Annotated in this window: 47 protein-coding genes, 1 pseudogene and 2 riboswitches (2 of these 50 only partly in view); of the genes and pseudogenes, 12 read left to right on the top strand and 36 right to left on the bottom strand. The window is 39.6% G+C overall.

Annotation, left to right across the window (positions count from 1 at the left end; genetic code table 11):
• From C8270_RS06125 to C8270_RS06090, 7 genes are all read right to left on the bottom strand, one after another.
• Positions 1 to 823 carry the 5' portion of an FMN-binding glutamate synthase family protein gene (locus C8270_RS06125; protein WP_106495984.1) on the bottom strand. 752 nt of this gene lie to the left of the window's left edge, so the window shows 823 of its 1,575 coding nt (coding positions 1-823); it begins with the start codon at positions 821 to 823; the stop codon falls past the left edge of the window.
• Positions 824 to 1,423: 600 nt separating this feature from the next.
• Entirely contained in the window at positions 1,424 to 1,996 is a 573-nt protein-coding gene (locus C8270_RS06115; RefSeq protein WP_106495982.1) for a cytochrome c oxidase subunit 3, read from the bottom strand.
• On the bottom strand, positions 1,989 to 3,878 hold the full coding sequence (locus C8270_RS06110) for a cytochrome c oxidase subunit I (RefSeq protein WP_442785823.1): 1,890 nt from the start codon (positions 3,876 to 3,878) through the stop codon (positions 1,989 to 1,991). Before C8270_RS06110 ends, C8270_RS06115 begins: the two co-directional genes overlap by 8 nt.
• 56 nt (positions 3,879 to 3,934) lie before the next feature.
• Positions 3,935 to 4,621 carry a cytochrome c oxidase subunit II gene (gene coxB / locus C8270_RS06105; protein WP_106495980.1) on the bottom strand — a complete coding sequence of 229 codons (687 nt, stop codon included), beginning with the start codon at positions 4,619 to 4,621 and terminating at the stop codon, positions 3,935 to 3,937.
• A gap of 151 nt (positions 4,622 to 4,772) precedes the next feature.
• On the bottom strand, positions 4,773 to 5,345 hold the full coding sequence (locus C8270_RS06100; protein WP_106495979.1) for a hypothetical protein: 573 nt from the start codon (positions 5,343 to 5,345) through the stop codon (positions 4,773 to 4,775).
• A 237-nt stretch (positions 5,346 to 5,582) separates the two neighbouring features.
• Positions 5,583 to 5,882 carry a phasin family protein gene (locus C8270_RS06095; protein WP_106495978.1) on the bottom strand — a complete coding sequence of 100 codons (300 nt, stop codon included), beginning with the start codon at positions 5,880 to 5,882 and terminating at the stop codon, positions 5,583 to 5,585.
• A gap of 12 nt (positions 5,883 to 5,894) precedes the next feature.
• Positions 5,895 to 7,538 (bottom strand): ABC1 kinase family protein, encoded by a 1,644-nt coding sequence (locus C8270_RS06090; protein WP_234028495.1) that lies wholly within the window; start codon positions 7,536 to 7,538, stop codon positions 5,895 to 5,897.
• A gap of 303 nt (positions 7,539 to 7,841) precedes the next feature.
• Between C8270_RS06090 and C8270_RS06085 the strand changes: the two genes are divergently transcribed.
• On the top strand, positions 7,842 to 9,191 hold the full coding sequence (locus C8270_RS06085) for a YjiH family protein (RefSeq protein ID WP_106495977.1): 1,350 nt from the start codon (positions 7,842 to 7,844) through the stop codon (positions 9,189 to 9,191).
• 781 nt (positions 9,192 to 9,972) lie between these two features.
• Here C8270_RS06085 and C8270_RS06075 read toward each other — a convergent pair.
• The 3 genes from C8270_RS06075 to ku form a co-directional block, all read right to left on the bottom strand.
• Positions 9,973 to 10,791, bottom strand: coding sequence for a sugar nucleotide-binding protein (locus C8270_RS06075; protein ID WP_106495975.1), 819 nt, complete (start codon positions 10,789 to 10,791; stop codon positions 9,973 to 9,975).
• 42 nt (positions 10,792 to 10,833) lie between these two features.
• Positions 10,834 to 11,841 carry an acyltransferase family protein gene (locus C8270_RS06070; protein ID WP_106495974.1) on the bottom strand — a complete coding sequence of 336 codons (1,008 nt, stop codon included), beginning with the start codon at positions 11,839 to 11,841 and terminating at the stop codon, positions 10,834 to 10,836.
• A gap of 219 nt (positions 11,842 to 12,060) precedes the next feature.
• Positions 12,061 to 12,909, bottom strand: a complete 849-nt coding sequence (gene ku / locus C8270_RS06065) for a non-homologous end joining protein Ku (RefSeq protein WP_106495973.1) — start codon at positions 12,907 to 12,909, stop codon at positions 12,061 to 12,063.
• Positions 12,910 to 13,019: 110 nt separating this feature from the next.
• On the opposite strand from ku, the gene C8270_RS06060 reads away from it, so the two are divergent.
• Positions 13,020 to 14,837 (top strand): DNA ligase D, encoded by a 1,818-nt coding sequence (locus C8270_RS06060; protein ID WP_106495972.1) that lies wholly within the window; start codon positions 13,020 to 13,022, stop codon positions 14,835 to 14,837.
• Here the strand turns inward: C8270_RS06060 and C8270_RS19780 are convergent.
• Positions 14,805 to 15,224 carry a hypothetical protein gene (locus tag C8270_RS19780; RefSeq protein ID WP_158701612.1) on the bottom strand — a complete coding sequence of 140 codons (420 nt, stop codon included), beginning with the start codon at positions 15,222 to 15,224 and terminating at the stop codon, positions 14,805 to 14,807. The genes C8270_RS06060 and C8270_RS19780 overlap by 33 nt on opposite strands.
• 34 nt (positions 15,225 to 15,258) lie before the next feature.
• Positions 15,259 to 16,653, bottom strand: coding sequence for an L-cystine transporter (locus C8270_RS06055; RefSeq protein WP_106495971.1), 1,395 nt, complete (start codon positions 16,651 to 16,653; stop codon positions 15,259 to 15,261).
• A 345-nt stretch (positions 16,654 to 16,998) separates the two neighbouring features.
• Here C8270_RS06055 and C8270_RS06050 point away from each other — a divergent pair, with 345 nt between their 5' ends.
• Positions 16,999 to 17,265 (top strand): hypothetical protein, encoded by a 267-nt coding sequence (locus tag C8270_RS06050; protein WP_106495970.1) that lies wholly within the window; start codon positions 16,999 to 17,001, stop codon positions 17,263 to 17,265.
• Between the two features lie 176 nt (positions 17,266 to 17,441).
• On the opposite strand, the gene C8270_RS06045 is transcribed toward C8270_RS06050, so the two are convergent.
• From C8270_RS06045 to C8270_RS06030, 4 genes and pseudogenes are all read right to left on the bottom strand, one after another.
• A complete protein-coding gene (locus C8270_RS06045; protein WP_234028494.1) occupies positions 17,442 to 18,716 on the bottom strand; it encodes a transposase in 1,275 nt (424 codons plus the stop codon).
• Positions 18,717 to 18,915: 199 nt separating this feature from the next.
• Positions 18,916 to 19,223, bottom strand: a pseudogene (gene tnpA / locus C8270_RS06040) (IS200/IS605 family transposase); the annotation flags it as partial.
• Between the two features lie 410 nt (positions 19,224 to 19,633).
• Positions 19,634 to 20,074, bottom strand: coding sequence for an OsmC family protein (locus C8270_RS06035; protein WP_106495968.1), 441 nt, complete (start codon positions 20,072 to 20,074; stop codon positions 19,634 to 19,636).
• A 131-nt stretch (positions 20,075 to 20,205) separates the two neighbouring features.
• Complete coding sequence (locus C8270_RS06030; RefSeq protein WP_106495967.1) at positions 20,206 to 20,565, bottom strand: DUF488 domain-containing protein; 360 nt, start codon at positions 20,563 to 20,565, stop codon at positions 20,206 to 20,208.
• A 147-nt stretch (positions 20,566 to 20,712) separates the two neighbouring features.
• Here C8270_RS06030 and C8270_RS19775 point away from each other — a divergent pair, with 147 nt between their 5' ends.
• On the top strand, positions 20,713 to 21,339 hold the full coding sequence (locus C8270_RS19775) for a hypothetical protein (protein ID WP_158701611.1): 627 nt from the start codon (positions 20,713 to 20,715) through the stop codon (positions 21,337 to 21,339).
• Here C8270_RS19775 and C8270_RS06025 read toward each other — a convergent pair.
• Positions 21,323 to 23,053: a phospho-sugar mutase gene (locus C8270_RS06025; protein ID WP_106495966.1), complete on the bottom strand. Its 1,731-nt coding sequence runs from the start codon at positions 23,051 to 23,053 to the stop codon at positions 21,323 to 21,325. The genes C8270_RS19775 and C8270_RS06025 overlap by 17 nt on opposite strands.
• Positions 23,054 to 23,515: 462 nt before the next feature.
• On the opposite strand from C8270_RS06025, the gene C8270_RS06020 reads away from it, so the two are divergent.
• The 3 genes from C8270_RS06020 to C8270_RS06010 all read left to right on the top strand — a co-directional run bounded on the left by C8270_RS06020 (position 23,516) and on the right by C8270_RS06010 (position 27,770).
• Positions 23,516 to 24,619, top strand: coding sequence for an AI-2E family transporter (locus C8270_RS06020; RefSeq protein WP_234028493.1), 1,104 nt, complete (start codon positions 23,516 to 23,518; stop codon positions 24,617 to 24,619).
• 272 nt (positions 24,620 to 24,891) lie between these two features.
• Positions 24,892 to 26,955, top strand: a complete 2,064-nt coding sequence (locus tag C8270_RS06015) for a methyl-accepting chemotaxis protein (RefSeq protein WP_106495965.1) — start codon at positions 24,892 to 24,894, stop codon at positions 26,953 to 26,955.
• Positions 26,956 to 27,098: 143 nt separating this feature from the next.
• Complete coding sequence (locus C8270_RS06010; RefSeq protein WP_106495964.1) at positions 27,099 to 27,770, top strand: response regulator transcription factor; 672 nt, start codon at positions 27,099 to 27,101, stop codon at positions 27,768 to 27,770.
• A gap of 150 nt (positions 27,771 to 27,920) precedes the next feature.
• Here C8270_RS06010 and C8270_RS06005 read toward each other — a convergent pair whose 3' ends face one another.
• From C8270_RS06005 to motA, 8 genes are all read right to left on the bottom strand, one after another.
• Positions 27,921 to 28,646, bottom strand: coding sequence for an EAL domain-containing protein (locus C8270_RS06005; protein ID WP_106495963.1), 726 nt, complete (start codon positions 28,644 to 28,646; stop codon positions 27,921 to 27,923).
• Positions 28,647 to 28,804: 158 nt separating this feature from the next.
• Complete coding sequence (locus C8270_RS06000) at positions 28,805 to 30,514, bottom strand: methyl-accepting chemotaxis protein (protein WP_106495962.1); 1,710 nt, start codon at positions 30,512 to 30,514, stop codon at positions 28,805 to 28,807.
• 37 nt (positions 30,515 to 30,551) lie between these two features.
• Positions 30,552 to 30,911 (bottom strand): response regulator, encoded by a 360-nt coding sequence (locus C8270_RS05995; protein ID WP_106495961.1) that lies wholly within the window; start codon positions 30,909 to 30,911, stop codon positions 30,552 to 30,554.
• Between the two features lie 20 nt (positions 30,912 to 30,931).
• Complete coding sequence (locus C8270_RS05990; RefSeq protein ID WP_106495960.1) at positions 30,932 to 31,396, bottom strand: chemotaxis protein CheW; 465 nt, start codon at positions 31,394 to 31,396, stop codon at positions 30,932 to 30,934.
• An 18-nt stretch (positions 31,397 to 31,414) separates the two neighbouring features.
• Positions 31,415 to 33,397: a chemotaxis protein CheA gene (locus C8270_RS05985; RefSeq protein ID WP_106495959.1), complete on the bottom strand. Its 1,983-nt coding sequence runs from the start codon at positions 33,395 to 33,397 to the stop codon at positions 31,415 to 31,417.
• A 23-nt stretch (positions 33,398 to 33,420) separates the two neighbouring features.
• Entirely contained in the window at positions 33,421 to 33,882 is a 462-nt protein-coding gene (locus tag C8270_RS05980; protein ID WP_106495958.1) for a chemotaxis protein CheX, read from the bottom strand.
• A 95-nt stretch (positions 33,883 to 33,977) separates the two neighbouring features.
• Positions 33,978 to 34,080, bottom strand: a riboswitch (cyclic di-GMP riboswitch).
• Positions 34,081 to 34,361: 281 nt separating this feature from the next.
• Complete coding sequence (gene motB / locus C8270_RS05975) at positions 34,362 to 35,147, bottom strand: flagellar motor protein MotB (protein ID WP_325034729.1); 786 nt, start codon at positions 35,145 to 35,147, stop codon at positions 34,362 to 34,364.
• On the bottom strand, positions 35,125 to 35,928 hold the full coding sequence (motA, locus tag C8270_RS05970) for a flagellar motor stator protein MotA (RefSeq protein ID WP_106495956.1): 804 nt from the start codon (positions 35,926 to 35,928) through the stop codon (positions 35,125 to 35,127). Before motA ends, motB begins: the two co-directional genes overlap by 23 nt.
• Before the next feature lie 348 nt (positions 35,929 to 36,276).
• On the opposite strand from motA, the gene C8270_RS05965 reads away from it, so the two are divergent.
• Entirely contained in the window at positions 36,277 to 36,456 is a 180-nt protein-coding gene (locus C8270_RS05965; protein ID WP_106495955.1) for an SE1832 family protein, read from the top strand.
• 40 nt (positions 36,457 to 36,496) lie between these two features.
• Here the strand turns inward: C8270_RS05965 and C8270_RS05960 are convergent, their stop codons facing one another.
• Positions 36,497 to 38,350: a cation:proton antiporter gene (locus tag C8270_RS05960; RefSeq protein ID WP_106495954.1), complete on the bottom strand. Its 1,854-nt coding sequence runs from the start codon at positions 38,348 to 38,350 to the stop codon at positions 36,497 to 36,499.
• 301 nt (positions 38,351 to 38,651) lie between these two features.
• Here C8270_RS05960 and brnQ point away from each other — a divergent pair, with 301 nt between their 5' ends.
• The 3 genes from brnQ to recQ all read left to right on the top strand — a co-directional run bounded on the left by brnQ (position 38,652) and on the right by recQ (position 42,760).
• Positions 38,652 to 39,944: a branched-chain amino acid transport system II carrier protein gene (gene brnQ / locus C8270_RS05955; RefSeq protein WP_106495953.1), complete on the top strand. Its 1,293-nt coding sequence runs from the start codon at positions 38,652 to 38,654 to the stop codon at positions 39,942 to 39,944.
• 165 nt (positions 39,945 to 40,109) lie between these two features.
• Complete coding sequence (locus tag C8270_RS19770) at positions 40,110 to 40,568, top strand: hypothetical protein (RefSeq protein WP_158701610.1); 459 nt, start codon at positions 40,110 to 40,112, stop codon at positions 40,566 to 40,568.
• Between the two features lie 47 nt (positions 40,569 to 40,615).
• Positions 40,616 to 42,760: a DNA helicase RecQ gene (recQ, locus tag C8270_RS05950; protein ID WP_106495952.1), complete on the top strand. Its 2,145-nt coding sequence runs from the start codon at positions 40,616 to 40,618 to the stop codon at positions 42,758 to 42,760.
• 82 nt (positions 42,761 to 42,842) lie between these two features.
• Here the strand turns inward: recQ and C8270_RS05945 are convergent, their stop codons facing one another.
• Entirely contained in the window at positions 42,843 to 44,081 is a 1,239-nt protein-coding gene (locus C8270_RS05945) for an aminopeptidase (RefSeq protein WP_106495951.1), read from the bottom strand.
• Positions 44,082 to 44,312: 231 nt separating this feature from the next.
• Here C8270_RS05945 and C8270_RS05940 point away from each other — a divergent pair, with 231 nt between their 5' ends.
• Complete coding sequence (locus tag C8270_RS05940; protein WP_106495950.1) at positions 44,313 to 44,642, top strand: winged helix-turn-helix transcriptional regulator; 330 nt, start codon at positions 44,313 to 44,315, stop codon at positions 44,640 to 44,642.
• Positions 44,643 to 44,679: 37 nt separating this feature from the next.
• Here C8270_RS05940 and hutI read toward each other — a convergent pair whose 3' ends face one another.
• From hutI to cls, 9 genes are all read right to left on the bottom strand, one after another.
• Positions 44,680 to 45,906, bottom strand: coding sequence for an imidazolonepropionase (gene hutI / locus C8270_RS05935; RefSeq protein ID WP_234028627.1), 1,227 nt, complete (start codon positions 45,904 to 45,906; stop codon positions 44,680 to 44,682).
• A 127-nt stretch (positions 45,907 to 46,033) separates the two neighbouring features.
• Positions 46,034 to 47,566: a histidine ammonia-lyase gene (gene hutH, locus C8270_RS05930; protein WP_199794649.1), complete on the bottom strand. Its 1,533-nt coding sequence runs from the start codon at positions 47,564 to 47,566 to the stop codon at positions 46,034 to 46,036.
• A 205-nt stretch (positions 47,567 to 47,771) separates the two neighbouring features.
• Entirely contained in the window at positions 47,772 to 49,199 is a 1,428-nt protein-coding gene (gene nhaC / locus C8270_RS05925; protein WP_106495947.1) for a Na+/H+ antiporter NhaC, read from the bottom strand.
• Between the two features lie 1,128 nt (positions 49,200 to 50,327).
• Positions 50,328 to 50,789 carry a flavodoxin domain-containing protein gene (locus C8270_RS05920; protein ID WP_106495946.1) on the bottom strand — a complete coding sequence of 154 codons (462 nt, stop codon included), beginning with the start codon at positions 50,787 to 50,789 and terminating at the stop codon, positions 50,328 to 50,330.
• 11 nt (positions 50,790 to 50,800) lie between these two features.
• On the bottom strand, positions 50,801 to 51,847 hold the full coding sequence (locus tag C8270_RS05915; RefSeq protein WP_106495945.1) for a ribonucleotide-diphosphate reductase subunit beta: 1,047 nt from the start codon (positions 51,845 to 51,847) through the stop codon (positions 50,801 to 50,803).
• A 23-nt stretch (positions 51,848 to 51,870) separates the two neighbouring features.
• On the bottom strand, positions 51,871 to 54,159 hold the full coding sequence (locus C8270_RS05910; protein WP_106495944.1) for a ribonucleoside-diphosphate reductase subunit alpha: 2,289 nt from the start codon (positions 54,157 to 54,159) through the stop codon (positions 51,871 to 51,873).
• Positions 54,160 to 54,304: 145 nt separating this feature from the next.
• Positions 54,305 to 54,513: riboswitch (cobalamin riboswitch) on the bottom strand.
• A gap of 934 nt (positions 54,514 to 55,447) precedes the next feature.
• Positions 55,448 to 56,872 carry an alanine/glycine:cation symporter family protein gene (locus C8270_RS05905; protein WP_106495943.1) on the bottom strand — a complete coding sequence of 475 codons (1,425 nt, stop codon included), beginning with the start codon at positions 56,870 to 56,872 and terminating at the stop codon, positions 55,448 to 55,450.
• 168 nt (positions 56,873 to 57,040) lie between these two features.
• Positions 57,041 to 57,565 carry an acyl-CoA thioesterase gene (locus tag C8270_RS05900; RefSeq protein WP_106495942.1) on the bottom strand — a complete coding sequence of 175 codons (525 nt, stop codon included), beginning with the start codon at positions 57,563 to 57,565 and terminating at the stop codon, positions 57,041 to 57,043.
• Positions 57,566 to 57,592: 27 nt separating this feature from the next.
• Positions 57,593 to 57,671: the 3' portion of a cardiolipin synthase gene (gene cls / locus C8270_RS05895; RefSeq protein ID WP_234028492.1), read on the bottom strand. It continues 1,364 nt past the right edge of the window; only the last 79 of its 1,443 coding nucleotides appear in the window; its start codon lies beyond the right edge, outside the window; its stop codon occupies positions 57,593 to 57,595.

Below are 57,671 nucleotides of genomic sequence, written 5' to 3'. Positions count from 1 at the left end.
CACGTGTTTTGGCACCTTGCGCTAATTTTAATTCAAATGCTTTAACCTGCTCGATTTCACTTCTATTTTTAAAAGCCTCCCAAGAAAACTCTCCATCTTTGGTACGCACACCAAACAAACCAGGACTTATTTGCATCATAATATCCACATCACCTTTTTGATGGTATGGTGAGATACTCCCTTCTCCAGTGTTCATCCATGTACCACCGGCCATACCTAATCCTTTGGAAAGCGCAGTTATCGCATGATCTCCTAATGAACCAAAGCTCATTGCCGATTGACCGATTATTCCTTTTAGCTTAAACGGTTTTTTAACAGTATCTTTTCCTAGAATAATAGCTTCATCATCCGTTAGATAGAATGGATTAAGAATACCTTCCTCATGGTGTTCCTTACGACTGAGAAGCTTCTCATTGTCGATCGAATAAAGCCTTGTTTTAATCTTTGGCTGCTGGTCAATTTTCATTTCCTCACGCTGACTCGGAAACATTTTATTCACAATGTACAGACCTTCTTCGGCAAAATCACGTTCCGATCCATACCCAATCATCCGGCTATTATATTTGGCTGACTTATAGACATACTCAAATTCACGCCGATTAAACGGTTTTCCTTCGTTATTGTTATTGAAAAGATATTGACGAAATTCCGGCCCTGCCTTTTCCGCAATATACCGAACTTTACCTAACACTGGGTAATTCCGTAAAATGGAATGCTCCTTCTGCTTCTGGTCTGATACATAAATACGTAAAAAAATTAGTAATGGTACTACAATTAAAATTCCAATAATGACGATTAATGTAATTAACAACCCCGTCGCCATACAATCATCCCCCTTTTTGTAATGTTTGTTGTTTTTTAATTTTGTAGTTGATAGAAAATGCGACATAACAAAGAAGTTGCTCTCCCACTGTAATATTGATCGGGTTGATGTTTTCTCCCTGGTGCCGATATTCTCGCATTCGGGACGATGTTTTCTCCCTGGCGCCGATGTTTCTTCGCTCGGGACGATGTTTTCTCCCTGGCGCCGATGTTTCTTCGCTCGGGACGATGTTTTCTCCCTGGCGCCGATGTTCTCGCATTCGGGACGATGTTTTCTCCCTGGTGCCGATGTTCTCGCATTCGGGGCGATGTTTTCTCCCTGAAGCCGATATTCTCGCATTCGGGACGATGTTTTCTCCCTGGCGCCGATGTTCTCGCATTCGGGGCGATGTTTTCTCCCTGGTGCCGATATTCTCGCATTCGGGACGATGTTTTCTCGTGCTCGCTCGGGTTCAACCACTCAACCCACGTTAGAGGGAGAGGAAGCGTCACAAACAATAATTTTCATGACGTCGCCGTTTCTATCTATTGTATAAAACAACAATCTTTCGGAAGCACCCCGAAGTTATTAATCTAGTTCACTATTCCCAATATTTCCATTCTACCTTAAATAAGGCAAATAAACGAATATAATAATAAATACCCAGACAACGTCAACAAAATGCCAATAGTAGGAGAAAATTTTTTGTTTCTCGATAAATAGTGATTGCGGGATCTTTTTCTTAAATTGAATGAATAAGGTCCCCATCCAGCCAATTCCGAACCCAACATGTGCTGCATGAAGCCCCACAAGTACATAGAAAGAACTCATAAACACGTTGGCGCTCATCCCGTAACCTTCCTGCAAATACGTTGAGAATTCATGAACCTCTATCCCTAAGAAAATCAATGCAAATAAACAAGTAATCCCAAGCCAGCCTAATAATTTTTTATACTGACGATTTGCCATTCCTTTTTCAGCAACCATCAATGTTCCACTACTCGATAACAGGAAAAAGGAAGATAAGATCACGCTTTTCACCTCAGATAGCTCTGTCGGCTTTGGTCCAATCGATGCCGGGGTGAAAATGATATACGTAACAAATAATGTTGCGAACATGATTGCCTCCACACCAAGGTAAATAAAAAAGCCAATTTGTTTATCCTTAAATAAGGCTGCTTCATATTCATTCATCGACCTTCTCCCCCTCTCCATAATATGCCTGCCGCTCATCCGTTAATGACCGAATTACAAATAAACTTAGAACAGCAATACCACCAGCTACAGCAAGAACATACCACGAATACGTCAAGCCAAGACATATAATAAATACGGAAAATGACATTGTTATCGGTATGATTGTAGATACAGATATTGGAGCAGGGCGTGTGTCTGTCGTCGTACGTAATGACCTATTTTCCACTTTGGCATACCAATATGGATCTAGTTGGTCAACAATCGGCATTGGTTCAAAAGTATCCTCCGTAGATGGGGATGGGACGGTCCACTCTAATGTCCGGCCATTCCATGGATCATTGCCAGCTTTTTTTCCTTTTGTATGTGTCTTATACACATTCCATATCACAAACAACATACTCATTCCCATTAAAAAGGCGCCAATCGTACTTGTAAAATTCAATCCGGAGACACCATCATTTGCTCCATACGTATAAACACGGCGTGGCATACCTTCTAACCCGGAAATATGCATCGGGAAAAATGTTAAATGAAACCCAATGATAAACAACCAAAAATGCCATTTACCCAACTTTTCATCTAGCTGATAACCAGTAATCTTTGGATACCAATAATAAAGGCCACCAAAAATCCCTAAAATGGTTGAGGCAATAATGACATAATGAAAATGCGCGACAACGAAATAGGAATCATGGAACTGGAAATCTGCTGCTGAGACACTAAGCATCACCCCAGTAACACCACCCATTACAAATGATGGAATAAATCCTAAAGCAAATAACATTGGCGTTGTTACTCTGATCACACCACCCCGTATCGTAAACAACCAGTTAAAAATTTTAATACCAGTTGGAATTGCAATCAGCATCGATGTAATCGCGAAAAATGTATTTGCCATTGGACCTAAACCAACTGTGAACATATGGTGTGCCCAAACCATAAAACCTAAAAACCCAATCAAGGATAGCGAAATAACCATTGCTGGATAGCCAAAAATACGCTTCCTGGAAAACGTCGTGATAATGTCAGAGAAAATGCCAAACGCTGGTAGTGCAATAATATATACTTCCGGATGACCAAAAACCCAAAACAAATGCTGCCAGTAAACCGGATTCCCTTCATCTCCGGAAAATATGCTCGCACCAAATAGACGATCAAACATTAACAAGTACAATGCGATTGCTAACACAGTAAAAGCTACCACCATTAAAAACGAAGTAATTAATGCTGCCCAAGGAAAAAGTGGCATCCGCGTTAATTTCATCCCAGGTGCACGATGTCTGATAATGGTAATGATCATATTAAGTGCCGTAAAAATAGTGCCCAGCCCAGAAATCTGCACACCAAAAACATAATAGTCTGTCCCTGCATCAGGAGTATACTCGGAAGTTGATAGTGGTGCATAACCAGTCCACCCTACATCTGGTGTCGTATTAAAAAAGAACCCAATGTTGAAGAATATAGCACCAAACAAAAATAGCCAAAATCCAACTGCATTTAAAAAAGGAAATGCTAAATCTTTAGCACCAATTTGCAATGGAACAACAACATTCATTAACCCTAACAACAAAGGCATCGCAGCAAAAAAGATCATCATCGTGCCATGGGTTGTGAATAACTCACTGTACTTTTCATGTTGAAATACCCAAAAGTCATTGTTCGGAAAAGCTAATTGCGTGCGAATGAGCAAAGCATCGATTCCTGCTCGAAGGAAAAAGACGACACCAAACAGAATATATAATGTTCCAATTTTACGGTGATTTGTAGTTCTAATATACTCCCAAATGATGCCTAGCTTTTTGTTCTTTACCACCAAAAATACAAGAGCCAATCCAGCTATCACAGTAAAAATCCAGGCAGCCAGCACATCTGTTGGCATATAAATTGCTTTCCCAAAAAGCGAAAAATTCAACGCCCTCACCCTTTCGACACGAATCATTCACGCGCAAGATATTGTTGATAAACATCCATCGCTACTACTTCTGCATCAAACCGCATATCTCCATGTCCGATACCACAGTATTCCGCACATTTGCCCTCATACGAACCTTTTTGTGGATTGTTAATTTGATACGTCAATTCTTTGCCAGGCAGTACATCCACTTTGCCACCTAAGGCAGGTACCCAAAACGAATGAATCACATCCTTGGACTTTAAGTGGAAGACAACCGGCTTTCCTGCTGGTAGCACTAATTTATTCCTATCCTCTTTGCCATTCTCATGTTTAAACGTCCATAAATACTGCTGTGCTGTTACGTAAACATCAATATGTTCTTGCTGTTCGCTTGATTTTGGCCCTGGCGATTGATCATATGTAATCGCAATTGTCGGTACAGCTAGAATGATAAGCAATAGAATTGGTAAAACAGTCCATGTGATTTCCAATTTCAGATTTCCATGCACATCCTGTGGTAAGAAATCCTTTTTAGCTTCTGTGTAGCGGTATTTCATAAAGAATCGAATAAACAACACAAAAACGACAACCACAACAATCATCATTAATCCAAAACTAAACCAAATTAAAAATGATTGCTCACTGGCCGTATCACTTTTGGGATTCAATGTCGTTATGTTACATCCTGCCAGCAATAGAAAAATAGGCAGTAAAAGTAAACGTTTCATTAGTACCAGCAACCTTTTTAACGTATGGTGACATATGCTACTCGAATGAATAACTAATGTTGCGATTCCCAGCAAAGTCGTTTTCTAAACATGGGAGAGATCAAACCTCATACTGAAAACGAAAGGCGGTTTCTAAAAGGTTGTTGTTTTTTCATAATAGATATAAGATGTGATTCCAGACGATGTTCCCTGCTTTGGCGCCGATATTTCTGCTTTCCCGCCGATGTTCCTGCTTTCCCGCCGATGTTCCTGCTTTCCCGCCGATGTTTCTGCTTTTGCGCCGATGTTCCTGCTTTGGCGACGTTGTTCCTGCTTTCCCGCCGATGTTTCCTGCTTTGGCGCCGATGTTCCTGCTTTCCCGCCGATGTTCCTGCTTTGGCGCCGATATTTCTGCTTTCCCGCCGATGTTTCCTGCTTTGGCGCCGATGTTTCTGCTTTGGCGCCGATGTTCCTGCTTTGGCGCCGATGTTTCTGCTTTGGCGCCGATATTTCTGCTTTCCCGCCGATGTTTCTCCTCTCGCGCCGATGTTCCCTGCTTTGGCGCCGATGTTCCCTGCTTTGGCGCCGATGTTTCTGCTTTGGCGCCGATGTTCCCTGCTTTGGCGCCGATGTTTCTGCTTTGGCGCCGATGTTCCTGCTTTGGCGCCGATGTTTCTCCTCTCGCGCCGATGTTTCTCCTCTCGCGCCGATATTTCTGCTTTCCCGCCGATGTTTCTCCTCTCACGCCGATTTTTCTGCTTTCCCGCCGATGTTTCCTGTTTTCCCGCCGATGTTCCCTGCTCTCCCGCCGATGCTCCTCGCGCTCCGGACGATATTTTCGTTCTCGCGCCGATGTTCCTCGCGCTCGGGACGATGCTTTCGCTCCGATGCCGATGTTCCAGATAGAACGTTACAAAAAGACCAAAACTAAAAAAGCGAAAAGCGCCTCATTGGCACTTTTCGCTTTTGCTTCTTACGCTTCTTACTCTAAATTCACTTTTTCCTCTAGTTCCTTGATCCGTGCACGTAAGGCATCGATATCCTCTTTGGTAGCGATACCTAGATCCTTCACCATCTGCTGTGTTTGTTCGTATTGCTTATCGCTCCATTCGTCTTTTTTCATTTCACCCTTATCAACGAAATTTCGCAATACGGTCCGCGCTTGTTCCTGTGTTAATTCATTTTTATCCACTAGTTCCTTCAGCTTGCTCTCCAACTTTTCCTTACCGCTTACTGCTGCACCTAATCCTAATAAAAATCCCTTTCTCAATAAGTCACCCATTTTGAAACCTCCCTATTTAGTTGATTGGATCAAACGATAATGCTTAATGAAGAAAATATTCAACACAACAAAAAAGATAATCGTAACAGCAATACTTCCTATGTTAACAGTTGGCATACCAAGACGGCTTGCAACAATTCCTGTTATCACACCACCTATTATCATCATAAAACTAATTATTTCGAGAAGTAAATAAAAATGATGCATTAACTGTGTATGTTGCTTCTCCTTTTGCCACTTCCTGTCTTTTTCTCCACTTTCCAGCCAATTTAACAGTGCATTAGGGAAGGAGAGAATCGGCTTTGCTGCATCTTTGGCAATTTGTTTATAAATGGAATCAATAAAACCTTTGCCGCCAAACCATTGCTTAATTTTTGGTTTGGCCCATTTACCAATGTCAATTTCTGGGTAAATACCAAACAAAACACCAAGTACAATGGAAATTGCTCTGCCCAAGTAGGCATAATCAGCTGATAATTGGATCGGCTGTTCCTTAACAAAGACTTGTATTTCATCCTTTAATTGTTCCATTGTATGAGCATCCATTTGTTTTAATGAACCATTCTGATACATGTCTATTGTCTGTTTTAGCATCTTAATTAGCTTGTCACGGTCAGCATTTGGTAAAATAAAATGCATTTCGTCCAGCGTTTTTAATATTTTGTCATAATCATCGAGAATTATCCCTTGAACCAACCGCTTAAAATGTTGGGTGTCCTGCCGCCGGATTTCGCCAATCATACCAAAATCGATAATTGCAATAGTTCCATCCTCTTGCAGAAGCACATTTCCAGCATGTGGATCGGCATGGAAATAACCTGGATTGAAAAACTGATCAAAATAAAAATCAAATAAAATATTAGCTGTTTGTTTTGTACTTATATGATGCTCGGCCATGTAAGCTGTATCTGTTATCTTTGCACCCTTTATCCATTCCATTACAAGAACTTTATTGGTGCATAAATCCTCATAATACGTTGGGATATGGATGGACGGATAATCTGTATATCTTTCCTTAAAATACGTACCAAAGTTTAATTCTTGTTCAAAGTCAAGCTCCCGTTCCATCACAAAAATCAATTCCCGGTACAGTGCATGTAAATTTGCCTTTTTTCCAAACGATGTTAAGATACGGATCAACCAAAAGACAATTTTTAGTGCTTTAAAGTCAATTTGAAAAATTTCTTTTACCCGGTAACGTCGTACTTTGATAGCGACAAGTGTTCCATCATTCAATTTCGCCTGATAGACTTGTCCAATTGACGCAGATGCTATCGGCTTCTCTAGCAATTCTGATAAATGATCATCAACACTGCCGCCCCATTCTTTTTCCATTACCCCTTTTGCATAGGAAAATGGTGCTGGTGGGACACGATCAACAAGGCCAGTTAACTCGCGGATAAACACTTCCGGCATGAAATCAGCCCGTGTACTTAAAAACTGCCCCACCTTAATTAATACGCCACCCAATCTAATAGCTTTCTCGCGATATTCACTAGCCATTTTGCTTAACAGATCGTTCCACTTTTGCCGTGTCTGTTCATCCCATACCCGGTGTCTCAGATGAAATATGTATAACTGAAAAATAAATTTCAATGCCATCCAAACGATGACCGTACAACGATAGAAGACATTATATTTTAATGAGCTTTGCACGAATTAACACCTCAACTCACTTTTCCCGTAATGCTAGCAAATCTAAACATTTTCAAGGTTACTATTAGTTTATTCGAGTACTATCTTTTGTATTTATAATTTATATTTATACATTTTTATTCATAAAAATTAATTTAACCCTAGCTTAACTTTCTATTAGCCTGTAGAATAAATAGTATATGCTAAAAGTTAACATATCATTTATGTATGACTAATCACTCTTTTTAGAAAATTGAATTGCTTATATAACCAATTCTCTTTATAATAAAAAGAAAATGCTGTTTTCGACTTAGGGGGAAGAACATGAAATCAAAAAAATACGCACTAAGTGACCACCTCAAATTTATTATCCCATCATTACTCGGTGTCTTTTTATTTATGACACCAGTCCCAACAGATGATGGATTTACCATTCCCATTGCGGTTTTAGCCAATTGGGTCCAGGATGTACTAGCTAATCAGTTATCAGCTATCATGATGATTATTATCGTAATCACTGCCATTATGACAGTGATCGCAAAAATAGCGGGGCAAGCTGCCTTCCAAAAGACACCATTTTTTCAGCAATTATTCTATGTTAGTGCCTTTTGGACAGTAACAAGGGTATTGGCAGCGATATTTGCTGTGATGGTATATTTCCAGCTTGGTCCGGAAGCTGTTTATGGAGAAAGCACTGGTCAAATGCTGCTCGGTGATTTATTGCATGTATTATTTGCTGTGTTTTTATTTGCTGGTTTATTTTTACCGTTATTAATGAATTTTGGATTGCTCGATTTATTCGGAACATTGATGACAAAAATCATGCGCCCATTATTTAAGTTGCCAGGCCGTTCATCCATTGATTCGCTTGCTTCTTGGATTGGTGACGGAACAATTGGCGTATTATTAACAAGCAAACAGTATGAAGACGGTTATTATACAAAACGGGAAGCGGCAGTTATCGGAACAACATTTTCCGTCGTTTCAATCACCTTTACATTAGTTGTCATTGATCAAGTTGGGCTTATCAACATGTTTGTGCCGTTTTATGCAACTGTACTTATTGCCGGATTTATCGCTGCGTTGATCATGCCGCGCATACCACCATTATCCCGCAAACCAAATACATATATTAATGAGGCGGAGGGTGATATTGAGGAGCAGATCCCTGAAGGACATAATAGCCTTACTTTCGGTTATCAAAAAGCACTTGACCAAGCCAAAAAAGAATCAAGTGTCTGGAAATTTTTCAAAGAAGGCGGTCAAAATATCCTGGACATGTGGATGGGTGTTGCGCCAGTTGTAATGGCATTTGGCCTGGTTGCACTGGTCATTGCCGAATACACTCCATTTTTCCAATGGCTTGGGGTACCGTTTATTCCACTGTTGGAAGTTATGCAAGTACCATTTGCAGAGGCTGCATCGGAAACAATATTGGTTGGATTTGCCGATATGTTCCTGCCAGCAATAATTGGCTCATCCATCGATGCTGAGATTACCAGATTTATCATTGCCGCATTGTCTGTAACACAGCTCATTTACATGTCTGAAGTCGGTGGATTGTTACTAGGTTCCAAAGTACCAGTATCATTCAAAGATCTATTTATTATCTTTTTACTACGAACCCTTATCACACTACCGATTATTACATTGATTGCACATATTATTTTTTAAATTCGTTTTCTAAAAGATTGGGACTGCGATTACTCGCCCCATCGAAAACATTTGTTGCTTTTGACACAATGGCTATAAAATGCGAAGTAACTAAGAAATTGCTCCCTCGCCGTTCCGGAAATACACTACGCTTTCTGGGGGCGGCTGCTGAGCCTCCTCAGGCCAACACGACGTTGGTCACAAAGGCGTTGCCACAGGACGTGGCGACCTTAGCCTTTGTTCCCCTTCCGCACTGCGGGGTCTCATCTAGGCCTTTCCTCCCCCAGGAGTCTCCGCGTATTTCCTCCACTGGTTTTGCATTTACTACTATTAACTGTAGGTGCATGTGTTCTACCAAGCCACATTCTACCACTTCACTAGTCCGGGTGAGTGGAGGGTGGTGACTCCTCGAAAAAGAAAAGCACTTTTTCTTCGTGCGATGTATCGCTGACGTAGCCTTCCTTGTCCTGCGGGAACAATGGTTTTCGGTGGGGCGAGTTAGCGCAGCCCCAGCACGTGTCCGAAGACCCCGCAGAGTGGTTTGAAAAGGAGGGTCGACTAAAACCGTCCTTTGCGGACAACGTCGACATACCCCTCGCCGGGGCAAGGAGGCTGAGGCCGTGCCCGCGGAAAGCATCCACCCGGAGCGATCCCGGACGGTGGGAAATGCGCGTACTTATAGAAAAGAGCCCTGCAGTTATGTCGCAATTTCTAGCAACTACGCATTAAATAGCAACAAACACTACGAAATGAAAAAGCAGCCGTCACAGTTTTAATTTGCTGTGATGGCTGCTTTTTTTGATTATATGTTGATAACCTGTTTAATTCTGTCTGTTACTAACGAGGTATCTTTTGGAATTTCAGTATCGACTCTTTCTGCTTCACTAGCTTTTTTCACTAGCAAATCATCATAACCTAGTTGTTTCGCCGTTGCTTTCATAAACTTATAGAAACTCTGACTCACATCTTGCCCAACGTGATAAACTCCTGTCACGTCATTATAAATCATTTCTTCGATTACTTTTGTTAAATCATCAATGTGAACAAACGTCCGAACCAAGTCATCGCGGAATTCAATTGGTTTTCCCGAGCGTAAATGATAGGATAATTGATCTGTTCGTTCATCAAGTCTACCAATTCCGTTCTCCCCATAAATCGGACCAGCCCGTAAAATAACATAGTTTGTTAGTTCATTATTAATCAGGCGCTCTGCTTTTACTTTCCCATTTGTATAATTACTAAACGAATGATCCTCAGGTAAATTAGACAATGAATCCGACTCATCATATGGACCATTCCCATCCGAGAAAACAACGTCAGATGAGAGGTAGATCAATTTTGTTTTGGGTGTCAGGTGTGTGATCAAGTGCATCAACCCTTGATCTGTTAATTTGTGTTCATTTGGTCCACTCATAACTGCCCAAACAACGACATCCGGATTTTCCTTCTTATAGAACTCTGAAAAAGATTCCGGCTGATTGACATCTAACTTAACAAGACCATCTGATAATGCCGGCTCTTGTAAATAAGTTCCAACCACTTCATCTGCTTCTACATGTTTTAATTGCTTATATACCGAAGCACCAAGATAACCATTAGCTCCGAATACACAAATCTTCATTTCATTCACCTTCCCCTTGCTGCTTAAATTTGAAATCATGTGTTAGGTCTGGTTGTGTTCTGCTTTTCTCCCAAAGACACCTCTTATAATAGATGTCTTCCCTTCAATGAATGGCTGCCAAACCCCTTGTATCGCTTTACTTGATAATACAAGGACAATCGTTGCGGAAATCACAGCTAATCCAATCAGGTCAAGCGCATTATTTATTTCAAACAACTGTGTTTCTCGGAAAATTTGGATGAAAAAGCCATGCAACAAATAAACATAGAGTGTTCGTGTCCCCAAAACAGTTAATCTATTTTTGCTTTTTGGTATCCAGGCTAGTATACTCACTGCCATTAGTGCAGAGGTTACGTACACAAGTAATCGTGCAAGACCACCATACTCCGGCATTCCAAGCATTCCATATGATTTGGATGCCAACAGCCAGCCAGTATTCATATCTGGTACAAAATAAATTGCAGTCGCAACAGACAGCATGATAACTAAGGATGCGATTTTAACGCCCTTCTTTTTCAGCAGTAAAACATGGTCCGTTTTCAACCAATAACCAAGTAAGAAAAACGGAAAAAAGACAAACGTACGTGACAAACTAAACGTATGACCGATATCCCCAAAGTAACCAACAATTAATCCTAATTGAATAGCAATTATCACACTTAAAACAGCTGGTATCTTTTTGAACCAATATAACAGCATGTGCCAGCTAAACAGACTAAATAAAAACCACAATGACCACTGTGGATAAAATATTCCTGTTTGCCAATCATCTTTTCCAATATAGAAATAAAACACTGTATACAAGATTTGGAAAATAATATACGGTAGTAAAAGTTTTTTGGCTAGTTTCATAATATAATCTTTATTTCCTGATCCTTTTGCAAAAAATCCTGATAAGAAAATAAACGCGGGCATATGAAAAGTATAAATCCACATATACAACGTGTTGATGCTGTGCAAATCGCTAGTAAATGGTTGAATCATATGACCAAATACTACTAGAAAAATCAATGCAAGTTTCGCGTTATCAAAATAAGCATTTCTTTCCATACAACTCAATCCCCTTTTTTGAAATCGTGCTAATCTGTATTCAAGTTTACCCCTTTTCAAACAGAAATACGTAGGCAAACTAGCGATTTCATGAGGTTGTAAATGAATTGTAAATCGGTTGCAAGACAGATATAATCGCGTAATACTTTTCATGAATTTGCCACATTTTACAAGCTGTTTAAGTCAAAAAATACAGCACTTGCAGAAACCCGCAAGTGCCTACTTGGCAATCTTCTTCTTCTTTTGTGTACTTACCTTTGTTTTCTTCTTTGGCTGTTTTGGTTTTGGTTTGTCGGTTTTGGCCCGATCCAATGATGCCTGTAAAGCATCCATAAGATTGGTAACATTATCTGGCGCTGGTTTTTCATCACCTGTAACAACTTGTTCTTTATTTTTCTTCTCCTCGATTAAATCGAGCAATGCAGTGCGATAATCGTCGTTATACTTTTCTGGATCAAATTCCGTTGTTAACTGATCAACGAGCATTTTCGCGGTGTCCAATTCTTTTTGTGTTTGTTCGACTTCTTCCGGAACATTTGGGACATCTTGAACCTGCCGAACCTCATCCGGATAATGGATTGTCTCCACAACAAGTGTATTTTCATAAACACGAATGACAGCCAATTGCTCCTTCGACCGGATAATCATCTTAGCAATCCCTATTTTCCCTGAGTCCTTTAAGGCAGCCCGCAATAAGCCATATGCTTTTGCGCCTCCTTCATTTGGAGACAAATAATAGCTTTTCTCAAAATAAATGGGGTCGATTTCCTCTAATTTGACAAAGTCAGCAATTTCAACCGCTTTATCCTCTTGCTCCTTCTTTAACGCCTCTAACTCTTCGTCATCTAACACGACAAATTTATTCTTGGCGTATTCATATGCTTTAACAATTTCGTCATTTTTCACTTCCCGATCACATACGGGACAAACACGTTCATATTTAATTGGAGATTGGCATTCTTTATGCAACTGTCTGAGCTTAACATCTTTGTTCTCTGTTGCCGCATGCATTTTTACTGGAATGTTCACCAAGCCAAAACTTATTGTTCCTTTCCACATCGTATGCAAAGCAAGAACCCCCCTTTTTTCATATTGTGCCGATTCCAATTATTTTTATCCTTCATGGATTATTTTTTGTGGAACAAGCCACCCTAAAAAGAATAAGGAGGAATGCTGAGATGATTCTAATGAAGCCTATTGCTAGTACTAACATTCCGCGTGAAGATGATTGGTTATTTGAAGTAAAATATGATGGCTTCCGCTGTGTGTTACATTGGGAAACAAATCGGATTACTTTAACAAGCAAAAATGATAAAGATCTGACAGCGAATTTTCCTGAGATTGTGGACTATTGTCTAGCACATCAAGCATCTCTTAGCGAATTTCTCCCACTCAAACTCGATGGCGAATTGGTAATACTAAATAATCCTTATCAAGCCAACTTCTCTTGGATACAAAAACGCGGCAGACTGAAGGATAAAACATCCATTAACAATGCTGCCGATAAAAGAGCTGCAACATTTCTTGCCTTTGATATGCTTCAAAAGGCAGGCTCTGATCTGATACAAGAAAGTTTTCAGAAGCGGAAAAACAAGTTATCGAATTTATTTGCAGATGGGAATTTGAATGCGGATATTTCGCTAGGGAACCGTCTAAGTTATGTCCCCTTTTATGAAAACCCAAATGAATTATGGAATATTATTTTCGCACATAAAGGGGAAGGCATCATTGCAAAGCGGAAAAATAGTGTTTACGGAAATGGCAAGCAGCATAATGATTGGTTTAAAATAAAAAATTGGCGTTCGATCCAGTGTGTCCTAACCTTTTTTGATACGAAGAACGATTATTTTACAGCAAATGTTTATGACGGACCAGACATCGTTGAAATTGGTAAATGTAAACACGGAATGGATTCGGAGGCATTGGGAACATTGAAACAATTATTTTCAACACGAGGAGAACAGCTGGAAGGAGGCTTTGCATTACCTCCAGCTATTTGTGCCAGCATACATACATTGGATTTGCTGAAAAGTGAACTTCGCGAACCGGAATTTGCTAATCTGTTAGTAAATACGTCCGCTTCCGAATGTACAATCGATAAACTGCGACTAGATATGGCCATGCTCCCCGAGGAATTAGATCTAACTAATACAGATAAGGTCTTTTGGCCAAAAAGCAATTTAACAAAAGGAGATTTGCTCGTTTATTTGCGGGAGATTTCTCCTTATATGATGCCGTTTTTAAGAGATCATGCCCTTACTCTAATCCGCTGTCCTGACGGTGTAACAGGTGAATCATTTTTCCAAAAACATCTTCCCGATTACGCACCATCATATGTCGATAGTCTAGAAATGGATGGAGAAACGTTTATTATATGCAATACGCTGGAGGCCCTAACGTGGTTTGGCAATCACGGGGCAATGGAGTATCATATTCCGTTTCAAAAAGCGGGCAATTCGAATCCATCTGAAATCGTATTTGATCTTGACCCACCGGACCGTGAACGCTTTTCGCTCGCCATCCATGCCGCAAAGTTAGTGAAACAAATTCTTGATGATTTATCACTCATTTCCTTTGTTAAAACATCAGGAAATAAAGGGCTACAGGTTCATATTCCCATTCCAGAAAACAGTTTGACATATGACGAAACAGCTATTTTTACACAAGCCATTGCCTGGACAATTGAGAACGCATACCCCAATTATTTTACGACGGAGCGAATGAAGAAAAATCGGTACGAGCGCATGTACATTGATTATGTTCAGCATGGAAAAGACAAAACAATTATTGCACCATATTCAACTAGAAAAACTGCCGAAGCAACCGTTGCCACACCATTATTTTGGGAGGAATTACAAGAAGGATTAACCCCCGTACAATTCACGATTAAGAATGTGGTGGAGCGTGTCCAGTTGCTCGGATGTCCATTTGCCGATTATTTTGCGGTGAAAGAAAAACAGGACTTAGAAAAGGTGAAGGCCTTGGTGGAGAGGTAGCTTAGGGGACGACTCATGGCCGGGGTGCCGCGACGTTTCATGGTTGTCCGGCGACTTTCCGCATTCGTTCGGCGGCTTCCCCCGTTTGTTCGGCGACTTTCCCCGTTCGTCCGGCGACTTTCCCCGTTCGTCCGGCGACTTTCCCCGTTCGTCCGGCGACTTTCCCCGTTCGTCCGGCGACTTTCCCCGTTCGTCCGGCGGCTTCCCCCGTTCGTCCGGCGACTTTCCGCGATCGTCCGGCGACTTTCTGCGTTCGTCCGGCGACTTTTCACGTTTGTTCGGCGACTTGACTCTGGATACATGACTTTCCGGCCGGGGTATGCGTCTTTTTGCTCGGGGTGCGCGACTTTTCGGCCAGGGTGCGCGACCCATAAATGTGCGATACAAAAATGGTCGCTCCCAACCGGAAGCGACCATTTCTTTACAATGCTATATCTTTTTCAATTGCTGCTTTATCATTAAATGTTTTTAGATTTAATTTTCCTAAGATCCGTGATGTTAGGGTTCCTGTTACCATTGCATCATTCACATTAAGTGCTGTACGTCCCATATCAATTAGTGCTTCGATAGAGATAAGCAGTCCAGCGAGTCCTACTGGCAAGCCCATGGACGATAGAACGATTATAGCTGCAAATGTTGCTCCACCACCAACACCTGCTACACCAAATGAACTGATACCGACGATTAATACTAATTTTGCAATGAAACTAAATGTAAATGGATCAATTCCAACTGATGGTGCAATCATAATCGCGAGCATGGCCGGATAGAGTCCTGCACAACCATTTTGACCAATTGTTGCACCAAATGATGCCGACATGTTTGCAATACCTTCGTGAACGCCAAGTGAGTTTTTCTGTGCTTGAATGTTTAACGGAATCGTTCCCGCACTTGAACGCGATGTAAAGGCAAAGGTTAATACAGGCATCACTTTTTTCAAGTACGTCATTGGGCTTAAGCCGAATACACCTACTAGAATCAAATGAATAATAAACATAGCTATAATTGCCACGTAAGAAGCAATAACAAATTTACCTAATTCAATAATGCCAGCGAAATCAGTGTTTGCCACTGTATTCGCCATGAGTGCTAAAATACCAAATGGTGTCAACCTTAGAATCAACGTTACAATCCGCATCACAACGGCATACAGTGAATTTATTATTTTTGTAAACACGTCAGCTTGTTCCGGGTTCTTTCTGCGTAATCCTAAGACAGCAATCCCGACAATTAGAGAAAATATTACTACCGCAATAACAGATGTAGATCGTCCTTGTGTCATATCCAAAAAGATGTTTGATGGAATAAAGCTTAGAATTTTATCAGGCGTAGACATATCTTCCACATCACCTAATGTCGATTCCAGCATTGTACTACGATCATTTTCTGCCTGACCTGCTTCAATCTGATCCGCATTAAGATCGAATAATGCAGCACTACCAATACCTACAAGCGCCGCTATCATGGCAGTTGCGACAAGAATACCGATAATCCATGCAGACATTTTACCTAGTTCTGATGATTTTTTTAAATTTATAATCGACTGAATAATCGATACCATAACAAGCGGCACAACGATCATCATTAGTAAATTAATATATCCCCGCCCAACGATATTGTACCAATCTGTTGTTTGTGTTAATACCTCTGAACCGGCGCCATAAATTGCTTGTAAAATAGCGCCAAGCACAATCCCAACGCCTAAACCTGTGAACACGCGTTTTGTAAATGATAAATGCCTTTTTTGCATCCAAATAAGAAGACCAATGATTGCTACTAACACGGCAACGTTTACAATGACTAAAAATGCATCCACTCTTTTTCCTCCTCTGTTGTTGATTATATTTGTCTATGCTGCAAGTGCCTTTCCTGTTCTGTCTAACGTAAGCACCCGCCAATTCAAAATCAGAATTAAATATTAATAATTCCGATGTTTTTAGTATGCTTTAATACTATACAAGGGGAACCAATAATGTGTCAAGAAAATTAAATGCTAGCAAACATTTTCATTTAAAAAAGCAGCGCGGCAAACTCATGTTAGCGATTCTTTTATGGTTCTAGCGGTGTTTTGAAAAGATAGAGGTATTAACTAAAATTTATAAAATAACAGCATACGTATATGGTATAATCAATATAATAGATTTAATAAAGAGGTGATTAAATGGATAATGAAGAATTGCTTAAAATCATCTTAGAACGATTTGATAAAATTGATCGTCAGTTTGATAAGGTTGACAATCAGTTTATTAAAGTTGACGGCCAGTTTAAAGAGGTACTACAGAGACTTGATAAAATAGAGAAAAGTCAACAGGAGGATGTTAAAGGTCCTTTAAATTTAATATCTAGGAAGGTTGACGGTATTATGTACGATGTTGATTACTTAAGTGAGAAAACAGGAAAACATGACACAAAACTGAACCTCTCATGACTAAAGTCACGAGGTTCTAAGGTACTTTCATTCAGCCTTCGTCTGAATGACCGAAAAACGAGTTTTCAGCTGACATGAGCCACTAAGCTATTTCCCTTAGACTTTCATGGACGAGGCAACGATTGCTGCCATTATCGCCCTGTGGGCTCGGTTCAAAACCCTTTTGTATTTAAACTTCACAAACCAATACTACTTAATTGTTTCTTATTCACATGTTTCAATCGTTCCATTTCCCGGTCATGCTTATCAAAGAAGTTGTTCCATGTTTCGTTTGCTCGTCCAACATCTATTTCATATAGATTATCTTTTGTATTCATGATTAGAAAGGCACTATACAAATCACGTTGAACATTACCTTGTTCAAAGTGATTCCAACGTTCCCAAAGTTTTTTCTTCACGTATGTTTGCGTGAAGTGTTCAAATTGACTGGCTTTCACTTTAGCAGTGTCAATCCGCTTTAGTTTTAAGCCGAAATAGTTTAGTTTGTTGTCGATAATCGAAAGAAGCAGCGATGGCGCACGATTCGCTAATGACTTCCCAAAACGTTTTTTCCGTTTGTACCGTCCTGTCTTTTCACTAACCTCTGTTTTCTTTGCTTTTACTTGAAACCCTTTGAAATTCATCGTCTCCACTCGGACATCTAAACCTAACGATAGAATATGGTTTGCCAGTTGGTTGTGCGCTTGCTTTCTCTTAGCAGCTACCTTCCGGCTCATCTCCGCTAATTCTTTTCGGGTTTTCTTGTAGTTTTCACTTTGAATCCATTTATCTCGATTTGATGGATTGATGGTGCCATTTTCTTTATATTTACCAGGGTTATTCGCTCTACGCTGACGATCAGATTTACGCTGTAAGATCCGTTTTTTGCGTTCTTCTTCGGACAAACCTTCTGCAAGCTCTAACAGCTTTACTTCCTTTTCAGAAGCAATAGCAATTGTAGATATGCCAATATCTAATCCTACACGCGCGTTTTCATCTTTGGAATAGTTCTGATTACGTTTCTCTGGCGGAAAACCTTCTAATACAAATTGAACGAAGTAACGATTTTTACCACGAATTCGCCTTTTTAAAAGCCGGCAATATTTGATTTTATCTTGAAGAGCAAAGTGTGCGTATTCATCTTGATCTTTTATCATAACGGGCAGAATAAGCCCTAACCATTCCATGCGTTCGTTTTCGGGAAAATAACGAAAACCCGTCTTGTTGGTCTTTTCTTCTAACGAAAAAAATTGGTCTACCGAACAAAAACGTACTTTCTTACCATTCCCGTACATGATTTTCTCCACTGCTCGAAATGCTCGTTCAGCGATATTCTGAGTCATTTGAGAACCAATGTTTTGCTTAAACTTACGCCCCATTTCTTGAACGTACCTATTTAAGTCGAATTTACGAACGCCGTATTGTTCTTTCAACTTATTCAGAAGTTGATTGCGTTCTTTTCCTTTTGGCATACGAACCAATTCCCAATATCTAGGATTCCGTATCATGCATTTATATCTGCGCCATGCTTCACCTAGACAGGCATTGTAGATATTCCGCCCAATGTTTAAGCGTTTTTCTAAAATGTGCTCTTGCCATATTTCCACTTTCAAAGGCAAAGTAAGCACATAGGTTGGTGACGCCATTAGGTTCAGCCCCTTTCGCTATTTTTTGTTGATAACCAATGTATTGGCGTATCTGTTGTTCTGTCTTTTCGCTTACGGTTGCGACAAAGTAACTGGAATTCCACAATAAGCTAGGGAACTCTTTAAATAGTAATCTTGCAGAGACACCTTTTAATGTTTTGATCATGGTTGGAATGGAGTGTTGTGGGGGGCAGTCGACATGAAGATGAATATGGTCGTAATCGGTTTCATTTTTTGAAATAGTAAAGCCATTATCTTTTGCTATTTGATGCAGCAAACAATATGGTACTGAATACAGTATACATATCCCCTACCACGTTTTACGTCTGTCAAAATCTTTCACCTCGTGCTAATGATAACATATGCTAAAACGTTTAGGGGGAATAATGGTATTATATTTGTGATTTTTTGTACATTTTTGGATGAACATATGTCGGATAGTTAACGCGGCATAACCACGCCCTATCCGAAGCCGATTCATCTCATGACTGAAGTCACGAGTGTTCTCAGCTTTTTCGTAAATAACCTTGAGAAGAGAATTCAGTCTTAATAAAGCGACTGGATTTTTTGTTAGGAAATGGTAAAAAATGTACTTGAACCAAATGGCGCCTAAATTAAAAACGCATGAATTTTATCATTATCCATGCGTTTTTGTGTGTATTTCTAATGCTAGCCGTGGTTTCCGTTATTTTGTAACATTTCCCCACAGTATCGGAACTACTAAGACGTGCAGATCGTTACATTTATTCAATGGTTGCTTGCAGTTCAAGTTCAACATTACCTGCAATCGCACGGGAAATCATACAGCTTTTTTCCGCCTTTTCCACCAGCTTTTTGAGCTTGTTATACTCGTCCTGGGTTGCGTCGCTCTTTAAGGAAACGGTTGGTTTATGTATGATTTTTTTATACGTGAAAACACCGTTCGTTACATCGACAATACCCTCTGATTCAAGAGCCATCTCCTGTAATGGCAAGTTCGCCCGTTCAATCATAGCCGCTAACGTTATGATATAACACGTTGCTGCTGCTCCTAACAACATCTCATCAGGGTTTGTCCCGATCCCAGGTCCATCCATTTCAGGTGGGATAGAAATTTTCGTCTCCAAATTACCTGCTTTAATCAGCCCTTCACTATTTCGACCACCTGGCCAATCTGCTTGTAAATGAAAATGATGCTCCGCCATTTTATCACCTCGCTGTTATTTTAGCAGTTGTTGAAAAAGTCGCCAAATGATAGATCGCCTTGTTGACGAAATGGCTTGATCACCCTCGCTTTCAATATGGCAACTATGAACCTGCACATATCGTGAATTTCTTATTGATGATCCAATATTTCCTTAAGTACTTGTGCTTGGTTGTACTTCTCATCTTTAGCCGAGAACAATAATGTCAGGTTTTTATCATGCTCCTTGGTGATTTCCTTTAGTTTTCCCAGTTCAATTTGTTGATCACCACTTGCCAACTCATCTTTATACTTCTTCTTGAATGCATCATATTTATCTGGATCATGACCGAACCATTTTCGTAATTCTGTTGATGGTCCGATTTCCTTCATCCAATGATCCAGTTTGGCCTTGTCCTTTGACATTCCCCTAGGCCACACACGATCAACTAATACGCGTAAACCATCATCGCTACTAACATCTTCGTATATTCGTTTTATATTCACTGGCATTTTGTAACAGCTCCTTCATTTTTGTTTTCTACAGCTGGCATATTTACTACATCTCTTATTGTTTTACCCGTTCTATCCGATTGCAATCATTCTGCTTCAACTACATAAAACTAGATAACGTATCGCCATATTACAAAATAGCGATACATGGATCCGTGCGCCGAAACATCGTCCCAAGAGCGAGATCATCAGCCCGAGTGCAGAAACATCAGCCCGAGAACAGAATCATCGGCCCGAATGCAAAAACATTGTCCCGAGAGCGAGATCATCAGCCAGAATGCAAAAACATCGGCCCGAGTGCGAGATCATCAGCCCGAGAGCGAGATCATCGTCCCGAATGCAAAAACATCGTCCCGAGAGCGAGATCATCAGCCCGAGAGCAAAAACATCAGCCCGAGAACAGAATCATCAGCCCGAATGCAAAAACATCAGCCCGAGAGCAGAATCATCAGCCCGAATGCAAAAACATCGGCCCGAGAGCGAGATCATCAGCCCGAGAGCAGAATCATCAGCCCGAGAACAGAATCATCAGCCCGAGTGCGAAAACATCAGCTCGAATGCAAAAACATCGGCCCGAGTGCAGAATCATCGGCCCGAATGCAAAAACATCGGCCCGAGTGCAGAATCATCGGCCCGAATGCAAAAACATCGGCCCGAATGCAAAATCATCGGCCCGAGCGCAGAATCATCAACCCCAGCGCAGAGACTTCGACCAAACGAAAAAGACCCTTCCTACTGGATGAGGGTCCTAATTATATTAATTTCCTTCCATAATTGCTTCCATAGCATGTTTCAAGCTTATTAATCTTTCTGCGCTTTTTGTTTGGGATTGTTCACATACACCGTAATAACATTTTATCTTAGGTTCAGTTCCTGATGGACGTAGACAAACCCAGCTATCATTTTCCAAAATAAACTTAATGACATTCTCTTGTGGCAAATCAATCTGCTCCACATTACGGCTCTCATTCATAAATGTACGTTCACTCGAAAGGTAGTCTTCCACCTGTAGAACCTGCAATCCGGCTATTTCCGTAAAAGGAGACTTCCGAACTCGATCCACAATAGCAGCGATTTTTTCTGCCCCTTCTTTTCCTTGTAAGGTTAACGAGGACATCCCTTCTTGGTAATATCCGTATTTCTCATACAATGTTTCCAATGCATCAAGTAGCGTTTTTCCTTGCTTTTTCCAATGATATGCTATTTCACAAGCCGTCATTGCCGCTTGTACAGCATCTTTATCACGCGCAAAGCTGCTAATCAAGTAACCATAGCTTTCTTCAAAGCCAAAAATAAATGTCTCACCAGTTGCATCGAATTGGCGAATTTTTTCTCCAATATATTTAAAGCCTGTTAGTGTATCAATCGTCTCAACGCCAAAATGATCAGCAATGGTGCGACCAAGCTCGGTTGTGACAATTGTTTTTAATAACCGAGCATTTGTTAAAAGTGCATTATCGCTATGTTCTAGGATATATGCCAACAGCAATGCTCCGAACTGATTACCTGTTAATACGGTATATTCCCCGGATTTATTTTTGACAGCGACGCCTAAACGGTCAGCGTCCGGATCCGTACCAATTAAAATATCGGCTCCATTCTTTTTTCCCAGCTCGATCGCCATCGTAAATGCCTGATGTTCTTCTGGATTTGGTGAATCAACGGTGGAAAATTCCGGATCAGGCTTTGCTTGTTCTTCCACAACGTTAACATGCGGGAAGTTCAATTGATTCAACCCTTTTAAAACTAAATCATACGATGTCCCATGAAGTGGAGTAAAAATAATTTGTAAATCTTTTGCAGTTTTTTGCTCATCGGTACTTAGTCTGGAAATCTGCTTTAGCTGCTGTAAATAGGCATTATCAATTTCGTCACCTATCCAATTTAACAATTCTTTTTCTTCTAACTCAGCTCTCTCTATTACTGGTACGGTTAATTCATTTTCCGTCTGGTTAATAAAAGAAATAACCGCTTCGGCTTCCGTTGGTGTAATCTGTCCACCATCTTCATTGTAAACTTTGAAACCATTGTACGCTGGTGGGTTGTGACTAGCAGTTATCATCACACCAGCGACCGCCCCTAAATACCGGACAGCAAACGATAGTAATGGGGTAGGATGCAAGGAATCAAATACATATGCCTTAATTCCATATGCACCGAGTACTTTAGCAGTTTCAATTGCCAATTCCTGTGACATGTACCGGGAATCATAAGATACGGCAACACCACGATCATTAACATTGACACAGTTAGCTTTTAAATAAATTGCTAATCCATTAACCGCTTTTCGTACTGTATACTTATTCATCCGATTGATTCCAGGCCCTAATATGCCACGCATACCACCCGTTCCAAATGATAATTCCTTATAAAAAGCATCTTCCAATGCATCGGTATCGTTTTTCATGCAAGTCAAATCGTCTTTTAATGAAGGTTCAAGATTCTCAAACGATGCCCATTTATTGTAGACTTTCTCCCAAGCTTCCATCACATGTATCCCCTTTTATCCCGCCTTAGCAGACAGTAAGCCCCCCCTTCTAGCTTTTAAGAAATGAAGCTGATAAAATGGGATAACTGCCTGTAAGGGTCTAATTCGTTCTATCATAATATGCTCAAATTCTAGCACACTTTTACAATGAATTCTATTTGAAATGGTAGAATGATGTTTATTCTATCTTCCGTTCGTAAAAACTAAGAACAATAGCAAAAGCGTCCTGACTAAGAACGCCACCTCCTGGGATTGCGGTTACTCTTGTCCCACCGAAAACATTTGCGCAAACGTTGAACTACCACAAGTTGTATGAGGTTCAGTGTGAAGGAATTCTTGCTGTGTTAGAGCTGGACGGGGCTACTGCTATGAATAGTGATTTTAACGGTCAACATGTTATACTGATTATCTAACAAAGAACTCTTCCTATTATGGTAGATTACCGGTAAAATAGGAATAATAATGAAGAAAGTTGGGATGGTATTGTACGGTAAACGCTGGTTCCAGATCTTAGTCGCTTTCATTTTGATCTTTCTATTAATCTTATTAATTTCTGCAACTGATTTTATTTTTGATCCGGTTTTTAAATATATGGCGGCGGTTGCCTTTCCAATTGTCGGTGCTGGTGTCCTTTTTTATTTATCAAAACCAATTGTACATCTGCTCGAAAAGTATAAGGTACCTCGTGTCTTGGCCATTTTTATTGTTTTTATCCTATTAATCCTTATCGTTTATCTGATTGTTAATTATATTGTACCGATTGCCCAAAAGCAGTTTACCAATTTGATCGACAATATACCGGAAATGGTTAATGGTATCCAAAACGTGGTTACATACTGGCAATCGAATCAGGATATGATTCCTGCAGATATCAACGATACGATAGATCATGTAACATCTAATTTACAGTCGTATATCGAAGGAGCAATGTCATTTATCTTTGGCTTTATTAGTCAGGTGATTGGCTTTATCTTCTCCTTGGTGCTAGTACCTTTCTTTTTATTTTTCATGCTTAAAGATGGTGATAAATTCGTCCCCTTTATGACGCAGATTTTCAATCCAAAAAAGGCAGCGAACATTCGCAGTTTGATGCATAAGATTGATGAAGCGTTAGCGTCCTATATCCAAGGACAATTGATTGTTAGTTTTTGTATTGGCATATTACTATTCATTGGCTATTTAATTATCGGCTTAAAATATGCGTTAACACTGGCACTCTTTGGCATGTTGATGTGTGTGATTCCATTTATTGGACCGTTTATTTCCGTTGTTCCTGCGATGATTGTTGGCTTTTTCCAAGATCCAATGATGGCTGTCTGGGTTGCAATCGTGATGATAGTTGCACAACAGCTGGAAGGTAATTTCATTTCGCCCAATATTATGGGACGTGCACTTAAGCTTCACCCATTAACTATTATTACCTTAATACTTGCTGCCGGAAGTATTGCTGGCTTCTTGGGAATTCTATTCGCCGTACCGTTCTATGCAGTGGTAAAAACGATTATCGTCCATTTTTATAAAACTTATCAGAATTCAAAAGAAGATAAAGAAGACGCGTTGATCTAAGAGCAAACAGCACATTGTTTGCTCTTCTTTTTCAATAAAAAATTATCAAAACAAAATAATATTTCTGCACTTTTTTCTGCCTATTGAATAAAAATTTAGAATGGAATATTATGATATATGAAACAAAAGACCTACTACTAAATCCAATCAGCGCGCAGTGTTCCGTATACGTTGTGCGCAATCACACTAGTTCTTTTTTACCACAAACCCTTAGAAAGGAGGATAAAGGGGTATTCTTATTTAAAATCACTACATAGAAAAGAGAGAGCGCTGTGAATAAAAATATACAGAACAACCAGAAAAGGAAAGTTCGTCAAGGTAATTTTCTCAACAGAACACTTCGTAGGCAGATTTTAATCCCATTTCTTATTCTCATTATATTTACCGGTGTTGTTGTGGCGTTTGTAAGTTACGAGTTTAGCGTGAAAACAACTTCTGATGAACTTACCCAAAATGTGGAAAGCCAAATGGAAAGTATGAATGACTCATTCGAGCTGTTCTTTTCCAATATGGATAATAAATTAGATCGGTTTACATCATATGATCTACTTACAAACTATAAACCTGAAAACAAGGATCAAATACTCCAATATTTACAGGCGACCGGTGATGCCAATTCTACCATTTCAACAATTTATACTGGGATTGAATCAACTGGGGAAATGATCGATTACCCTAATGGGGATTTGGGCGATGATTACGACCCTAGGGAAAGACCCTGGTATCAAAAGGCAGTTGACGCCGATGGTAAGACAATTTGGACAGAACCATATACAGATAAAACTACCGGACAAACAATTGTAAGTACTGCACGGGCCTTTTATAACGACGGTAAACTTGTCGGGGTTATGTCGATCGATGTTTTTGTTGACACGATCCTTGATATGATTAATAACATTAAGATCGGTGAAAACGGCTATGCAGTTGTGTTTGATGAAGCGGGTAAATATATTGCCCATCCAGACAAAGACTACATTGGTTCAGATGAATCCGAAAAAGATTATTATCAAAAGATCGTCAATGCTGGTGATCAAGGGATTGTTCACTATCAATTTGAAGACGAAGATAAAATTATGGGGTTTGTTAAGAACCCAACAACCGGATGGCTCCTTGGTGGCACCGTCTATGAGAGTGATATACAAAATCAAGCGCAATCGATCATCATCCCAATTGCAATCGCTCTAGGGATAGCCTTGATTATCGCAATAGCTATCTCCCTTGTTGTAACAAGAAAATTAACAACGCCAATTAAGAAACTTCAATCGACAATGAAAGAAGTTGAAGGCGGCAATTTATTAGCTGAAGTAGACAATACACGGGTAGACGAAATTGGCCAATTATCCGTAAGTTTTCAAAATATGTTAACGCAAATGCGGGAAATGATGAAAAAAATTGCTAACATCTCATTCCATGTTTCTGAAGCTTCTCAGACACTCGTAGCTAGTGCGGAAGAAAACACAGCATCGTCAAATGAGGTTGCTACAACAATGGAACAAATTGCATCCGGTGCAGCTAATGAATCTGAACTAATGGAACAAAATGAAACAGCAACAAATCGTTTATCCGATATGATTAGCCAAATCGAAGTGCAAAACAGAAGCGTGCATGAAGAGGCCAAAGCGATGACAAAAGTTTCAGAAGAAGGCACAACAACGGTTAAAGAACTTCGTAAACAGTCAGATCAAACGGGTAAAATGACCGATGAAGTGGTTAATGCCATTCATGCACTTGATGAAAAATCTACTAATGTCAGCGAAATAGTTAATAAGATTTCGGATATTTCCAGTCAGACAAATTTATTAGCATTGAATGCAGCAATAGAAGCTGCACGTGCTGGTGAAAGTGGTCGCGGCTTTGCGGTTGTGGCAGATGAAGTACGGAAACTCGCGGAGCAATCGGAAAGTGCACTTGGGGATATTTCTGAATTGATTACGGAAATGCAAGATGAAACAAAACGAACAGTTACCTTAATCAATGAAACAAGCGATGTAATCCAATCACAATCGCAATCTGTTAACGATACTGGAGATGCGTTTGCTAGTATTACAGCAACAGTTAAAACGAACAATGAAATGATCAGCAAAGTTATTGGTCTAATGGATGACATTTCCCAGCAGGAGAAGGTACTTTCTGAAAACACTAGAAATATTGCCTCCATAAGCCAAGAAACTGCTGCAGGAACAGAGGAAGTATCTGCCTCCATCGAGGAACAAACTGCATCAATGGAGCAATTAAATAATTTGGCTGGTGAACTAGAAGATTATTCTGTTCAAATGCAGGAACAAATTGATCAATTTATCATTGATAATAACAAAACGAAAATAGAAGAAAAATAGAATAATAATGCGGGAATCGAGCGACTTTATCTCGATTCCCTCTTTATTACAGCATACATAACTTTTAGTGTTATACTTTAGTGAGGACTGTAAATTATACTACCCATTATGCTAGTTAAAATATAATGAAGGAGCTAATGTAAATGAACAACATCGCACTAATTAAGGAAGCAACTATTTTACGCGATGGAATTGTGTCCGTTCTCCAAGAGAGATTGTCCAATTATACGATCATAACCTACAATTCCATGAACTATCCATTACTTTTCCAAAAAGAACACATGGCAGATTTACTAATTATCGACATAAACACGGATATCGACCTCGGTAAACTACTTGAATATTATGCAGGCAATCATAAAAAGGTAGTAATCTGGACATCAACATTGGAGAATGTTCAACTAGCAGATTTATTTAAACTAGATCTGGATGGTTATTTTTACAACGGAATGGAAACAACAGAAATACTATTTGCAATTGAAACAATAATGGCTGGAGATCAATATATTCATCCTAAACTTAGCCCTATTCTACTTAATAGCTACGTAAGATTAAGCCATAACAAAATTGAACGGCCAATCGGTATCCTCTCGGAAAGAGAATGGGAAGTTTTGGAACAGATCGTTCAAGGAAACAGCAACTGCAACATAGGAGAAAACCTCTTTATTTCTACTACTACCGTAAATAATCACGTAAGATCGATTTTGAAGAAGCTACAAGTGAAGGATAGAACAAGTGCAGCATTATTAGCAGTTACAAACAACTGGTGTGTTTGTAACTCTTCTAAAACATTCCACAAAAGCAAATTAGGCTGAACAAAAGCACTAGCGCCCGTTTAGCGACGTACGGACTGGAGCTTGACGCGGCTCTCCCTATCCGAGAATAAATTAGAGCCAAATTTTATACTTTTTTATAAACTATAAAATAACCACAAAAGGTTTATGGACACCTTTTGTGGTCTGTAATTACATATAGCTTCTGATCGGCTTTGGTCTACCTAAATAAAACCCCTGTCCAAATGGCACACCCATTGCTTTTGCTGTCAGCAAATCTTCTTTACACTCAAACCCTTCTAAAACGATCGTGCTCTCTTCTCCAAAAAGCTGAAGCATTAATTTAATAACCTTTTGCTTTTTCGGAGAAGTAGCTAAATCCCTTGTAAAATAACGGTCAATTTTAACAATATTAGGTTCCAATTCTAAAACCGCCTTTAAACTGGATTCCCCTTTTCCAATATCATCAATCGCAATGACAAATCCTTGTCTTTTCAAGTCCATTATCGCCCGATTGAGGACAGCTAAATCTGGCATCTTTTCCGCTTCATTTATTTCAAAAACAATTGAACTTGGCGGAATGTTCAACATTGACTTTAGTTGTTGCAAATTATAATGAAAGTCCGGTGAAATTAATGTCGAAGGAAATATATTGATAAACAAGTGTAAACCTTCTAGATTTTCTGCCTCATTGTTAAACGTTGTAAGGGCTTTATGGATAGATTTCATATCTAAATCAAATAGTTGATCTTGTTCTTTTGCATAGTTAAATAAAAGTTCTGGATTAGGGAATTGCTCCGAGCGCAATAATACCTCATATCCGTAAACTTGATTAACATCAGAAAGCTTCATAATAGGCTGAATGACATGATAAAAGTCTGTTTCTTTTTCAGGTAAAGCTAGATTTGTGCTCCCCATTCTTTAAAGTCTCCTTTTTCTTTGTTGTAACGTACCTGATCAATATTCAAACCGTTCATATGTATTTATTCCTTTTTTAAAGCGAGGTTTCCCGTTTATCGTGTGGGATGTAATACTGACAGCCCGTTTATTTGCGGGCTGTCAGTTTGTTAATCCAATTAAATCTTAAATTGACGAACTAAGCCGTTTAATTCTTCTGCTAACTTAGCAAGCTGTTCAGAGCTTCCTGAAACTTCTTCCATTGAACTACTTGTTTGTTGCGATGAAGCAGATGTTTGTTCGATGCCTGCAGCTGATTCTTCTGAAATCGATGCTATTTCCTCAATCGAACTGCTCATTTTTTGACTGCTTCCGGCTACACTAGAAAGGTTTTCAGAAATCGTATTTATACCATTTACCATTTCACCAATCGCTTTGCTTATTTTATCAAACGTTACACCTGTTGTTTCGATTTGATTTGTTCCTTTTTCAACTTCTTGATAGCCGTTTTGTAAGGATTCCGTTACCGTACTTGATTCTGTTTGAATACTAGTTACGATTCCCGTAATGTCCGTTACAGAATCAGAAACCTGTTCAGCAAGCTTCCTTACTTCATCCGCAACCACGGCGAATCCTTTTCCTTGCTCCCCAGCTCTAGCCGCTTCAATTGCGGCATTTAGGGCTAGAAGGTTTGTTTGCTCGGCAATATCCTTAATGACAGAAACTAGCTTGGAAATCTCTTGGGACTTGGTATCTAATCCCTGTACTTTTCGGACTGCATCTTGTACTATCTGATCAATTTTAGCCATTTGTTCGTTGGAAGACTGCATTAACTGGCTTCCCTCATCGGTCATACCTAGTACATCATGTGAGGACTGTTTAATATGTTCACCTTCAGCGTTGGTCTCTTGAATTTCATTTGTAAAAGACCCCATAACTGAAGCAAGTTCACTAGCACTATTAGCTTGTGTTTCAGATCCTGATGCTAATTCTTGCATGGTAGTTGCGACCTGTTCAGAGCCTGCCTTTACTTCATTTGCTGATTGAGTTAACTCTTCACTTTGACTGCTGACAGTTTCCGAAACTTTAGACACTTGCTGAATAACATCTCTAAGATTGGTACTCATCGTATTAACCGATTCAGCAAGACGGCCAATTTCATCCTTTCCATCGTAATCAATCATTTCTACTGATAGGTCCCCATCAGCAATTTTGTTACTTACACCTACTACCTTGTTTAAATTACGTGAAACAATACGGCTGATAAAGAAAACGAGCACCCCACCGATAATGATCGATGCAACCATGGATACAAGCTGAACAATTAGTGTCATGCTTTGACTATCTTCCGTTTGGGTAATTGCTGCATTACGCTCTTCATTAACAGTAGTGCGTAACTCTTCCAATAGATCCACTGTTTCTGCTCGCAATTCATTAACTTGAGAGATATAATCAGTTGCTGACCGCATATTCCCGTTACTTACTGCATTCACAATGTTCTCTGTAAATAGATCATTCATTTCTTTATCATTGGCCACAATCTGATCAAACAGTTCCAACTGATCTTTTGAATCCATCCTTTTTCGTATTTCTGCTTCATTTGAATTGAATTCCTTACGACGTTCTTCATACTCGTCAATCAACTTGGAATCTTCCTCTTGAAGGTAACTAACAACTCGGATACTTTTGGAGCGTGTCAATGATCCCATTTGCGTAATCAAGATTTGGCTGTCACCCTTACGTTCCATCTCATCAACATTATCACCAATTTCATTGATCAACACCGTACTAACTGCCGTAGAAACGCCAAATAAGATAAAGACCAATATTAATACCAATCCATACTTCTTACCAATATTAAAGTTCTTAAATTTTAGCTTTTTGAACATGTCTATTTTCCCCTTTTGAAAAAATCCCCATCAATCATCAGGCTAATACTTTTTCCACTGCTTCTTGGATTCGATCTTGCGTAAATGGTTTTACGATGAAGTCTTTTGCACCTGCCTGAATAGCCTCCACTACCATACCCTGTTGTCCCATTGCTGAGCACATAATAACCTTGACATTAGAATTTAATTTTTTTATTTCTTTTACTGACTCAACACCATTCATTTCTGGCATTGTAATATCCATCGTAATTAAATCTGGCTCCAGCTCCTGAAATTTTTCAACAGCATCTTTTCCATTTTCAGCTTCACCAACAACTTCATGGCCAAGCTTTGTTAATATATCTTTTAATTGCATTCGCATAAATGCAGCATCATCAGTTATTAATACTTTTGCCACGGCATATTGCCCCCTATGTATTATTCTTCAACTACCTGTTGTACTTCCTTGATTTCATCCATATTTAAGACACGCTCTAAATCTAGTAATAGCAAAAGTTCACTATCAAGTTTGGCTACACCATGTAAATATGCTTCCTTCACACCACCGATAAGTTTCGGTGCAGCTTCGATTGCTTGTGGGTCAATATCGATTACATCTGTTGCAGCATCAACAATTAAACCAACCTGTACAGTGTCAATACTTACAATTAGAATTTTAGGCTCATCCACCTTACGATTCGTACTCTCCAGTTGCAGCCGTTCCTTCAAGTCGATAATAGGTATTATTTCTCCATGTAAATTGATAATCCCTTTAATAAAGTCAGACGTCCTTGGCACCTCTGTAACATGTTGTAATCGTTCGATTGACAGGACCTGCTGAATATTAGCACCATACCGCTGTTCCCTTAACTGAAAAACAATAACTTTTAACGAATCTTCCATCTATAACACTCCTCTCTCCTATTTTATTAGTGCATTTGGATCAATAATTAATGACACCCGTCCATCGCCTAAAATCGTTGCCCCTGATATTGCATAAACATCTTGCAAGTAGTTTCCTAATGATTTTAAGACGATTTCCTTCTGACCAATCATGGAATCTACTAATAGACCCGTCAATTTATCACCTTTTTTGACAACGACAACAGCATGGTGTTGCTCATCCATACGCTCTTGATCAGCTGGAACTTGAAATACTTTCTTTAAAGAAACAATCGGAATCACTTCTCCTCTGAAGTCCATAACCTGCTGACCGTGTGCATACATTACCTGCTCATCCTGCAATATTACAGTTTCAATAATGGAAGAAAGCGGGACAGCATATGTTTCACTTTGAACGTTAACGAGTAAAGTCGATAAAATAGACAAAGTCAGTGGTAACTGAATGGAAAATTTACTCCCTTTGTCTTTCTCTGACTGAATGGAAATTGTTCCGCCTAATGATTCAATCTTATTTTTAACAACATCCAGCCCAACACCGCGACCGGATATGTCAGAGATTTCGTCTGCTGTACTAAAACCAGAGGACATAATAAACTGGTAAGCCTCTTCATCTGCTAGCGATTTTGCCTGTTCAGCAGTAACTAACCCATTGTCGATTGCTTTTGCTAATACTTTTTCACGATTAATTCCCGCTCCATCATCCTCTATTTCGATGAATACATGGTTACCACTTTGAAATGCACGTAAAATCAGTTTTCCCTCATCTGTTTTACCAAGCTTTTGTCGATCTTCTGGTGTTTCAACCCCATGATCAATTGAATTACGAATCAAATGAACCAAGGGATCTCCTATTTCATCAATCACCGTTCGATCGAGTTCGGTTTCTGCCCCGATAATCTCCAGGTTAACCTTTTTATCCAAATCTTTGGCAAGTCCTCTAACCATTCTTGGAAAGCGATTAAACACTTGTTCAACGGGAACCATTCGCATCGTTAAGATCAAGTTTTGCATGTCCTCAGAGACTCTTGACATGTGCTCAACTGTATCCTGTAGATCGTTGTGGTCTATCTTCGTAGAGATGTCTTCCAATCTACCACGATCAATGACTACTTCTTCAAACAAATTCATCAGATCATCGATTCTGTCAATATTTACACGAATTGTCTTTTGACCTGGTTTGTTATGGGACTTTGCGGATTTAGTTGTCTTTTCCTCTTCCTCCTGTTTATTTTCTTTTGGATTATTAGGAGTCTCTTTACTTTCAGTAGGTAAAATTGATATCTCCACTCGTTGAACCTCGGAAACTTTGTAAATCATTGCTTGAATTTCTTCTTTTGCCATAGTTGAAAGAAGGATAACCGAAACGTCCTGTTCAAATTTCTCTTCCTCTATATCTTCAACTGGGGGAATCGATTTAATCACTTCACCACTATTTTCCAACACATCAAAAACCATATACATACGAGCCGCTTTTAACATACAGTCCTCTGTTAATGAAATGGTTACTTGAAACACATTAAACCCTTGCTCTTTGGCTTGATCGACAACCGTCATCTGGTACTCATCTAAATCAAAACTGACTTGCTCTGTTGCTACATGTGTACTTGGGGCAACAACAGTTTGTCCTTTTTCAAATTGCTCTAATTGACTTATAAGAGTTGAGACATCCTTCTTGCCGTCTTCTCCTTCACTAATTGCGTCAACCATTTCTTCCAAATCCTCTGTTGCTTCAAAAAGAATATCAATTAATTCAGAAGTTACCTCTAATTGGCTGTTTCTAATTTGATCCAGTACGTTTTCAGTCTGGTGTGTTAAAGAAGCAATATCGTCAAATCCCATGGTTGCAGCCATTCCCTTTAATGTATGGGCAGAGCGAAATATTTCATTTACAATAGAAAGATCGTGTGGCTGCTTTTCTAATTCAAGAAGATTGTCATTAACTGCTTGTAAATGCTCACGACTTTCATCTAAAAACATAGTTATGTATTGATTGGTATCCAACAGTAGACCCTCTTTCTATTTCATTAATCAAGTAACAAATAAAGATCCATCTCTCCAACTTTCTCAAACATCACCGTCACTTGAAGGGCCCTTTTATGTCCTGATAAAGTCATCGTCCCTTCAATAATTGTTGGTGATGTGATATCAGTATGAAGATCTTTTTCGACAATGTTGGTTGACATGCCTCCTGCAATCATGTTCCCTAATTCACCACTAAAGGATGAAAGCATTTCCCCTTCTAATGGCATACCAAACATTACTTCACCAATCGCGCTAAAAATACTTGTGTTTCCTGATAAAACCAACTTTCCCTTTACATCGCCAGTAATACCAATTAAGACCCCATATTGAAGATGCAAGTCTTGTTTTAATAAATTTGGTTGTTTTATCTCATGTGCTACTGGTACTACATTACTCAATGATGACAGCGTTCCGTTCAGCAATTCCGTTACAGCTTTAGCGTTTCCAACCGTCGTATTTACCAAAGTGACACTCCTTTTTGATTTATGTATTTTGATAAAGTGTAAAAAAAAGGGCTATTCCAGGTTATAGAATAGCCAAATAGATTTAAAAATCATAGATTGGTAGCCAGGCGATCATTGATGCAAGATCATATAAAATGTCCATTCAGTAGACCCTAGGCTTTGCGTCCTATCCTTTCGAATAGTTTGCCTTTATTATATACGACTTTATTACTAGTTCTAAAGTAATGATAAATTAACTTACGACAAAATTCAACAAATTTCTACATTTGGGCACAAAAGTGGAAGCGACCGTTTAGCGACGTACGGACTGGACTGAACCGTAGGAGATAAAGGAAACACGGTGAGCGAGAGCGAGGCGATGTTGACTTATCGTACGGAGGTGAGGGAAGTCTCGCTAGTCGCTGGGCGCTGGAGCTGGACGTGGCTCGTCATACCCGAGAACAAATTGGAGCCAAATTTTACACTTATCTCTTAAAAAATTACTGTTTTCCATTATCATCTTCATCATCACTTAATTCTAACTCGTGATTTGGCAATATAAGGACTTCTACCCTCCTATTCTTAGCTCTATTCTCATTATTTGTATTAGGGACTATTGGCTGGTATTCTCCAAACCCTTTTGCACTAAACCGTTCAGGGTCCAATGTGTCATTTTGCAGTAACAGTTTCATATAATTAACAGCCCGCATGACACTTAATTCCCAATTTGATCCATAATCACTCGTTTTAATTGGACGGTCATCCGTATGTCCACTTACAACAATTTGGTGTGGTGGATCCGTATGTAAAAATGTTGATACCTCTTTTGCAATCCGCTTCCCAGCATCATTTACAGTGGAACTTCCAGAATCAAAGGTGACGTCATTTAAGATCGTAATTAATAACCCATCATCTGTTAATTTTGCTCCTAATGATTTAGCGAGGTCATTATTTGTTATGTATGCATTAATTTCATTCTTTAAATTCTCTAACTGTTCCCGTTCTTGCATTTGCTCCTTCTCATTGCCGGTGTCCTTTTCATCTTCATCCGTTTTAATCGTTTCACCTTCAGAATCGGTTGGTCCGGAACCTTTCTCCATGAACCCGTCACCACCGGAAAATTCACTTTTGAAAACCTGCGAAAGCTGTTCATATTTTTGTGAATCGATTTCACTCATGGCAAATAGAACGATAAACAATGCAAATAAAAGCGTTAGTAAATCCGAATAAGGTAACAACCATGACTCATCAACTTCATGCTCTTTACGCTGTTTCTTCCGTCGCATAGTCATCCTCCTGATTGAGTTTTGCCAATTCTTTCTGAGATAGATAAGAACTTAACTTATCTTTTACTACTTGGGCAGATTCACCATTGGTTATCGACAAAATGCCTTCTATCATGATTTGTTTTAACTTTACCTCATCTTTAGATTTCTCTCTTAGCTTGTTTGCAAACGGATGCCATAAAACATACCCTGAAAAAATACCAAACAATGTCGCTATAAACGCAGCCGAAATAGCATGACCTAAAACATCGATATCGTTTAAATTACCAAGAGCAGCAATTAAGCCAATTACGGCACCTAGCACTCCTAATGTCGGTGCATATGTACCAGCTTGTGAAAATACTTGAATCCCTTTTTGGTGCCTTTCTTCCATTGCATCAATTTTCTCTAACATCACATCTCGAATAAAATCAGGTGACTTCCCATCAACTACTAATTGTAAGCCCGAAGCTAAAAATGGATCACTTACTTGATCAATTTCACTTTCCAGCGATAATACACCTTCTCTTCTTGTAAGATCCGCCCAATTTGTAAATGTACCTATCACATTGTGAATTGTATTGCCATGCTTCGCCTCGGTAAACAATATCTTAAACAGTGCTGGTACTTGTTTAATTGTACTCATTGGAAAAGCAATACATACAGATGCAGCAGTACCTACAAAAATAATTAATAATGCGCCTGGATTGATTAATGCTGCAGGGCTAACCCCTTTTAACACCATCCCTACCCCTATGGCTATAATGCCCAATATAAGACCAATAAATGACGTTTTATCCACGTCTCCAACCCCCTTAGTTTTATGGTACCATCTATGTTTCCAGTCCATTCGACAAACAGCAATTGGCTATTCTTAAGAAAAGAATAGCCACATCGTTTCATATGAATTCAACCAAAATACTAGATTGTTAAACTCCAGACTTCAAGGTGCAACTCTTAACATAGATGTTTATTCTGAAGATATAGTGATATAGTTCTTTTGTAATAGTACTATATTACTTGTAATAGTAAACAAAATCCCTAAAAAAATCAATCATGATATTCAAAAAAAGATGATGATTTTAAAAAACAACTAGATACTTTCTTGCATCGTGAAAATCCGCTACAATAGTAACTAGGAGTGATAAACATGACGAAAAAGGACATTGAAGCTAAGTTAGCAGAGCTAAAATCAGATTATGCTCGTATCCAGGGTGATGCCGAGAAGTTAACCTCTTTTGGCGGGAATACAACTACAGCAGAGAAAAAACTCATCGAATTAGAAGAAGAAATGGCAGAACTTAACCGCAAACTAGATGAAATAGAATAACAAAACAGTGCAGACCAATTTACTTTGGTCTGCACTGTTTTTACTTTCCATTTCCATTATTACCATTGTTTCGTCGGGTTTCTAATTTAGCTTGGATTTTTTTATCTTGTGGTGCAAGACTAACGACGATGTCTCCGACTTCAGGCGTTGTTTTCATCTCTTCTGAATAAAAGATAATTTTCCCTGATGGTTTAATGTAATACAACAAGACAGCCGCTTCGTCTCGCTCTCCTTTATATTGTTTATAATTATACTGCTCAGTTAAAGTTGTTTGTCTAAATACATAGCCAGATCTTATATTTTGATTTAAATCTTCAGTCGAAACTTCCTCACCAAATAAAATACGTCCGCCGATTTTATCAACAATATCATTTGTTTCACTATCGATTTGTTTATATGGGCTTACTTTATAGACATTGGTTCGACCGTATTCCGGCATAAATGTTGTACAAACAAGGGAATTGTATGAATGATAATCAGTTGCTGCGATTAGATATTCATATGGTGTTGTATCTAAATGGTACTCCGTTTGCTCTGAAAGCATTTCCCCATGATAAAAAGGGATTCCTGCCTCCCGGGCTTTCCGGAGCTTCTCCCAAGACGAGTCAACAACTATGACTGGATCTTTTGCTTTTATAAGCGACTTAGCTAATTCGACGGTAAATGTATTACTGCCAACAATGATCGTTCCAGGTCTTCCTTCCATAGATAGATGAAGTTTTTTAGCCAGCCAGCGGATCGAGAATCCATGGGCAACAACAGTAAAAAAGACAAGCCCGAACGTTAATGTCGTAATAATCGCCGCATCTTCGTATCCAGCTTCACCTAAAATTGCTGCAAAATAACTAGATACCGTTAATGCAACAATCCCTCTTGGTGCAATCCAGCCAACTAGCAATTTTTCATTAAGCGCCAAGTCTGTGCCAATTGTTGATAAGAAAATCGACAATGGGCGCACTAAAAACATCATTAATAGAACATATCCAATGATCCGTGGTTCAAAAACATGCAAGATGGTATGAACGTTTAATGAAGCTGTCAGCATGATAAAGATTGCAGAAATAAGCAATATTGACATATTTTCCTTGAAGTGACGCATGTCTGCAACTGAGCTGATTCCCATATTTGCTAGTGTCATCCCCATAGCAGTAACAGCGAGCAATCCTGTTTCATGTGTGATTTCATCTGCAATGGTAAAGCACATGATGACAACGATAAAAACTACTGGTGACTTTAAAAACTCTGGTATATTCCCCGTTTCAAACATCCAACCGGTTCCTCGACCACATGCCCAGCCAAGAATTGCAGCAAAAATAGATGCAGCAAAAAACAGCAGAAGTGATGTACCATCCGGATTACTGGATGTTAAATAGGAAATAATCTCAAAGGCAAATACCGCAAGCAATGCACCAATGGGATCAACAATAATTCCTTCCCATTTCAAAATTTTTGCCGGTCGCGGTTTTAACTTGGATTGTCGTAACAATGGTAAAATCACGGTAGGTCCAGTGACAATAAATAAACCACCGATAACAAAGGCAACCGCCCATGATAACCCTGCTATATAATGTGCAGTTAGTGATCCTAAGATCCAGGCAATAAATGCTCCAATTGTTGAAATACGAAATACGGGCCGACCAAGTCCACGCAATTCTTTAAAATTCAAATTCAAGCTGCCTTCAAATAGGATGATGGCTACTGCAACCGTAATGATCGGTTTATATAAAGTTCCAAAGTCCTCTTGAGGATTCATAATGCCGAATATTGGGCCTACAATTAATCCGGCAACAGACATAACAACAATAGCCGGCATACGATAACGCCATGCTAGCCATTGTGAACCAATCCCCAGGAGACCTATTAACATAATTTCAAATAAAACAGATGGAAACATATCATACCCCCGTTATCCTTTTTTATATAAAGTCATTTTAAATGCGGATAGAAATAAAGTAAACAATTTTAGTCGTTATTTTTTTGAAAAGATTAGCAAGTTTTGTCGAACAATGTCACACAAATGTCGAAATTATTTAATTGACTGCATTGACAAGCGCTTACAACACCTGTTAATATTATTTTGCTTCAAACATTTCTAAATATTTTTCAATCAAATTATCTGATAATATTGAAAATAAAGGGTTTATTTATTTTGCTTTACGACCTATTAGATACCATATCAGGAGGGCATCATCAACATGAATAAAAATACCGTTATTATTGGGTTTATGCTTTTTGCGTTATTTTTTGGTGCTGGTAACTTAATTTATCCACCAACTTTAGGGATTGATTCTGGTACATCTTACTGGGCTGCGATCGCCGGTTTCGTCATCACTGGAGTTGGCTTACCTATTTTAGCTGTTACAGCAATATCATTTGTAAAAAATGATGCGCGTGAATTAGCGGACCGCGTTCACCCATTGTTCGGACTTATTTTTACATCGGTTGTTTATTTAGCAATCGGTCCATTTTTTGGTATTCCACGTGCAGCAACAGTAGCATATGAAATGAGTGTAGAACCGTTCACAAATGGGGCACTTGCACTTTTTATTTTTACAACAATCTTTTTCCTTTTGGTTTATTTGGTAAGTTTAAATCCATCCAAAATGGTTGATCGGATCGGTCAGTTTCTAACACCCATTTTACTAATTGCGATTGTTGCGTTGAGTGTTGGGGGATTCTTACTGTTGGATCATCCACTTGAAAGTCCAATTGATAAATACGCAAGTTCACCATTTTTCTCAGGTTTTGTCGAAGGGTATCTGACAATGGATGCAATTGCTGCATTGGCATTTGGAATTATTGTCGTAAATGCATTTAAAGACCGTGGCGTCACAACCCAAAATGAACTCGTTAAATCAACATTAAAGGCGGGAATGATTACTGGAATCGGGCTCATTGCCGTATACGGGTCAATCGGTTGGATCGGTGCAAAATTAGCGTCAACTGGTAGCTATGACAATGGCGGCGATATATTATCCAGTGCTGCCAATATCATGTTTGGCAGTTTCGGGGCATTACTTCTTGGCGTTATTGTTAGCCTTGCCTGTTTCACCACATCTGTCGGGTTAATTGTTGCATGTGGACAGTTTTTTGCCAAAGTAACAAGGCTAAGCTATAAATCAATCATTCTTATCATTACCATCGCAAGTTACCTAATAGCGAATCAAGGATTAAATACGATTATCAGCTATTCAGTGCCAGTTCTTACATTTATTTATCCAATCGCAATCGTCCTTATATTGTTGACGTTTATGCAAGGTTTATTTAATGGGTCAAAAGCTGTTTATCGCGGTGCTATATTATTAACCGCGATCACGAGTTTGTACGATGGATTGATTGCATATGGTTTTGAGTTAAACGCGATTACGCCATTAATGGAAAAGCTCCCATTTTTCTCTGTTGGATTAGGCTGGGTCGTTCCTGCCATCATCGGCGGATTAATCGGTTTACTTTTTCGAAAACAACCAGAGCCAAGCTACACACACTAGGAGCTGACATCAAAGTCAGCTCCTTTTTATTTTAAAGCTCTTCTCCCCTTATATTTCACAATTCATATAAAATGCGACACAGCGACGCTTTCTCTCACTCTAATGTGGGTTGAGTTGTTGAACCCGAGCGAGGAAACGTCAACCCGAATGTGAGAACATCAGCCCGTGCGAGGAAACATCAGCCCGAATGCGAAAACATCAGCCCGAATTGCGAGAACATCAGCCCGAATGCGAAAACATCAACCCGAATACGAAAACATCAGCCCGAATGTGAGAACATCAACCCAAATGCGAAAACATCAGCCCGAATGCGAAAACATCAGCCCGAATTGCGAGAACATCAGCCCGAATTGCGAGAACATCAGCCCGAATGCGAAAACATCAACCCGAATACGAAAACATCAGCCCGAATGTGAGAACATCAACCCAAATGCGAGAACATCAACCCGAATGCGAGAACATCAGCCCGAATGCGAAAACATCAGCCCGAATGCGAAAACATCAACCCGAATTGCGAGAACATCAACCCGAATGCGGAAACATCAACCCGAATGCGAAAACATCAGCCCGATCAAGACGGGGAGAAATTTAACCAGCATAGGATTTATAAAAATTAACGATTGATGCTAAAAAAATATGTTAGGATTAGATTATTAGAGGAGGATCGTATCATGATTGTTGAAGAAGAAAAAATACTGCAGACCTATTTCGGCTATGAATCATTTCGCCCTGGCCAAAAAGAGACAATAGACAATATCGTACAAGCAAAAAACACACTCGCTGTAATGCCAACTGGTGGTGGAAAATCCTTATGTTATCAGATACCCGGATTGTCACTTGATGGATGTGCCATTATTATTTCACCATTGATATCTTTAATGAAAGATCAGGTCGATGCCCTTCATTCACTAGGTATCCCCGCTACATTTATCAACAGCTCTCTGTCCACAAGTGAACAACAAGAGCGACTAAGAAACATGGCAAATCGGCGCTATAAATTTGTTTACGTCGCCCCGGAACGATTTGAATCAGGTTCTTTCGTTAATGTTGTAAAAAATATTCCATTATCATTAGTTGCGTTTGATGAGGCACATTGTATTTCGCAATGGGGGCACGATTTTAGACCTAGCTACCGGTCGATCGTACCGAATTTAAAACGGTTAGCAAATATCCCTGTTTTTGTTGCATTGACTGCGACAGCAACAGAAGAAGTGATCTCTGATATTCAATCATTGCTAGATATCGAGAGTGATCGTGTCATTAACACTGGATTTGAACGGGAAAATTTATCATTTCATATTGTAAAAGGAAAAGATAAAGCCACCTATATTCGTTCCTTTTTAGCCGAACATCATGAAGAATCAGGGATTATTTATACTGCTACAAGAAAGCAAGCGGATGCGTTGTGTGACCAATTATCAAAAAGGGGATATGCTGCTGCGAAATATCATGCAGGGATGAGTGAAGACGAACGAAAACAAGCCCAAGCAGCATTTATTCAAGATGAAATAACGATAATGGTCGCAACAAATGCATTTGGAATGGGGATTGATAAATCAAACGTTCGCTATGTCATCCATTATGCGATGCCAATGACAATTGAATCGTATTACCAGGAAGCTGGACGTGCCGGACGAGATGGTGAACCAAGTGATTGTATTTTGTTATTTTCACCTCAAGATGTACAACTGCAGAAATTTTTAATTGAACAATCGATGATGGATGATGAAGCCAAACGCGCTGAGTATCGCAAATTACAAGCAATGATTAACTATTGCCACACACATAGCTGCTTAACATCCTTTATTTTGGAATACTTTAATGATACACCAAGTGAACATACATGTGGCAGGTGCAGCAATTGCCTGCATCGTCAGGAAAAGAGCGATATTACGGAGGAAGCACAAATGATTCTTTCCTGTGTCAAGCGGATGGGTGAACGTTTTGGTGTTGGAATGACCGCCAAAGTGTTAAAGGGATCAAAGGATAAGAAGATTCACGACTTTGGTTTAAATAAACTGACAACATACGGAATACTATCCGCTTATACAGAAAAAGAGTTAACCGAATGGATTCATTTCTTAGTCGCCGAAAAACTGTTGGCGACTGAGGAGGGGCGATACCCAACATTAAAGTTGAACCAAGAATCCGTTGATGTATTAAAAGGAAAACGCACGGTATGGATCTATACAGCGCCAATCCCAACTACCGAAGAAGCGGATTATCATGCCGACCTATTTGGCATATTGCGTGGCCTGCGGAAGAAATTGGCTGATGAAAAAGGTGTTCCTCCATATGTTTTATTTTCTGATGCAACATTAAAAGAACTAAGTCGATATTTTCCAGAAACAAAGGAAGATATGCTTTCAATAAAAGGTGTTGGTGAAAAGAAATTTGACCAATACGGCGAGGAGTTTTTGGGTGCAATTATCGAATGGCGCGCTGCTAATCCGGATGTAAAGTCTAAAATAAGAATTGGTGGGACAGCTTCTCCAAAACCAGCTAAAAAGAAGCAAGAAGAAGGGCCTAGCCACATTGTAAGTTATCACATGTTCCAATCCGGAAAATCCATCAAAGATATCGCCGTTATTCGTGAATTGTCGAAACAAACAATTGAAGGTCATCTATTCAAGGCATTTAAAGATGGCTATCCAATTGCCTGGAATATCTTTTTTAATGATCAAGAGGAAGCAGCCGTATTAGCCGCACACGAGGAAATTGATGAACCTAAGCTAAAACCATTGCGAGAGGCCTTACCTGAGGATTACAGCTATACGATGATAAAAGCTGTGTTAGTCAAAAATGGATTAATGTAAGTAGTATGGCTAATGGGGCAATACTTAAGAAATACCATGCACACTCCCAACAAGGATTTGTGCATGGTATTTTCTAACTCTTTTATTTAATCTCAAACGCCCATGTACCATTACGGAAAACCGCTTCCGTACTACCATCTTCCTTCACACCATCAATGTCCAGCTTTTCAGAGCCGATCATGAAGTCAACGTGTGACAGACTATCGTTCACACCATGTTTATCCAACTCTTCAGCGGTCATTTTTGCGCCGCCTTCTAAATTGGTTGGATATGCTTTACCTAGCGCGATATGGCATGATGCGTTTTCATCAAACAATGTATTGTAGAAAATTAATCCGGACTGAGATACCGGTGACTCATGTGGTACGAGTGCAACCTCACCTAATCGACGTGCACCTTCATCTGAATCGAGCAAATGCTTCAAAACATCTTCTCCCTGCTCCGCTTTAAAATCAACTACTTTTCCATCCTTAAATGTTAGGGTGAAATTGTCGATCAGGCTTCCACCATAATTCAATGGTTTTGTACTGGATACGGTTCCATCAACACCATATTTATCCGGCATGGAGAAAACTTCCTCTGTTGGCATATTCGGATTAAACGTAATGCCTTTCTCAGAAACCGCGGATCCGCCTTTCCATATATGACCCTCAGGCAATTTCATTTCTAGGTTTGTTCCAGGTGCTTTGAAAATTAATTTTTGGTAGTTCTTTTTATTTAACAGTTCACGTGCTGTTCTTAATGTCGCATTGTGTTCTTCCCAAGCCGCAATGGGATCATCTTTATCAACGCGGACAATCTTCACAATCGCATCCCACAAACTTGCAACTGCATCTTCTTCTGATTTATCCGGAAAAATCTTTTGTGCCCAGTCGCCAGTCGGGATCGAAATGATAGACCAAGTGATCCGATCATTCATTGTGTATTGGCGGAAGTTCTTCATCGCTTGTGCGGAAGCTTTATTCGCCTTTGCAACACGTGATGGGTCGATATCTTTCAGCAAATCTGGATTTGTCGAACGAATATTTAACACCGCCGCACCATCTTCGGCATATGTATCATGCAGCAATACTTTCCACTCTGGGTAGTTTGCGATAACTTCATCTGGTGCGTTTTCATATTTTAACAAAGCGATTTCATCATCGCTCCAATTAATATGCACATCTTTTGCCCCTAATTCGTACGCTTTACGAACGACAATCCTAGTAAAATCTGCCCCTTCAATTGGAGCATTAATCATCAAGGCTTGGTTTTTTTGTAAATTAACCCCTGTTTTTAATGCTAATTCAGCATATTTCTCTTGTGTTTGTTGACTAACCATCATCTTTACCTCCATAAAAATATTTCATCTTGCTTTATTATTTCACAAAATAAGCAAATCACCAAATAATAGTTACAATTATGTGATATTTTTTTAACGCCTGTGTTTTCGAAATGGTACATATTATAATGCCCATGCTAAATTTTATTTACTAAAAAGTAATCCATATGTTATGATTAAGTAAGGTTACTTTTCGTAATTACTTTATATCCTTGAGAGAAGGTGATCTTCATGGAAGAATTATGTCCCCGTTTTGAAAAAGCAATGCAACTGATGAGTAAACGATGGGTCGGACTTATTCTGTTCGAACTGCTAAAAGGAACGAAACGTTTTTCTGAAATGGAAGCGGACTTGCCAATCAGCGGAAGATTGCTCTCTGACAGACTAAAAATGCTTGAAAAAGAAGGAATTGTTGAGCGAAATATATACTCGGAATTTCCGGTTCGAATCGAATATTCATTATCTAAAAAAGGAAAAGCTTTGGAACCAGTCATCAGCGAAATCCAGGAATGGGCAGAGGGCTGGATAACAATGGAAGAAGTAGATGAACAAAAAGCTTAAATGATGCAGGCTGTTGACTGAAACAGCCTGCTTTTTATTAAATATTTTCCTTTATGGGTAGTATCGCCTGTCTCTCATATAAAACTTCACCATTTTTTATGACCGTATTGGCGTGATTAACTCCATAGTGATAAGGCAAATACATATAATTCGGGGCATCCCAAACAACCACATCCGCCTTTTTGCCCTTTGTAATGGAACCAGCGACATCCCCCTTACCTATCGCGTGAGCAGCGTTAACCGTTACGGCATGCCATATTTCTGCTGGTGACAACTTGAGTTTTAATGCAGCGATAGACATGATCAATTGCAGGTTCTCTGTTACCGAACTACCTGGATTAAAGTCTGTCGAGATCGCAACTGCAGTACCTTGATCAATCATTTTTCGTGCTGGTGCATACGTATCTTTTCCTAAATAAAAGCTGGTCCCTGGCAAAATCACACCGATTGTATCCGATGCTGCCAGCTGTCTGATCCCCTCATCTGAAGCAACAGCGAGATGATCACCGCTAATCGCTCCCGTTTCGACAGCTAATTCTGTTCCCCCTAATGGATCGATTTCGTCCGCATGTATTTTTACACCAAAGCCATGTTCTTTCGCCTTTTGCAAATAACGTCTTGACTGATCAACTGTGAATACACCTGTTTCGGTGAAAATATCAACAAATTCCGCTAAGTTTTCCGCTTTAATTTCAGCAAACATATCTGACATTATATTTAGAAATGTTTCAGGGTCTTTTTTATATTCAGGTGGAATAGCATGAGCACCTAGAAAAGTAGAAACAATATCTAATGGATGCTTCTCATTCGCCTGTTTTGCTACGTTCAATTGCTTTAACTCGGTTTGTCTATCAAGACCATAGCCACTTTTCGCCTCAACCGTTGTAATCCCATGAGCAGCCATTCGATCCAAGTGAAACAATGCTTTTTCCAGCAATTCCTCTTGAGAAGCTTCCCTTGTCGCATTGACTGTTGATAAAATTCCGCCACCTCGTTCTAAAATCTCCAAATATGGTACACCTTGTTGTTTTAGGGCCATTTCCTCTTCACGTGAACCTCCGAAGACTAAGTGTGTATGCGGCTCAACAAGACCCGGTGTAACCAGTTTTCCCTTTGCATCAATTGTTTTATCTGCCTGGATATCAACAGCATCTTCTGTTGCACCGATCCAGTCAATCTTCCCATCTTTTATCATTATTGTCGCATCCTCTAACACGGCTAGTTCATTCATCGCTTTCCCTTTAACAGGACCTTGTTTATCCATTGTCAGTAACTGCCCAATATTAGTAATTAGTAAATCTACTTGCACATTGAAGACCTCCTATTATCTTATAAGTTCTATTGTTTTGGCTGTTTTCACATTGTTTGTTGCTGCTACCTGCCCAACATATTTATTCATGAAAAACTCCCTCTTCAGGGTGATTTTCTTGTACACTACTATCCTCACTATCTTTCAACCAATCTGCAACGTTTTCGATGTCCGTTGAAAATATCCGATCCTTTGTAATAGATGGAACAATTTCACGTGCGTGTTCATAAAATTCTCTAGTTTGTGATGCCATTCGATCAACTCCACGATATTCTACGGCTTGCATGGCACAAATTAACTCAATTGCCACAACCCGACGTGAGTTCTGCAGCATTTGCAGTGCATGTCTTGCTGCGATCGTCCCCATACTGACATGGTCTTCCTGGTTTGCTGATGATGGAATGGAATCAACACTTGCCGGATGTGCGAGTGTTTTATTTTCCGAGACAAGTGATGCGGCACTATACTGCATAATCATTGCCCCAGATTCCAAGCCTGGATTTGGACTTAAGAAAGCAGGTAAGTCGTTCAGTTGTGGATTAACCAGCCGTTCAATCCGGCGCTCTGCAATATTTGCGGTTTCGGCGATTCCCAATTTGATAAAGTCCATCGCAAGCGCAATTGGCTGTCCATGAAAATTCCCGCCAGAAATCACTTTGTTAGCCTCTGAAAAAATTAACGGATTATCTGTAACAGCATTCATTTCTGTCAGTAATTTTTCCCTGACATAGTTAACGGTTTGCCATGATGCCCCTAAAACTTGAGGAATACATCGAAGGGAATAAGCGTCTTGAACCCGTAACTTACCTTGTCTAGTTGTTAGCCTACTATCAATCAAGATAGCCCGTACTCGTTCTGCTACATCCATTTGCTCCTGATGCCCACGAATTCTATGTACATCAGCATCAAATGCATCGATAATACCTTGCAATCCTTCCAATGTCATTGCAGCAACAAGTTCGCTTTGGTAGAGTAGTTTTTCTGCTTCTAAATAGGTGATAACGCCGACAGCAGTCATTGCCTGAGTTCCATTAATTAATGCAAGACCCTCTTTCGCCTGAAGACTTAAAGGGGGAATCCCCTCTTTATCCAGTGCACTGGCCCCCATTATACGTTCACCTTTATAAAAAACTTCCCCCTCACCAAGCAATGCCAAGGCTAGGTGTGATAAAGGAGCCAAATCCCCGCTAGCACCAAGTGATCCTTGCTGTGGAATTACCGGATGAATTCGTGCATTGAGTAGCGCGACCAGTTGCTCCACCAATACTGGGCGAACTCCGGAGAAACCTTGTGATAAGGCATTAGCCCTTAGCAACAGCATCGTTCGGCTGACCTCCTCGGAAAAGGTTTCACCAACACCACAAGCATGCGAATGGATAAGATTCAGCTGTAAATCCTCCACATCGTCGTCTTCAATAACGACGTCACTGAATTTCCCAAATCCCGTATTGATGCCGTACATCGTCTGCTTCTTATCAATCATCGTTTCTACTGTCCGCCTATTTTCCGCTACATGATGAATTGTTTCCTCTGCTAGTATTACTTTTTCATTATCAAACACAACGCTTTTTACTTCCTGAAGCGTTAGTGTTTTTCCTGTTAATGTAACCATCATATACACCTCCATTGTACTGCTTTACAATAATAAAGCGGGCAAAGTAAAAAGAGGCTTTGGTTGCTAAGAACCAAGCCTCTTTAATCGACAAATTTTAAAATTGGAATGCGAATAATTCATCATAAGAACACCTCAAAGTAATTGAATATTCTTATACATATTGTAAGTGTTCGTCAGTAATAATTCAAGGTTATTTTCAAAATATTTAGGATTCATATTCAATTGTTTCTACATCTTCATTCTCCGTACTCTTTTTCTTATTATAGATAACCGAAAATCCTATTAGCGAGAAAGTAATTGAAATAATAGGTACACAATAATTTAGTACGGCATATGGCGCATATGCCCAGGCACTAACACCTAATGTACTGAGAACAAATACAGCATCCGTACTCCATGGAACTAATGCAGATGTAATTGTCCCACCATCTTCAAGTGCACGTGAAAGATTTTTTGGATGCAGATCTTTATCCTTATAAGCCTTCGCATACATCCTTCCTGGAATAATGATGGATATATACTGTTCAGCTGTTATAACATTTGTAAAAAAGGATGAAGCGACAGTGGTAGCACATAAACTTCTGCCTGTTCGAGCGAGTTTTAAGATCTGTTCGACGATGGCATTTAGCATTCCAGTACTTTCCATTAAACCGCCAAATATCATTGCGACCATGGCCAATGATACGGTATACATCATGGAATCCAATCCACCTTGATTTAATAAACTATTAACTGTTTCATTCCCCGTATCTACTGAATATCCCCCTTGCAAGGCATTAACTGCTTCTGCAATACTTCCACCCTGAATAAAGATATCCGCTAAAAAGCCTAAAATGATACCAATAGTCAGCGCCGGCAATGCGGGAACTTTTTTAAACACAAGTAGAATAACAGCAAGTGGCACAAGCAAAAGCCATGGTGAAATAACAAAATTGGCCTGTAATGTATTCATAACCACATCAATTTGTTCTGTATCAACTGTATTACCAGCAAATTTCATTCCCATGAAAAAGTAAACAATAAAAGCAATGATAAACGCAGGAACCGTTGTAAACAGCATATGTTTAATGTGTTCGGATAACGTTGCCCCGGCGATCCCTGAGGCAAGGACAGTCGTATCAGAAAGTGGCGACATTTTATCACCAAAGAAAGCACCGGAAACAATTGCCCCAACAACCATTGCTGGAGGAATCCCTAAACTAACCCCAATCCCCATACCAGCAACACCAACTGTTCCGATTGTCGACCATGAACTGCCAATCATCACAGTCACGATCGCACAAATAATTAACATGGCAGCTAGAAAAAAGGATGGCGAGATAATTTTTAAGCCATAATAAATCATCGTTGTCACAATTCCCCCGCCAATCCAAGCACTGATAATGAGTCCAACTAATATCAAAATGATAACGGCAGGTAGCACTTTTGTGATGCCTTGATAAATAAACTTCTCCAAATCTCCCCAGGAATAACCACACATCCAGGCAATAAAAGCTGCCACAACGGCACCCAAAAGAATTGGAATATGTGGGGATCCCTCAAACACGATAATGACAAATGCCATGGCGACAATCATTACCAAGAATGGAATTAGCGATAACCCTAACGAGATTTTCTTTGCGGATTTGTCCATTTTTTAAACCTCCCATTGTTTTCTAGTCTTTTACTCTTTCTATAAAAATATGAATTAACTTTTGGATTTATTATTTCTATTAATTTAATACTTTATCATTGTAAAGTACTGAAGCGATAAAGTCAACTGGTTTTATTAGATAAACCATTTTATCCAAACCAGTAAAAGGAAATGGACAAATAACATATAGCTATAAAACAATTGGGCAGATTACAGCTAGACAATGACCAAGAGCCTTTTGCTTGTGATTTCTGTGAAAAGTGGCTCATATCCTCATTTAATAAGACTGTTTTCTAAAAGATTGGGACTGCGATTACTCGCCCCACCGAAAACATTTGTTGTTTGTTATACATTAGATATAAACTGTGCACTAACTTTTATGTGACTTCCTCTCATTCTTTACAAGATGAGTGGAAATCGCGGCTTGGGGGAAATACTCGCTTTCCGTGGGGAACGCTTCAGCCTCCTCGCGAGCAAAAACCGCTCACTGCGGGGTCTTCAGACAGTTCCTTTCCCACAGGAGTCTCGCATTTCCCCCAAGCCTCAGTCTGATTTTCTGTCCGTGGGAGAAGAAAGCCACTTAATATTAAAATCATTAACAACTACTCACAATCCAGAAAATTCTTATCAGCGGAGACAGAATACGAAGACTCCTGCGGGAACAATGGTTTTCGGTGGGGCGAGTTAGCGCAGCCCCAGCACGAGCTGAAGACCCCGCAGGAAGGTTTGAAAAGGAGGGTCGACTAAAACCGTCCTTTGCGGACAACGTCGACATACCCCTCGCCGGGGCAAGGAGGCTGAAGCCGTGCCCGCGGAAAGCGAAGTATTCTGGCGGAGCGTATTCTAGCACCTCTGTTAATTAGAAAAATTGAAGTCCTCGTAATGTTCACTATTACGCATAATCCTTCATATACGAAATTAAAAAGCAACAAACATTACGAAAAGGGCCTTTAATAAACGTAGACATATAGCAGGGGGATGGTTTGGGTAACCATCCCCCTGCTACTTTCATTCTAAATTCAATGCTAAATTCTTAGTAGTTTACTTCTCTTTTTCCTGTTTGCACCTTAAAAGAGAACGTCTTAAAATTAATTCACGGGTTTTCATTTTAGAAAAGTGCTTTCAATTTTAAATCGTTTTACCATCCATAACCAGTGGCTGGATTTCCTTCTGCAAACATTCCACAAACCGTTTACACTTTTCGACATCATCCTGCTGTGGTCTTAATTCCACTTTCAATGTAACCGCCAAATTTGTCCTCGCATACAACATATCGCGAAATTCATCTACAGCACCACAAAAGTATGGGAAAAAGCTATCTCCCGTACCAAATACACCTGTCACCAGATTTGCTGGTGCTTTTATTTCGATTGTTTCATACAAATCCAGCATTTCCGCAGGGATATTTCCATTTGCCCATGTATAGGTTCCAATCACAATCGCGTCATATTCAGAAATTAATTCATGCGGGAAACGCTTTACATGGAACAGATCAACATGAAAAGATCGCTCCCTAAAATTCCACTCCAAAAGTTCAGCTAATTCCTTTGTATTTCCCGTCACGGACGTATAAACAATCGCAATTTGCATCATGCATCCTCCTACAACTCTTCAAACCCATTGGACTTGGTTACTTTAGAGTATGTACGTGCTTTTTGTTCAAAGAAATCCGATTTTGTCTCGTTTATCATTTCATCGCTGAACACATGGATCCACGGCATTGGGTTTTTTCGCTCTTCATATAAATTTTTCAATCCTAATTGACGCAGCCGTTTATTGGCAAGGTATTCCACGTATTGGTCAAATTCACTCAAATCAATACCCGTAATATCAGCTAAAATGTAATGTGCCCATTCTTTTTCCAGCTCTGCTGCATTGGCAATGGACTGATAAATATAATCGATATTTTCGTCAGTATTTAGTTCCTTATTTTCGGCGAATAGAATGCGAATAAACTGCGTAACAAAATAGCAGTGCTGCATTTCATCACGCTGAATATAGCTAATCATGGTACTCGTTTTCAACATCTTTTGTTGTCGCGCTAGGTTATAGAAAAAAGCAAAGCCGGCATAAAAATAAATTCCTTCCAAATTAATTGAGTTTACACCAAGTTTGAATAAATTTGCTGGTGTTGGGTTATTTCGGAATTTATCATAGCTATCTAATATGAGCTGATTTCGCTTCAAAACAATCGGGTCTTTTTTCGCCTGATCAAATCGTTCATTTTGTTCGCGTGTTGGTACCAATGAACTCAATATATATGAATACGACTCATTATGAACCGCTTCTTGCTGAGAGATCACCGCAAAAATTGCTTTGAAACTAGAATCCGTCACATAATCCATCACTTGACTCATTGTCGGTGTTTGCAAACTATCCAGCATAGCCAATTGTGTATTGATTCGTAAAAAAACATCTTGCTCGGTTGAACTGAGCAAATCCCATTGTTTAATATCATCCTGCATGTTGATCTCTTGCGCTTTCCAAAAGTTTGATAATAACGCCTGATACAGATCATACATTTGTGGATACGCAATATCATTCCAGTTTAATAGTCCTGAAGATTCCCCATTGATAATACCCGTTGATTTATTAGGAAATTCCGGGTTCAACAGGTTAATTCGTTTAATCGGTGTATGGATCGTCATTATTTAAAACCTCCCCGTTATGATTAACTGTGGCATGCTTCACATTCATCGATTTCTGCCTGTGATGTGCTTCTTACATAATAGGTTGTTTTCAAGCCCTGCTTCCAGGCCTCAACGTGTAAATTCAACAAATCCTTTGCTTTAATATCATGACGCACATAAAGGTTAAAACTGATTCCTTGATCGACGTGCCGCTGACGTGCCGCATTTTGCCTAATACTCCATAGCTGTTCCAGTTCATGCCGTGATCGACGGTAATAATTATACGTAACATGATCCAAGTCAGGGGCAGTCACTTTGAATTTAAAGTTCTTTTTTTCTTCGGCATACTCCACAGCATAGATAGGATCGATTCCATCTGTTGACCCACCAATTTTTGCAGTGGATGAATTCGGCGCTATAGCCATCAGCCAGCCATTTCGGATACCATGCTCGGCAACAGCATCCTTTAATTCTAGCCAACGATCCGCCTCATACCCTTTTCGCTCAAAATAATCACCCGTTTGCCACTCTGATCCAGTAAACTTACTATATGTGCCTTTTTCCTTTGCGAGTTCCATTGATGATTGAATCGCATAGTAAGCGATGTCCTCATATAATTCATCCGCATATGCAACTGCCTTATCCGACTCCCAATAAATCCCTTTCTGTGCAAGCAGGTGATGCCATCCAAATGTACCAAGACCAACCGCTCGATACGTTTGATTTGTTACCTGAGCTTGTCCAACTGGCATCGTATTCAAATCAATCACATTATCAAGCATCCGCATCTGAATCGTAATCAATCGTTCTAAAACACCTGCTTCTACAGTTCGCGCAAGATTAACCGAGGATAAGTTACACACAACAAAATCACCTGGCTTACGAATGATCACAATATTCCCCTGCTCATCCTGATATTCATTGGTAATGGTTGTTGCTGACATATTCTGCATAATTTCTGTACATAAATTGCTACAATAAATTGCTGTTTGACCTTTTCCGCGCACATGTTTATTCGGATTTTGCCGATTTGCCTCATCACGATAAAACATGTACGGTGTCCCCGTCTCTAATTGAGCAACCATAATCCGCGCCATAATATCCATCGCCCGATATGTTTTTCGTGGCAAAAGTGGATGATTCACCGCTTCTTCATACTTCTCTGTAAAATAGCTCTGATCTGATTCATCATAAAAATCCTCTAAACCAAGTGCAGCACCATTTTCATCCTTCCAGCCCATCATCTGTTTCACCTGATGTGGACAAAATGTATGCCACTCGCCAATACTTCTCCCGTGCTCATCAACTTCCTGCAACTTTTTCATAAATAAATCAGGAATGGCTACACCTGTAAAAATATCATGGGCCTTGCGCCGTTCATCCCCATTATTCGTTTTCAAATCAAGAAACCCATCCATGATATCTTTATGGAAAACATCGAGGTAAATAGCTACCGCCCCTTGTCGCTGTCCAAGCTGATCGACACTAACTGCTGTATCATTCAGTAAACGAATCCACGGAACAACCCCAGACGAATTTCCCTTAAATTTTTTTATATCTGATCCGAGTGCACGTACCTTGCCGTAATAAACACCAATTCCACCGCCATCCTTGCTTAACCTAGCAATATCCCAGTTATTCAGATAAATACTGTCCAATGAATCGTCAACCGTATCAATAAAACATGAAGAAAGTTGGCCAAAACACTTCCCCGCATTAGCTAGTGTCGGTGTAGCTACTGTCATGTATAAATTGCTCATTGCCCAATATGCTTCTTTGACCAATTCAAGCCGATTTTCCTTTGCTTCATCCTTCATCAATGTCATCGCAATAATCATGAACCGTTCTTGCGGGAGTTCGTAAATGTTACGGTCATGATCCCTTGTTATGTACCGATCAGCAAGTAAAAACAGGCCAATATAATTGAACAGTTGATCACGTTCTGGTGCAATCTCCCTTCCTAGTGCTGTTATTTCATCTTTGGAATAATAGTTTACTAGATTGGATGAATAGATTCCCTTTTCGGTTAACACCTCGATTAGTCGGTAAAAATCGCCATAACATTGTTCCGAATCATATCCGCGATTTGTCGCTGCCTCCTGATAAAGTTCATTTAAATACATACGCGCCGCTACAAACGTCCATGCCGGTTCATCCATCGCAATATTATTTAATGCATAAAATAATGTATGCTGATTTGCATCTGCTTTTGAGCTATTTAATTGGTTGATTTGCTGTTTCACTTCTCGAACATCTAGCCCATATGTTTCAGCAACAGCATCGATTTGTTCTAATACATCATTAACCTCAGTAGATGTTTTTGTCATCATGTGTTAATCGCTCCCTTTTTGTTTTAGGGAATTAAAAAATCCACCCAAGTAACAATTGAGTGGACGAAATGATAGTAGTTAAAAAGCGTACAGGAGTCCTGTTCCATATGACTATCATCTCATCTTCTCAATCCCCGAAGAAGTTGAAATTTCTTAAGCGAGACAGGTCTACTGACTAATGCTTCACCCTACTCCTGAGCCCTTCCCATATAAGAGACTGTTCAATTCTTTAAACGTCTATGCTTATACAGTGGTTTTGCTCATTTTCGTCAGCGTTTACAGTTGCGGGGGCAGTTCTGGCTTTTCACCAGATTCCCAATTAAGCCAAATGGCATCTGTGCTTAAGGCAAAATACTATATATAGTTTTATCGACATTTTAATACACAATATATTGTAAATCATGTCTAAGTTCATACTAAATGAATTCTTTCCTTTTAGCAAGGATAAAAATAAATGTTATATAACTCAACTTTCGCACTAATAAAATAAGATCAAACAATTAGCTGAAGCAAACTTGGAACCAAACTTGGAACGTTTCTAATAATTGCCTTGACAATGCGAAGTAACTAAGAAATTGCTCTATCGCCGTTCCGGAAATACACTACGCTTTCCGGGGGCGGCTGCTGAGCCTCCTTAGGCCAACACGACGTTGGTCATGAAGGCGTTGCCACAGGACGTGGCGATCTTAGCCTTTACTCCCTTTTCGCACTGCGGGGTCTCACCGATGCCTTTCCTCCCCCCAGGAGTCTCCGCGTATTTCCTCCACTGGTATTGCATTTACTACCATTAACTGTAGTAGTATGTATTCCGTCAAGTCACATCCTACCGCGTCACTAGTCTGGGTGAGTGGAGGGTGGTGACTCCTGCGGGAACAGCACGTGTCCGAAGACCCCGCAGGAAGTGGTTTTCTTCCGAGGAGGCTGAGGCCGTGCCCGCGGAAAGCATCCACCCGGAGCGATCCCGGACGGTGGGAAATGCGTGTACTTATAGAAAAGAGCCCAACAGTCGCAGTTTGTTTAAGATTAATCCAAAGTCAACTTGATCAGTGAATCCCAATCCTTCCTCATTTTATCAAAGCTTATTTATCCATTTCACACTGCAAATGTTGAATTAGAATAAATAATGAGCGATAATTCTGATGGAGTTCGAGCACAATCATCATTAGAAAAGTGGTGATCCTATAATAAAAATAGCAGAAGAGAATTCTTCTGCTATTTTTATATTTATTAACTTTTCCCTGTTTGAACCTTAAAAGAATTACTATTTAAATTTAACCGTTCACAATTCCTATTTACCTTGATCGTTTGACCTTTCTCGATCCCAGAACTCAACACCAGAATCATCATCCAACGCATCTTTGTAAAAGACTGGATCCTTACCAGCTTTTCGTTGTCGCTGATAATCTTGTAAAACGCGGTGAGCAATTTTAAACAACCTGGAAATTGCATAAAGGTTAATAAGTGCCATGATCGCCATTGTTAAATCTGCTAGTGCCCACACTAGGTCAAATGTTGCAATAGCACCAAAGATAACCATCGCTAACACTGCGATACGATAAATAAACAAGCCGAATTTGCTATCTTTTACATATCCGATATTATTTTCGCCGTAATAATAGTTACCTAAAATAGAGCTATAAGCGAACAGGAATATCGCAATTGCAATAAAGACCGATGCCCAGTCGCCAATATGAAATTCAAATGCATTTTGGGTCAACTGGATACCATCGAGCTTGCTTCCCTCATAACCGCCAGCTGAAATGATAATAAACGCTGTTGCACTACAAATTAAAATGGTATCAAAGAAGACACCTAATGCTTGGATTAAGCCTTGTTTGGCCGGATGTGTTACTTCAGCTGTTGCTGCCGCATTTGGTGCACTACCCATACCAGCTTCATTCGAGAACAATCCTCGTTTAATCCCCATCATGATTGCCGCACCGAATCCACCGCCGGCTACTTCACGAAAACCAAATGCATTTTCAAAAATTAACGCTAGCAAATCTGGAACAGCCGTTATATTTGCAATCAGTATATAAATTGCAATGATAATATATAAAATTGCCATAATCGGAACAATAATTTGTGTTACATTGGCAATGCTCTTCAAGCCACCAAATATAACAATTGCCGTTAACAAGACTAAAATAACAGCCATATACCCTTGCTTAAAGTCAAATTCCCCAGAAAAAGCTAAACTTATCGTATTGGATTGAACGGAATTAAATACGAGGCCATATGTGAACGTAATTGTGATGGCAAAAATAATTGCCAGCCAGCGACTGTTCAACCCTTTTTCCATATAGTATGCTGGACCACCACGATACTGATCCTTCTCTGGAACTTTGTAAACTTGTGATAACGTACTCTCAACAAACGCTGTAGCAGATCCAAGCAACGCAATCAGCCACATCCAAAATACAGCACCAGGACCCCCAGCAGCTACTGCGGATGCGACACCTGCAAGGTTTCCAGTCCCCACCCTTGATGCAGCACTAATAGCAAATGCCTGGAATGAAGATGTTCCCTTTTTACCTTCTGCACTGATTGTACGCTTATCAAATAAAACCCGAAACATTTCAGGAAATAAGCGAAATTGAACAAAGCGGGTCTTAATTGTGAACCACAATCCTACGCCTATTAACACGATAATTAGAACATAAGACCACAATACCTCATTAATATCGCCGACTAAATTTTCAATGAAACCCATGGTGAAATTCTCCCTTCGAATCTTATGAAACCCTTTACAGTCTTGGTCCTTTTACACACTTCCCTAATTTCAAAGAAGAAAAACTGGATCATAAGAAACAGGCTCTTGTCTCTTGTAGCATTTTATAATTGTATCTTATTCATATTTTCTGTACAAATTTTTGTTTATTCACGCTTTTCGGGAATTCCATGGATATGCGGTACCAAAACTTTTAGCCAATTCTTTTGAATGCTGTCTTCCCTTTTTTCGCTGGGAAGCCCGCTCTGATGCATTGTTATGCAATTGTTTCTCTTGCTCTGTTTCTGGATATACATCAGGCACAGGAACTGGGCGCCCATTTTCATCGACCGCAACAAACGTTAAAAAGGCAGTGGTACATACTTCTCTTTCCCCAGATAATAAGCTTTCCGTCACAGCTTTTACAAATACCTCCATTGATGTATTATGTGTCCATGTGACAAAAGCTTCCACACATATAGAATCTCCCTCTTTTACCGGTGATAAAAAGTCAACAGAGTCCATTGATGCTGTTACAACCGGCAGCCTTGCATGGCGTACAGCGGCCAATGCTGCAACATCATCAATGTGCGCCATTAATTTACCTCCAAATAATGTTCCATGATTGTTTGTATCTGGTGGTAATACATGTGATGTTTTAACTGCTAGTGAATTGGAACATGGTTTTCTTTCCATTTTTCTTCCTCCTAAATAATATTTCTCTTATAGTATCGGTGATAACAAGCGTGATAAAGATTCCTTAAAGCGAATTCCCAATGATCGTTTCTCATATAATTTCTTT

The organism is Lentibacillus sp. Marseille-P4043 (assembly GCF_900258515.1).
In the GTDB taxonomy this organism is placed as follows: Bacteria; Bacillota; Bacilli; order Bacillales; family Amphibacillaceae; genus Lentibacillus_C.
Note: the sequence above shows the minus strand (reverse complement) of the source record. Positions and strands in the feature narration are given on the sequence as shown.

What these genes read in the sequence shown, in the direction of transcription:
- C8270_RS06115 (WP_106495982.1), bottom strand. Translation starts at nt 1,996, where the DNA reads ATGAATGAATATGAAGCAGCCTTATTTAAGGATAAACAAATTGGCTTT.
- C8270_RS06110 (WP_442785823.1), bottom strand. Translation starts at nt 3,878, where the DNA reads ATGCCAACAGATGTGCTGGCTGCCTGGATTTTTACTGTGATAGCTGGA.
- coxB (WP_106495980.1), bottom strand. Translation starts at nt 4,621, where the DNA reads ATGAAACGTTTACTTTTACTGCCTATTTTTCTATTGCTGGCAGGATGT.
- C8270_RS06095 (WP_106495978.1), bottom strand. Translation starts at nt 5,882, where the DNA reads ATGGGTGACTTATTGAGAAAGGGATTTTTATTAGGATTAGGTGCAGCA.
- C8270_RS06085 (WP_106495977.1), top strand. Translation starts at nt 7,842, where the DNA reads ATGAAATCAAAAAAATACGCACTAAGTGACCACCTCAAATTTATTATC.
- C8270_RS06075 (WP_106495975.1), bottom strand. Translation starts at nt 10,791, where the DNA reads ATGAAGATTTGTGTATTCGGAGCTAATGGTTATCTTGGTGCTTCGGTA.
- C8270_RS06070 (WP_106495974.1), bottom strand. Translation starts at nt 11,841, where the DNA reads ATGGAAAGAAATGCTTATTTTGATAACGCGAAACTTGCATTGATTTTT.
- C8270_RS06060 (WP_106495972.1), top strand. Translation starts at nt 13,020, where the DNA reads ATGATTCTAATGAAGCCTATTGCTAGTACTAACATTCCGCGTGAAGAT.
- C8270_RS06050 (WP_106495970.1), top strand. Translation starts at nt 16,999, where the DNA reads ATGGATAATGAAGAATTGCTTAAAATCATCTTAGAACGATTTGATAAA.
- C8270_RS06045 (WP_234028494.1), bottom strand. Translation starts at nt 18,716, where the DNA reads ATGCCAAAAGGAAAAGAACGCAATCAACTTCTGAATAAGTTGAAAGAA.
- C8270_RS06035 (WP_106495968.1), bottom strand. Translation starts at nt 20,074, where the DNA reads ATGGCGGAGCATCATTTTCATTTACAAGCAGATTGGCCAGGTGGTCGA.
- C8270_RS06030 (WP_106495967.1), bottom strand. Translation starts at nt 20,565, where the DNA reads ATGCCAGTGAATATAAAACGAATATACGAAGATGTTAGTAGCGATGAT.
- C8270_RS19775 (WP_158701611.1), top strand. Translation starts at nt 20,713, where the DNA reads ATGGATCCGTGCGCCGAAACATCGTCCCAAGAGCGAGATCATCAGCCC.
- C8270_RS06025 (WP_106495966.1), bottom strand. Translation starts at nt 23,053, where the DNA reads ATGGAAGCTTGGGAGAAAGTCTACAATAAATGGGCATCGTTTGAGAAT.
- C8270_RS06020 (WP_234028493.1), top strand. Translation starts at nt 23,516, where the DNA reads ATGAAGAAAGTTGGGATGGTATTGTACGGTAAACGCTGGTTCCAGATC.
- C8270_RS06010 (WP_106495964.1), top strand. Translation starts at nt 27,099, where the DNA reads ATGAACAACATCGCACTAATTAAGGAAGCAACTATTTTACGCGATGGA.
- C8270_RS06005 (WP_106495963.1), bottom strand. Translation starts at nt 28,646, where the DNA reads ATGGGGAGCACAAATCTAGCTTTACCTGAAAAAGAAACAGACTTTTAT.
- C8270_RS06000 (WP_106495962.1), bottom strand. Translation starts at nt 30,514, where the DNA reads ATGTTCAAAAAGCTAAAATTTAAGAACTTTAATATTGGTAAGAAGTAT.
- C8270_RS05990 (WP_106495960.1), bottom strand. Translation starts at nt 31,396, where the DNA reads ATGGAAGATTCGTTAAAAGTTATTGTTTTTCAGTTAAGGGAACAGCGG.
- motB (WP_325034729.1), bottom strand. Translation starts at nt 35,147, where the DNA reads ATGCGACGGAAGAAACAGCGTAAAGAGCATGAAGTTGATGAGTCATGG.
- C8270_RS05965 (WP_106495955.1), top strand. Translation starts at nt 36,277, where the DNA reads ATGACGAAAAAGGACATTGAAGCTAAGTTAGCAGAGCTAAAATCAGAT.
- C8270_RS05960 (WP_106495954.1), bottom strand. Translation starts at nt 38,350, where the DNA reads ATGTTTCCATCTGTTTTATTTGAAATTATGTTAATAGGTCTCCTGGGG.
- brnQ (WP_106495953.1), top strand. Translation starts at nt 38,652, where the DNA reads ATGAATAAAAATACCGTTATTATTGGGTTTATGCTTTTTGCGTTATTT.
- recQ (WP_106495952.1), top strand. Translation starts at nt 40,616, where the DNA reads ATGATTGTTGAAGAAGAAAAAATACTGCAGACCTATTTCGGCTATGAA.
- C8270_RS05945 (WP_106495951.1), bottom strand. Translation starts at nt 44,081, where the DNA reads ATGGTTAGTCAACAAACACAAGAGAAATATGCTGAATTAGCATTAAAA.
- C8270_RS05940 (WP_106495950.1), top strand. Translation starts at nt 44,313, where the DNA reads ATGGAAGAATTATGTCCCCGTTTTGAAAAAGCAATGCAACTGATGAGT.
- hutI (WP_234028627.1), bottom strand. Translation starts at nt 45,906, where the DNA reads ATGGATAAACAAGGTCCTGTTAAAGGGAAAGCGATGAATGAACTAGCC.
- hutH (WP_199794649.1), bottom strand. Translation starts at nt 47,566, where the DNA reads ATGATGGTTACATTAACAGGAAAAACACTAACGCTTCAGGAAGTAAAA.
- nhaC (WP_106495947.1), bottom strand. Translation starts at nt 49,199, where the DNA reads ATGGACAAATCCGCAAAGAAAATCTCGTTAGGGTTATCGCTAATTCCA.
- C8270_RS05920 (WP_106495946.1), bottom strand. Translation starts at nt 50,789, where the DNA reads ATGCAAATTGCGATTGTTTATACGTCCGTGACGGGAAATACAAAGGAA.
- C8270_RS05915 (WP_106495945.1), bottom strand. Translation starts at nt 51,847, where the DNA reads ATGACGATCCATACACCGATTAAACGAATTAACCTGTTGAACCCGGAA.
- C8270_RS05910 (WP_106495944.1), bottom strand. Translation starts at nt 54,159, where the DNA reads ATGATGACAAAAACATCTACTGAGGTTAATGATGTATTAGAACAAATC.
- C8270_RS05905 (WP_106495943.1), bottom strand. Translation starts at nt 56,872, where the DNA reads ATGGGTTTCATTGAAAATTTAGTCGGCGATATTAATGAGGTATTGTGG.
- C8270_RS05900 (WP_106495942.1), bottom strand. Translation starts at nt 57,565, where the DNA reads ATGGAAAGAAAACCATGTTCCAATTCACTAGCAGTTAAAACATCACAT.